This window comes from Streptosporangium longisporum (assembly GCF_039534895.1).
Lineage (GTDB): Bacteria > Actinomycetota > Actinomycetes > Streptosporangiales > Streptosporangiaceae > Streptosporangium > Streptosporangium longisporum.
The window spans coordinates 1-57,671 of the sequence record NZ_BAAAWD010000003.1 but is presented as its reverse complement, the minus strand read 5'-3'; the positions used below and the strand labels follow the sequence as shown (position 1 = coordinate 57,671).

Genomic DNA, 57,671 nt, shown 5'->3' with positions numbered 1-57,671 from the left:
AGGTCCGCGGCGTCCGCGTCGAGCTGGAGGAGATCGAGTCGACCCTCTGCCGGCATCCGGAGATCGCGCACGCGACGGTCGAGACGGAGGCGCGCGACGACGGCGACGCCCGCCTGATCGCCTATGTCGTGCCCACCGCCGAGGAGCCGCCCTCGGTGACCGAGCTGCGCGAGACCGCGGCCCGGTGGCTGACGGCCCCGCTGGTGCCCAACGAGTTCGTCCCCGTCCCCGAGATCCCGCTCACCCCGGCCGGGAAGGTCGACCGCGACGCCCTGGCCGAGGTCAGGACGGAACGCGCCGGGACGGCGACCGGCACCCCCGGCCAGGCCGATCCCGGCACGGCCGGCGGGATCGACGGGACCGACGGGACTGACGAGGCCGAGTGGACGCCGACCAGGCGCAGGGTGGCCGAGGAGATCGTGCGCCCGCTGCTGGGGGTGGACTCCATCGGCCCGCACGACCACTTCTTCGAGCTGGGCGGCACCAGCATCCAGGTCATCCAGCTCCTCGGCCGGGTGCGCACCACCTTCGGCATCGAGGTGCCGGTCGCCGACTTCTTCGACCGGCCCACCGTCGCCGGGGTCGCGGACGCCGTCGACTCCGAGGTCCGCTCCGACATCAAGGACATCGTCCGCGAGGGCTGGGACGACATCGCCGGCCGCTACGCCTCCTTCCAGTCGGAGTTCTCCGACGCCCCCCGCATGACGTGGACGAACACCCTGCTGGGGATGCTCCCCGAGCGGGGCGCCTCCGTGCTGGAACTGGGCGTCGGAGGCGGCCACGATTCGTCGCGCCTGGTGGCCGAGGCGCACGACCTCACCGCCGTCGACATCTCCGCCGAGCAGCTCAAGCTCGCCGAGAAGACCCTGCCCGGCGCGACGCTCGTCCAGGCCGACATGGCCGAGGCGGAGTTCCCCGAGGCCTCCTTCGACGCCGTGGTGTCCATCTACACCCTCACCCACCTGCCGCGCGAGGAGCTGCCCGCGCTGCTGGGCGGCATCGCCCGCTGGTTGAAGCCGGGCGGTCTGCTGCTGGCGACGCTGATGACCGAGGACATCCCCGGCGCGGTGGAGGAGTGGTTCGGCTCGACCATGTTCTTCTCCGGCTTCCCCACCGAGGAGAACCTGCGCCTGCTGCGCGAGGCGGGCCTGGTCCCCGAGCGCGACGAGGTGGTGGCGCAGCGCACGCCGCTGGGCGAGTCGCGCTTCCTCTGGGTGATCGCCAGGAGGACGGAGGCGTCGTCGTGACCGGCCTGCCCGTGCGCACGGCCCCGCTGTCCTACCTGCAGGAGCAGCTCTGGTTCGTCGAGCAGGACGACCCGGGCAACGGCTCGTACAACGAGCTGAAGGTGCTGGTGCTGGACGGGACGCTCGACGCCGGCAGGCTCGCGCGGGCACTGGGACGGGTGGTGGCGCGGCACGACGTGCTGCGCACCACCTTCGTCTACCAGGGCACCGATCCGGTCCAGGCGGTCCGGGAGGAGGGGCCGGTGCTGCGGGAGGCCTCCGTCGGCGGCGAGCAGGCGCTGATGGAGTACGCCCGCGAGGTCGCCGAGGCCCCCTACGACCTGGCCGCGGGACCGCTGCTACGCGTCTCGCTCGTCACGCTGGGCTCCGGCCGGCAGGCGCTCGTTCTGGGCGTGCACCACATCATCAGCGACGGGTTCTCGATGAACCTGCTGCTGGAGGAGCTGGACATCGCCTACCGCAGCGAGCCGGCCGGTCCACCGGGTCCCGCGCGCGGCGACGCGACGGGTGACACGGAAGGTGGCACAAAGGATGACGCGGGGGAGGGCTCGCGCGGCGACCCGCTGGGCGGCCCCCCCGCCCAGTACGGCGACTTCGCCCGCTGGCAGCGCGCCCAGTTCGCCGGTGGCCGCCTGGCCGCCGACGTCGACCACTGGCGCGAGGCCCTCGACGGCGCGCCCACCGTACTGGAACTGCCCGCCGACCGGCCCCGGCCGAGGCGGCGGAGCAGCGTCGGCAGGCGCGAGCGCTTCCCGCTCGCGCCCGAGCTGACCGGCCCGCTCGGCGAGGTCGCCGAGCGGGTCGGCGGCACCCTGTTCACCGTGCTGCTGGCGGCCTTCGCCGCGACCCTCTACCGCTACACCGGCCGCGGCGACATGGTGCTGGGCACCGGCGCGCCCGGCCGTCCCGGGCGCGAGTTCGACCGTGCCCTCGGCTTCTTCGCCAACATCGTGCCCGTACGGCTGCGCCCGGCGGGCGACCTGCCCTTCACCGAGCTGGCCGACGCGGCCAGCGAGGCGGCCTTCGACGCCTTCGACCACCAGTACGTGCCGTTCGAGAAGCTCGTGGAGTTCCTGCAGCCCGAGCGCGACGCCGGGCACACCCCTCTCGTGCAGGTCGTCTTCACCATGTGGGACGCCGGCGCGGCCGAGCGCTCCATCGGCGGCGTGCCCGCCACCGAGGCCGAGGCGACCCGCGGCCGGTCCCGGTTCGACGTCGCGGTGGAGGCCGTGCGGCGCGGCGACCGGGTCGACTTCTTCGTCGAGTACGACGACGCCCTGTTCGACGAGGCCACGATCGCCCGCGTGATGCGCCACTACGACCGGGTGCTGCGGGCGGTCGCCGAGGATCCCTCCCGGACCCTGGCGGAGATCCCGATGATCTCCCCGGAGGAGCTGGCCACCCTCACCCAGGGCGACGTGACCGTGGTCGACCACGACGGCAACGTGCTCCCCGCCGGGGCCGTCGGCCAGCTGGTCCGCCACGCCGGGACCGCGGGCCCGACCGGCCGCCTGGCCACCCGCAGGCCCGACGGGCGGGTGGTCGAACGCGGGCGCGAGGACCGGCTCGTCGGCCTGGGCTCCTTCCAGGTGCAGCTGGAGGACGTCGAGGAGGTCCTGCGCGCCCATCCGGCCGTACGCGACGCCGCCGTCGTGGCGGTCGAGGGCGGCGCCGGGCGTGAGCTGGTCGCCTACGCCGTCGCCGACGAGCCGCGGCCCGAGGCGCTGCGCGCCGTCCTGGCCGAGCGGCTGCCGCAGTACATGGTGCCCGCGGTCGTCGTACCGGTGGACCGGATCCCGCGCGGCGAGGACGGGCGGGTCGAGACCGCCCTGCTGCCCGACGCGGGGGAGCGCGAGGAGCGGGCCGAGCTGCCCGCCCTGGAGGCGGCGCTCTGCGTGATCTGGGCGCGCGTCATGAACCTCGACGAGGTGGAGCCGGACGACGACTTCTTCGCCCTGGGCGGCCACTCGATGCTGGCGGCCCGGCTGGTGCGCGAGATCGCCTCCGTGCTCGCCGTGCGCGTCCCGCTGATGGCCCTGTTCGAACACTGCACGCCCGCCGACCTGGCCGGCTACATGGCCGCCAAGCACCCCGCGCTGGAGCACACCCTCGCCGACGCCGGGCACGCCCGCGCCTCCGGGGAGGCCGGACGGGCCAGGCGGGACGGGCAGGGCGGCAGGGCAGGCGCCGTCAGTGACGAGAGCGGCGACGACGGCGGCAGGGACGGCGATCCGGTCACCTGCGCGCTGTCCACCGCGCAGCTGCAGATCTGGATCAACGAGCAGCTCGCGGGTGGCGACGCCCGGGACTTCATCGCCGCCGTCACCTACCGGGTGCGCGGCCCGCTCGACGTGGACGCCCTGCGCGGCGCGTTCGACACCCTGGTCGCCCGGCACGACAACCTCCGCGCCCGCGTGGCGCTCGTGGGCGACGTGCCGGTGCTGCGCTTCGACCCCGGCGTACGCGTCGAGCTTCCCGTCGAGGACCTCACCGGCCTGCCCGAGGACGACCGCGCGCCCGAGGCGGCCCGGCGCGCCGCGCGCGACGCCGACGCCGGCTTCGACCTGTCCGTCGCGCCGCTGGTGCGCGCCACCCTCTACCGGCTCGGCGACGACGACCACGTCCTCGCCCTCGTCCAGCACCACCTGGTCACCGACGGCGTGTCGATCGGCCTGCTCGTGGGCGAGCTGGGCCGCCTGTACTCCGACCGGGAGGCCGCGCCCGCCGCGCCGCACCTGCGTTTCGCCGACTACGTGGCCTGGGAGCAGGCCTGGCTCGGCGGCCCGGAGGCGGCGGCGTCGGAACGGTTCTGGCGGGAGCGGCTGCGCGGCGCGCCCGAGCTGGTCCTGCCCAGGACGCGCGAGGGGCGTCGCGAGAGCCGCGACACCGAGATGATCGCCCACCGCCTGCCGCCCGCCGAGTCACGGCGGCTGCTCGCGCTGGCACGGCAGAGCAGGGCCACCCCCTACATGCTGGTGACGGCGGCGTTCGCGGCGATGCTGGCGCAGTGGAGCGGCCAGGACGACGTGGTCATCGGCACCACCGTGGACAACCGGCCGCTGCCCGGCCTGGAGGGCGTGGTCGGCTGCTTCGTCAACATGGTGGCGCTGCGCCTGGACTGCGGTGGCGACCCCACCTTCGCCGAGCTGACCGGACGGGTGCGCAGGACCGTGCTGGAGGCGTACGCGCACCAGAGCACCCCGTTCAACGAGGTGGTGCGGGCGCTGAGGATCCATCCCGACCCGCGCAGGATGCCGCTGTTCCAGGTGACCTCCGACTGGGCGGGCGACGGGCCCGCGGTCCCGGACCTGGCCGGGTGCGAGGTCGGGTTCGACTACGTGCACACCAGGGCCAACCGCTACGAGCTGGAGATGTACGCCGGCATGGCCGGGGAGCAGGTCGTGCTCGACCTGGAGTACGCGATCGAGCTGTGGGACCGCAAGGAGGCCGAGGACCGCCTCGCCAGGGTGGCCGCGCTGCTCACCCGCGCGGTGGCCGATCCCGACGCCAGGCTCTCGGAGCTGCTCGCCTGACCGGCAGGGAGACCCGTGCCCGTACGGAAAGTCCTCGTCCTGCCGGGATGCCTGCGTCGCGGGCGCCCGGCGGGAGGGGCCGACCGGTGGACGTGCACGCACGAAGGACGGAGAGTGACGACATGACGGACACCACGGGCGACTCCCCGGACGGCACGAGCGCGGTCCAGGCCGGCCCGGCGCGCGGGCAGGGCCGGTCCGGACGTCTCGTCCGTGCCGTGACGGCCGCCGCGCTCGCACCGGTCGCCGCCGCGGCCCTGGCCGCCCCCGCGGTCGCCGCACCCGGCAGCGCCACCGGGGGCGCCACCGGGGGCAAGGGACTGCGGTGGGAGGCGTGCGCCGGGGTGAGCTCGCCGGACCTGCGATGCGCACGGGTCACCGTCCCCCTCGACCACCGCCGCCCGCGCGGCCGCACCATCTCCGTCGTCGTCTCCCGGCTGCCCGCCACCGACCCGGCGCGGCGCCGGGGCGTTCTGCTCACCACCGGCGGCGGACCCGGCGGGCCGGGCGTCCCGCTGCCCGTGAGCCTCGCCCCGGCGCTGTCCGCCGAGGTCCGCGCCCGGTACGACCTGGTCGGGTTCGACATGAGATTCGTCGAGCGCAGCACGCCCATCGGCTGCGGGCAGCCCGGGGAGGAGCCCGGCGGGTTCTGGGTGCGTCCCGCGGCCCCCGGACGCTTCCCCGCCGAGGCCGCAGAGGCCCGGCGGTACGCCGAGGACTGCGTACGGGCCTCCGGCTGGGCCCTGCCGCACGCCACCACCGCGAACGCCGCCCGCGACATGGACCTCGTTCGCGCGGCCCTCGGCGAGGAGAAGATCTCCTACCTGGGCGGTTCGTACGCGGGACTGCTCGGCACCGTCTACGGCAGGCTGTTCCCGCACCGCGTGGACCGGTTCGTGCTGGACAGCCCGGTGAACGCCGACACGATCTGGCGGCCCTACGAGATGGGCCGCACCCCCGCGTTCGAGGAGGGAACGGTGGCCCTCGCCGCCTGGGCCGCCGGGCGGCACTCCGAATACGGCCTGGGGGAGACCACCGCACAGGTGCACGCCACGCTCACCGGGATCCTCGACCGGGCCACCCGGGCGCCCATCGTCATCGGCGGCCACGGCTGGACCGTCGGCGAGCTGGGTGCGCTGCTGGTGGCCGGGATCTACGACGAGCGCGCCTTCGGCGTCGTCGCCGCGGTCTTCGCCGCCGTCGCGGCCGGACGGGAGCCGTCCCTGCCGTTCCCCGTCCGCCCTCCGCGGCCCGAGGGGGTGCCCGGCGTGCCCGCCGGCCACTACACCGCCACCAACATCGCCTACCGCTGCGCCGACGCCCCGTGGCCGCGCGACCCGCGCGTCTACCTGCGCGACATCGCCTCCCAGCGGGACCGTCACCCGCTGTTCGGCCCGGTCAACGCCAATATCAACCCCTGCGCGTTCTGGCCGCGCGCCAAGGACGGGCCGGTGCGGCTCGACGGCACCCGCGCGCCGGCCGCCCTGGTCGTCGCGGCCCTGCGGGACGTGGCGGTGCCGCCGTCCGTGAGCAGGGCCGTGGCCGCGCGCATCCACGGATCACGCCTGGTCACGATCGACGCCCACACCCACGCCCCGTTCCCGCACCACGGGAACGCCTGCCTCAACGCCACGGTCACCCGCTACCTCACCACCGGTGAGCTGCCGGCCACCGACACCGCCTGCTGACCCCGCCGCCCGGCGCCTTCCATCGGTTCCGCCCGGTACGCGGAGCACCGGGCCAGGGGCGGACCGATCACCACATGCGATCATCGACCGTCATGGGCAAGCTGACATGGTTCCCACTGCCGTTCGGGCTCGTCGCGGTCGTCGTCGGCTTCTTCGCCGTCCGCGATGTGCACGGGCGCCTTCCCACCGCCCCCGCCGAGGCGAACGAGCACGTGGTGCCCCAGGCGGTCGCCGCCTTCATCCCCTTCGCCCAAGGGCGCCTGGTCCTGCTCGGGGCCTTCTTCGCCGCCGCCGCCCTGCTGTTCGGCGCCGTCGAGTTCGGACTGCACCACCGGCCCGCGGGCCTCGTGCTCGGGACGGGTTTCCTGAGCGCCGCCTACGTGGCCGCGATGCCGATCGTGTACGTCCTGAACCCGGTCACCGGCTACGACGAGTGGTTTCCCGAGCCGTCGGGCGGATACGCCCTGATGCCCTTCGACATGGGCGCGGTGTCGCCGCCGTGGTATCCGCCGCTGCTCGGCGTGATCCTCGCCACCGCCGCGATCGCCCAGCTCCTCGCGATGCGCGGCGTCGTGCGCCGGGACGCGGTCCTTCCACCTTCCCCGCGGAGCGCGTGGCTCCTCCTGCTTCCGTCGGCGTTCCTTCCGGCCTTCGCCGCGGCCAACCTCGTGTCCGACCGGATCGCCCGCGCCACGGTCCCTCCGGAATCCTTCTGGGAGGCCGGTTTCGCGCTGGAACTCATGGTGCGGGGGTGCGCCTTCGCCGCCGTGCCCGCCGTCGCCCTGGCCCTGTACGGGATCCTCCTGCGCAGGCACGGCGTTCGCTCGCGCACCCTGTTGCTCATCGGCGTCTTCACGGTCGTCCACCTGTTGACGCTGCTGCTCGTGGCCTGGGGCAACCTGCTGATGTACGCGAACGAGCAGTCAGGCTTCTCCGAGCACCTCCCCGGCTGGCGGGAGGAGGTCACCACCGGCATCCTCGGCGTCGCCGCCCTCGTGCAGATCGCCGCCCTTCCCCTGCTGGCCCGGCGCGGGAAGCCCCGGACGGCCGACGCCGAGCCGGGCCCGGGAGGCCCGGGTCCGAGGACCGTTCTTTGACGCCGCGGGCCTGCCGGTGCCCGGCACTCCCGTGAGCGAGATCTTCGCCGCCGGCCGGGGCCACCGGACGGGTCCGATCCCGGCCGGTTCCATGTCACCCACGCCGCGATCCGCCGGCCTCCGGTCATGGGTCTCCGTGTCCCCCGTGCGGTCACCGTCCGGGGGATCGAGGCCGGAGGGGGATCACGGCCCGACCGGTGTGCCCGGACCGGCCCGTGCGGACCGGCCCGGACACGCGCCGGTCAGCGGCCGGTCCCGCCGGGCGACGCCGTACCGTTCCGCAGCAGGACGTTGCCCGCGATCCTGGGCTCGCACAGCCCTTCCGCGTCCGGGGTCCCGGCCACCACGGTGAAGCCGGTCGGCGCCAGCCGCAGTTCCATCACCGCGGCCCGCTCGGCGACGGGCAGCGCGGCGTAACGCGCCAGCAGTTCCTCGTCGTCGAACAGGTCGGCGTCCGACAGGAACACCGGGGAGGAGGGGTGACGGCGGCCCAGGTCCAGGATCTTGCCGCCCCCGTCCCAGTTGACGCCGTTCAGCGCGACCCAGCCGATCCCGTCGAGGCCCTCGAACAGCCGGGCCGCGTCACCGAAGCGGTGGGTGCGCATGACCGGGTGCAGGTAGGCGTCGGCGTCCAGCACGTCCTGGTCGCGCGGGTCCCCGGTGGCCGACGAGTGCGTGCCGTAGCGGCCCGCCGAACGGCCGAACCCCAGCCGGTGCACCACCGACAGGCCCTCCTCGCCGGTGTCGCCGCCCGACAGCAGCCGCACCAGCTCGCGGTCGATCAGCCGCTGGTGCTCGCCGAAGCTGTGGAACAGCCACAGGTACATCAGCCCGCCGGGTGCCAGCCGTTCGGCCAGCCAGGCCAGGCCCGCGCGGGGGTCGTCGAGGCAGTGCAGCACCCCGGTCATCACGATCAGGTCGTAGGGGCCCTCGAACCCGTCCCCGCCGATGGCGCCCTGCACCAGCTCCACGTTGGTCAGCCGGTTGCGGTCGCGCAGCTCCGCGGCCACGCCGAGCGACGACCGCGACAGGTCCATCCCGGTGAAACTCGCCTGCGGGTACTGCGAGGCGAGGCCGAGCAGCTGGTGGCCGGTGCCGCACCCGGCGTCCAGCACCCGCCTGCCCGCCAGGGTCTTGTCCTTGACGACCATGCCGATGCCGAGCGCCAGGTCGAGGATCAGGTCGTCGCCGACGGTCAGCGAGGGGCAGGGGTAGCGCTCGTACAGCTCCCTGACCTGTTCGACGGCGCTCACGGCGTGTCGATCTCGTCGTACGGGATCTCCTCCACCCGGCGCGCGAAGACCCAGTGGTGGCCCTCGATGTCCTCGGTGGTGTAGTTGCGGTCCCCGTAGAAGCGGGTGTCGGGCTTGTCGCGGATCACCGCTCCGGCCGCCTTGGCGCGCTCGTAGTGCTCGTCCACGTCGTCGACGAACACGTACAGGCTCTGGCGCAGCTCGCCCTCGCCCTGCGGCTCGTGCTTGCGGCCGTCGCCGGTCCCGGCCAGCTGCACGACGCCCTCGCCGAACGACAGCTCGGCGTGCACGATGTTCCCGTCGTCGTCGTTCAGCACCTTGCGCTTCTCGAATCCGTACGCCTCGATGAGCCATTCGATGGCCTTGTCGAGGTCGGCGTAGAAGATGACCGGGGTGATTCTCGGCATTCCGTCGGGTGGGGTGAGCATTTCTTCATCTCCCTCGATCGGTGACCTTGGAAACGTACGGGAACGCTACCTCGCATCCCGCCGGCGAGATGCCCGGGCGTTCATGGATCCGGTGTTCTGCTCGGATCATCCGCCCTCAAACGTCCCGCGGTTCTTTCACGTCCTCGGCAGGCGCAGCCCGCCGTCCAGCCGGACGACCGCCGCGTTGAGATAGCCCAGCTCGCACACGGCGCGGACGGCCCGCGCGAACTCGGCGGGCGTCCCGAGGCGGGGCGGAAAGACGATCTGCCGGACCAGCGGGCGCCGGAACTCCGGCGGGATCGCCGCGAACAGCGGGGTGTCGAACAGGCCGGGCGAGAGCGCGCACACCCGCACGCCGACCGAGGCGAGGTCGCGGGCGGCCGGCAGGGTCAGCGCCGCGACCGCGCCCTTGGAGGCGGCGTAGGCGACCTGACCGGCCTGGCCGTCGTCGGCGGCGGCCGAGGAGGTGTTGACGACCACGCCCCGCTCGCCGTCCTCCAGCGGCTCGGTCGCGGCCATCGCGACGGCGGCCAGGCGCATCACGTTGAACGTGCCGACCACGTTGACGGCCAGCGCGCGCTCGAAGGTCTCCAGGTCGTGCGGGCTGCCGTCCAGGCCGACCGTGCGGGCGGCGGGCGCGATCCCCGCGCAGCTCACCGCCACGCGCAGCGGTCCGGCGACCTCCGCGGCGACCCGCACGGCGTGCTCCACGGACTCCGCCCGGGTCACGTCGGTCTCCACGAACGTGCCGCCCGTCTCGGCGGCCACCTTCTCGCCCGTACGGGCGTCGAGGTCGGCCACGACCACGTGCGCCCCGGCCTCCGCCAGCTCGCGCGCGGTCGCCGCGCCCAGCCCCCCGCCGGCCCCGGAGACCAGCGCCGTCACACCTCGCAGCTCCATATCTGTTTCGCCGCCTTCGCGCAATAGAGGGCAAATGCCTTCGCTTATTCGGACATATCCTGACGCAAAATTATGCATTCACGCTGCACCCCACAGACGTGAGGAAAAGACGATGACGATTTCCAAGAGCGCGGACAATGTGCACGACCTGATCGCCCGCCGCAGGCGGGAGCGGGACCGCATCCCGCGACACGACGTTCCCGGCTCGGGGGTACCGGTCTCCTCAACGCAGGAGCGCATCTGGTTCGGCGAGAAGTTCAACCCGGGATTCGGGTTCTACCACGTGCCCGCCACGCTGCGCCTGCGCGGACCCCTTGACGCCGGAGCCCTCGACCGGGCGCTGTGCGAGGTGATCAGGCGCCACGAGGTCCTCCGCTCCACCGTCGAGGAGATCGACGGCATGCCCGTGCAGCGCGTCGGCGACGCGCCCGCCACCGTGCTGCGCTCCGTCGACCTGGCGGACGAGCCCGACCCCGAGGCCGAGGCCGCGCGGATGGCCGCCGACGACATCCTGGCGCCGTTCGACCTGCGTCACGGGCCCCTCCACCGGGCCCTGCTGCTCCGCCTGGGGGACGACGACCACGTCCTCGTGCTGACCTTCCACCACATCGTCTTCGACGACCCGTCCTTCGGCATCGTCGGACGCGAGGTCGAGGCCATCTACACCGGGTCGGCGAGCCCGCCCGAGCCGGTCCTGCAGTACACCGACTTCTCCGTCTGGCAGCGCGAGCGGCTGCGCACCGAACAGGTGCGCTCCCGCCTGGTCGACTACTGGCGCCGCACCCTCGACGGCGTGCCCCGCCTGCTCGACCTGCCCTCCGACCGGCCCCGCCCGCCCCACCGGAGCCGCGCGGGCCGCTTCCACCGCTCCCGGCTGCCCGGCGACGTCGTCGCGGCCGTGCGCGCCGTGGCGCGCGACGAGGGCACCACCCCGTTCACCGTGCTGCTGGCCGCCTACGGCGTACTGCTGTCGCGCTACGCCGACCAGGCCGACATCGTCACCGCCGTCCCCGCCGCGGGCCGCATCCGGCCCGAGCTGGAGGAGCTCGTCGGCTGCTTCATCAACATCATCTGCCTCCGCCTCGACCTGCGCGGCGAGCCCACCTTCCGCGAGCTGCTGCGCCGCGTGCGCCACGCCTCCGTCGAGGGACACGACCACGAGGAGATGCCGTTCGAGGAGCTCGTCCGCGAGCTGCACCCGCAGCGGCCGCAGAGCCACACGCCGCTGTTCCAGGCCGGGCTCGGGGTGCGCGACAACGACGGCGTCTTCCTGAACCTGCCGGGCGTGCGCGCCTCGGAGTTCGTGCCCGACGTCGAGGTGTCGCACTTCGACCTCATGGTCGACTTCAGCGTCGACGGCGACGGCATGGCGGGCCTGTGGGGCTACAACGACGACCTGTTCGACCCCGCCTCGATCGAGGTGATCGCCGAGCAGTTCACGCTCCTGGTCACCGAGGCCTGCACCCACCCCGACCGGCCCGTCATCGACCTCCCGCTGCCCGCCGCGCCGCGCCTGCCCGCCCCGCGGGACGGCGGCGCCGAGGGGGACGCCGCCGTCCTGGCCGAGCGGGTACAGCTCGCGCCGGACGCGCCCGCCGTCACCACACCGCAGGGCACGCTGACGTACGCCGAGCTCGACGCGCGTGCCGAGGCCCTGGCACCCGCCGTGCGCGCGGGCGCCGAACCGCCGTCGGCCGACAGCCCCGACCCCGTGGTCTGGTGGTACGCCCGCCTCAAGGCCGACCCCTCCGCGGCCGTCCCCGGGGGCGCCGCGCGGATCGCGGACCTGGCCTCGCGGATCGGCCTGGACGCCGCCGACACCGTGCTCACCTTCGCCCCGCCCTCCTCGGACGCCTTCGGCCAGGCCGCGCTGCTGGCCCTGCGGCACGGCGCGCGCCTGCTGGTCGCGCCGCCCGAGGCCGCCCGAGACGCCGGGCGGCCGGAGGCCCTCGCCGGGGACGCCACCGTCGTGCACGCCCCGCCGTCCGTCTGGCGGACGCTGCTGGAGCGCGACGGCCTGCCCCGGGACCGCCCGTTCACCGCGCTGTGCGATGCCGCCACCCCCCCGGGCCTCGCGAGGGACCTGGCCGCCAGGGTCCCGACCTGGACCCTGTACGGCGAGCGCTGGGCCGCGGCCCACCGCGTCGACCCGCTCGCCGAGCCCCGCAGGGGCGTGCCCCTCGGGGAACCGCTGGCCGGTGCCGCGATCGAGGTCGTCGACCGCGCGGGACGGCCCGCCGCGACCGGCGTCCCCGGCGAGATCCACATCGGCGGCACCGCCACGGGCGACCGCGGCCGGACCCTGGCCGACGGCTCGGTCGAACTGCTCGGCCGCTTCGACCGGATCTTCACCGTCGGCGGGTTCCGGGTGGACACCGACGAGGTGGCCCGCTCGCTGGCCGACCGGCCCGGCGTCGCCGAGGCCGCCGTGGACGTGCGCCACGAGCGGCTCGCCGCCTACGTCGTCGGACAGGACATCGACCCCAGGACGCTCACCGCGCACCTGCCCGAGTACCAGGTGCCCGCCTCCGTCACCGTCCTGGACGCCCTGCCCAGGACCGCCGCGGGGGACGTCGCCCACGACGAGCTGCCCAGCCCCGAGGCCCCCGGCGACGAGGGCGGTCACGTGCCGATCGCGGGCGGCACCGAGGAGGAGGTCGCCGGCATCTGGCGCGAGCTGCTCGGTGTGGAGGAGATCGGCGCCTCCGACGGGTTCCTCGACCTCGGCGGCCACTCGCTCACCCTGGCCCGGCTGAGCCTGCGCTACGAGGTGGCGTTCGGCGTCGAGGTGGAGCTGCCCGACCTGCTGCGTCACGCGACCGTCCGTGAACAGGCGGCACTGATCGACGAGCGCCGCGCCCAGGCCGGCCTCGCGGGAAAGGAGACGGCGTCATGACATCGGCGCTGACCAGGTCCTCTGCGGCCACGATCGAAGGGCCGCCGAGGACGCGGCTGGAATCGCTGACCGGGCTGCGATGGTTCGCCGCGTTCGGCGTGTTCTTCAGCCACGTCGCGATCCTGCTGCCCCTGCCCTACGTCAACGATCTGTTCATCCTCGGCACGGCCGGGGTGACGTTCTTCTTCGTCCTGTCCGGCTACGTCCTGACCTGGACGTTCTTCGACGACGACACCGCCCCGAAGTTCTACTGGCGCCGCTTCGCCAGGATCTGGCCGTCGTTGTTCATCACCACCGCCGCCGCGGTCGCGCTGCTCGTCGGCGGCCAGCTGTGGGCCACCGAGGGCGGCACCGCGCTGGTGTGGTGGACGGTCGCGACGCTGCTCATGGTGCAGGCCTGGTTCCCGTCGTCGTTCCAGAGCGACGCCGTGCCGCACACCGTCTCCTGGTCGCTGTCGTGCGAGGCGTTCTTCTACGCGGTCTTCCCCTTCGTGGTACGCCCGATCGTGCGGCGCACGCTGCGCCAGATGGTGATGATCGCCGCCGCGCTCATCGCGATCAGCATCGGCACACGCGTGTGGCTCTGGCTGGCCAACCCGCAGCTCACCGGGGAGAACTGGTTCACCTCCGACCTCTACTACTTCGCCACCCACTCGCCGATCTCGCGGGTCAGCGAGTTCGTGCTGGGCATCGTGATCGCCGCCGCGGTGCGCCGGGGCTGGCGCTGCCCGGTGGGACTGCGCACGGCGACCGCCGTCACGGTCGGCTACTTCGCGGCCCTGTGGGCCTGGTCGCTGTCGGGCGTCTGGCCGACCGCGCTGGCCGAGGCCGCCAACCGGGGCAGCATCGTGGTGTTCGCGCTGCTCATCGCAGCGGCGGCGACCAACGACCTGGCCGGCCGGCGCAGCGTGCTGAGCTCCCGCCCGCTGGTGGCGCTCGGCCAGTGGTCCTACGCCTTCTACCTCATCCACTTCCTGGTGCTCTTCCCGATGGCCAAGCACGCGTTCGGGCGGCAGTCGCTCTACGACTTCCCGCAGCCGACCTGGGCGCACCTGCCGTACGCACTGGCCGGCCTGGTGGTCAGCGTGCTGCTCTCCTGGGGCCTGTACCGGCTGTACGAGTACCCGATCGAGAAGAGGCTGCGGGCCCTGCTGCGTCGCGAGCCCAAGGTGGCCACCCCGGCACCGGGGGCGGAACCCTCCATGTGACCGGCGGGCCGAGGGCCGTCACGGTGACCGGGGGGGTCACCGTGACGGCCCTCGGCCCGCCGGCCCTGTCTTCGCCATCCTGTTCTCCCCGGCCTGTTCTCGCCGGCCTACCGGAGCTCGCGCAGGGCCGAGGCCAGCCCGGCTGCCGTGGGGTGTTCCCAGAGCAGACGGGCCGCGACCGGCCGGCGCAGGCCGCCGCGCAGGCGGCCGAGCAGTGTCACCGCGAGCCGGGAGTCGCCGCCCGACGCGAAGAAGGCGTCGTGCGGGCCGATCCCGGGCTCGTCCAGCACCCGCCGGAAGGCCTCCAGCACCTCCAGCTCCAGCCGGTCGCGCGGCCCGTCCGACCGGTTCCCCGCGCGGGCGGCCGAGGAGGCCAGCCGACGGCGGTCGATCTTGCCCGCGGTGGTCAGCGGCAGCTCGTCCAGCACGTGCACGGTCCCCGGCACCATGTAGCCGGGCAGCCGTCCGGCCGTCCACGCCCTGGCGTCCCTCGCCGTCACCGGTGCGGGAACCGAGGCGCGGCCCGGGTCAGGACCGGGACCAGGGCCGGGACCGGCGGCAGGGACGGGACCGGCGGCAGGGACGGGATCAGAGGCGGGGGCGGAAGCGGGAACCGACGCGGCCACGTAGGCGACCAGCTGCTCGTCCTCCAGCGTCACCGCCGCGTCGTCCACCCCGGGACAGGCCCGCAGCGTCTGCTCGATCTCGCCCAGCTCGATCCGGTAGCCGCGGTGCTTGACCTGGTGGTCCACCCGGCCGACGAAGTCGAGGCGCCCGTCGGGACGCTGCCGTACCAGGTCACCGGTCCGGTAGAGCCGCGCGCCGGACGCCGCCGAGGACGTTGCTGAGGACGTCGCTGAGGACATTGCCGAGGACGGCGGCCCGGCCGGTGCCGGGGACGGAGATCCGTTCCCCGCCGGGGACGACGGCGCGTCCGGCGCCGCGGGCACGGGACGGGCCAGGGGGACGAACCGCTCGGCGGTCAGCGCGGGCCGCCGGTGGTAGCCGCGGGCCACGCCCGCGCCGCCCACGTACAGCTCGCCGGGCACGCCCTGCGGCGCGGCACGCCCCGCGGCGTCCAGCACCAGCGCGTACGCCCCCGCCATGGGCAGCCCGATCGGCGGCACGCCCTCACCGGGCGCGCAGTCGGCCAGGGTGGCGATGACGGTCGCCTCGGTCGGCCCGTAGGCGTTGACCATGCGCCGGCCGGTGCCCCAGCGCTCGACCAGCTCGGGGGTGCACGCCTCCCCGCCGGTCACCAGCACCCGCAGGCCGGGCAGCGGGTCGTCGCCGGGCAGCGTCGCGATGACCGAGGGGGGCAGCAGCACGGCGTTCACCTCGCGCTCCGACAGGCACCTGCTCAGCGCCCGGCCGACGAGGATGTTCCCCGCCTCCGGCACGCACAGGGTGCCGCCGGAGACCAGCGTGGTGAACACCTCCCAGACCCAGGCGTCGAAGGTCGGCGGCGCGAACTGCAGCAGCCGCACCCCGGGACCGATGCCCAGCTCAGGGGCGAGGGCCATGACCAGGTTGCACGCGCCCGAATGCTCCAGCAGCACCCCCTTGGGCAGCCCGGTCGAACCCGAGGTGTAGATCATGTACGCGAGGTCGCGCGGCCCGGCGGGCCGCACCGGGGCGGTCACGGCAGGGTCGCGCCGGTCGAGGTCGAGGCGGCGTCCCCCGCCCTCCGGCAGGCCGGAGAGGATCTCCGCCGAGCTCACCAGGACGGCCGCCGCCGCGTCGGACAGCAGGTACTCCAGCCGCGGGGCGGGCTGGGACGGGTCGAGCGCAAGGAACGCCCCGCCCGCGTACAGCACCCCGGCCACGACCGTCACCAGCCGGGCCGAGCGGGGCAGGCAGATCGCGGCCACGGTCCCGGGGCCCACCCCCTCGGCGGCCAGCCATCCGGCCAGCTCCCGGGCGCGCTCGTCCAGCTCGCGGTAGGTGAGCCGCCCGTCGTCGCCGTCCACGGCGAGCGCGTCGGGGGTACGTCCCGCCTGGGCGGCGATCAGCGCCGCCAGGGTGGAGCCGGGGGCGTCGAGGTCCACCGCCGCGGGCGGGCCCGGGATCGGGCCCGAGCGGTCGTCGAGCGGCAGATCGAGCACCGGCCGCGCGGGGGAGCGGGCCGTCTCGCCGAGCAGCCGGTTCAGCCGGGCGGCCATCAGCTCGACCGTGCCGTGGTCGAAGACGTCGGTGGCGTACGTGAGCGTCGCCCGGAGCCGGGAGCCGTCGCCCGGTGCGTCGCCGCCGGTGTCCGGTGCGCGGCCGTCCGCGTCCGGTGATCCCGTGTGCAGGCGCAGGTCCAGGTCGCAGGCCGTCCGCGCGGGCAGGCCCTCCGGGTCGCCCAGCGGTTCGAGACGCAGGCCCGCCGCCTCGTGCGCGACCGGACGGGGCACGACGCCGTACGCCACGTCGAACAGCGCGCCCCGGCTGGGGTCGCGGGGCGGGGCCAGGGCGGAGGCCACGTCCTGCAACGGCAGCCGGTGCCGCCAGGCGTCGGAGGCGGCCCGGTCCAGGCGGGCGGAGAAGGTGGCGAGGTCCGGGTCCCCGGACAGGTCCACGGGCAGGGGGACGAGGTCGTCCAGCGGTCCCGCGACGGCGGCGAGCGCGTTCGGTTCCCCGCCGAGCAGGCCGGAGAGGCGGCCGTCGGCGCGCACGCCGATCGTGAAGCGCTCCTGGCCCGAGCAGCGTGACAGCACGACGGCGAACGCCGCGAGCACCGTGAGCGCGGGGGAGCCCGGCCCGGCGGGAACGGTCACCTCGAAGCGGTGCGCCGCACCCGCGCCGGAGCGGCGCCCGGGGCGGGGACGGTCGGTGGCCGGTTCCAGCGGCGGCACGTCCCGCAGCGCCTCGCGCCAGAACCCCCGTTCCCCGGCCTCCGGTGCCTCCGCGTCCGGTGTCTCCGCCTCCGGTGACCTCCCGCCCGGTGCCCCCGCGTCCGGTGTGTTCGCGGTGAAGGCGCCGGGGGACGCGGCCGGGCCGGAGAGGCCGGAAGGACCAGGGGGGCGGGGCACCTCGGGCAGGCGCGGCGCGTCGCCCTCGGCCCGGGACCGGTACAGCTCGGCCAGGTCGGCGGCCAGCACGGGGAGCGAGCCCTCGTCGGCGACGCACGGATGCATGCGCAGCACCAGCACGTGCTCCTCGGGACCGAGCGCCAGCAGCGACGCGCGCGCCAGAGGCCCCGTCACCAGGTCGAACGGCCTGGCGTCCAGCTCGGCCAGTGCCGCGCCGAGCCGCTCGGGACCGACCGGCACCGGCCGCGGCGCGGGCAGGCCCCCGGCCGACACCACCGGGCGGGGCCCGTCCCCGCGGGTGGGCAGGGACCAGCGCAGCACCTCGTGCCGCTCGGCCAGGTCCCCGAGCGCCGAGCCCAGCGCCTTCTCGTCGAGGGGGCCGGTCAGCCGCAGCCGCAGGGAGATCCCGTCCGGTACGGCGTCACCGCGGATCCGGTGCTCCAGCCAGGCCCGCTCCTGGGCGGGCGAGAAGAGCCTCACGGGGTGCCTGCCCTGAGGTTCAGGCGGAGCCAGTCCAGTTCCTGCTCGATCATGCTCCGGAAGTTCGCGGGGGAGACGATCGAGTACGGCATGTGCGCCTCGCCCCAGTAGCTGACCAGCCGCACCTTCTTGGCCTGGCGGGCCAGCGCCGTGTACATCTCCTCGGAGCCGGTGTGGGTCAGGTAGTCACGCTCGCCGTGCAGCATCAGCACCGGCGTCTTGATCTTCCCGGCGTGCAGGAGCGGGCTGTTGCGCACGTACCTCTGCGGGTCCTCCCACGGGGGCTTGCCCAGGCCGAACTCGAACGCCGGGTCCTCGATGTAGGCCGGGGCGAACCACTCCTGGGCGCGCTGCGTGTAGCGGAAGCGGGCGTCGAACACCCCGTAGGTGCTGATCACGTCGGAGAAGCCGGAGATGGCGATCGCCGCGTCGAACCGGTCGGTCTGCGTGACCAGCGCATGCACGTTGTAGGAGCCGAAGGAGTGCCCCATCACCGCCAGCCGCCCGGGATCGGCCACCCCCTCGTCGATCGCGGCGTCCACCGCGTTCATGATCGGCTTGGTGGGCCACGTCATCGGCTCGGCCGCCGCCTTGCCCACGGGACGGGGGATCGAGGGGACGAGCACGGCGTAGCCGCTGGCCGTCATGAACTGCAGGGTCAGGTAGCTCGGGTTGTTCACCATGAACTCCGGCACGTCCTTGAGCGTGGAGATCATCCGCGTGCCGTACACGTTGACGACGAGCGGGTGGCGCTGCCCGTCGCGGTGACCCGGCGGCAGCAGCAGCGCGCCGGTCAGCTTCTCCCCGCCGGCCCCCTTGTAGGTGACGAGCCTGCGCTCGGGGACGGCCACCTGGGCCAGGTGGGCGTTCAGCGACAGGCGCTGGGTGTGACGCCCGGCGCGGGTGGTCCACAGCGCGGTGCCCTGGTCGCCGCCCGCCCCGAAGACCGCGGTGCGGCTCGCGGGGGCGTACCCGGCGACGCCGGCCTCGGGGTGGGGCGTCGGGAGCGGGGTCAGCACGGGCGAGCCGCCGGGCGCCAGCTCGTACAGGCCGCCCTTGGTGTCGCGCGCCAGCACCACGGGGAAGTCACGGTCGAGGCGGGGGTTGGCCGGTTCGGCGCCGCCCCGGTCGGTGGGACGCACGCCGTTGCGCCTGACCCCGTCGTCCAGCGGCCAGGCCAGCTCCGCCAGCGGGGCGGCACCGGTGGCGTTCAGGTCGCGCGCCTGCCCGGTACGCGGGTCGATCAGCCAGGCGCGCCCGTCGGCCACGCCCAGCACGCCGCCGGCCACCGGCACCAGCTCCAGCGGCGGGACCTTGAACCGCGAGGTCAGGTCACGCGGCTTGGCGGCCGGGTCCGCCGGGTCGAACGCCCACCAGTCCTGGCGGGCCGCCGGGTCGGCGGCGTCCTTGACCTTCGCGCCGCGCACCAGCGGCGTTCCCGCCCCCCACAGCAGGCCGGTGGCCAGCAGCCGGTCGGCGGCCAGCGGGACGGCCTTCCCCCCGGCGGAGGGCACCAGGTAGGCGGTGAACGGGTCGGGCGTCTCGGGGGTGGCCTTGCCGACGATCAGCAGGTTGCTCCCGTCGGCCGCCCAGCGGGGCTGCACGGTGACCGAGGGGCTCGGCACGTCGGTCACCACGCGCGGCTGCCCGCCCGCGGCGGAGGCGATCGCCAGCTGCGTGCGCCGCTCCATGATCCGCTTGAGCCGGCCGGGACGCGCCGGGGTGGGGCCGAGGTCGTCCACCCGGGCGATGTGCCGCCCGGTCGGGTCGGCCACCAGGTTGCCCGCCGTGTAGGTGCGGGCCGGTCCCGCCGAGGTGATCGTGCCGGTCACGGCGTCGATGACCGCGACCTGCTCGTCCAGCGCGTCCTGGCCGTCGGTCGCGGAGCTGTCGAACACGAAGGCGGTGTCCTCCTTGCCGCGCTCGACCTTGGCCCACTCCTTCGGGGCGACGCGCTGGGCCTCCAGCCACTGCCCGTACTCCAGGGTCCAGCGGCCGGCGTTCACCATCGGGGCGGCGACCCGCCGCGCGTCCAGCCACTGGATCAGGTAGCCGGAGGCGTTCGTCATCGTCTGCACCCCGCGCGGGGTCAGCTTGCGGATCTCGCCCGTCTCGCGGTTCCACACGTGCAGGAACACGTCGTCGCCACCGCGGGTGGAGGCGAAGGCCAGCATGCGCCCGTCGGGCGACCACACCGGGTTGTAGTGGCCGGTGCCGTCCTTGACGCCGTGCGTCACGTCGCGGGCCGGGCCGTCGCCGTCGGCCACCCAGATGTCGGCGCGCTCGTTTCCGTCGACAAATGATGCGCCATATCTGGTCGACTCGCCGGGACCGCGTTTCACGACCACCGCGACGGCTTTACCGTCCGGGGAGGGGACGGCCTGGCCGAGTTTCTTCGTGGTCATGAAGTCCTGCATCGTGAACGGTCTCGCGGCCTCTACCGCGACAGGCCGCTCCACCGGCGGAGCAGCGCCTCCCACCAGGGCGGAGGCCGTGAGCAGTGACAGAGTCAGCTTGACACGTAGAACCATGGGAGGACGATAACCATGTCACCGGAAACGCGGAAAAACACCCGGGCGAAGGGCCGGAGGTCGGCCTATAATCCCGCCCTCGCATTAGTCGGACCCGCCCCGCCGGTCAATCACCGCCATCCCGCCGGCGAGATGACTTCTACCGGAGAATTCTCCGAGGAATGGGAAGTTCCCAATGACTGACGTTGATCTGGCCGATGCCGATCTGCACGTCGGCGACAGGCCCCACGAGGTCTTCCGCCACCTGCGCGACAACGATCCGCTCTACTGGAACCCCGACGGCAAGGAACCCGGCTTCTGGTCGGTCACCCGGTACGAGGACTGCGTGAAGGTCCAGAAGGACCCCCGGACCTTCAGCTCCAACCAGACCAACACCCTGGGCCCGCACCGCAACACCGGTGACCAGGGATCCGGAAAGATGATCAACACGACCGACCCGCCGCGGCACACCGAGCTGCGCAAGCTGGTCAACAAGTGCTTCACGCCGCGGGCCATCGCCGCGCTCGAGCCCTACCTGCGCTCGGTCGTCAAGGACGTGTTCGCCGACGCCCTGGAGCGCCGGGACTGCGACTTCGCCACCGTCGTGGCGGCCCTGCCCGTCGCGGGCATCTCCGCGCTGCTCGACGTGCCGCGCGAGGACTGGGACCTGATGCTCAGGCTCACCTCCACGGCCTTCGGCTCGCACGACAGCGAGTACCAGATGACCTCCGACGTGCGCGCCAACGCCGCCCAGGCGCACGGCCAGCTCCTGCTGTACTGCCAGGGCCTGGTGGAGAAGCGCCGCAGGTCACCGGGCGACGACATCGTCAGCCTGCTCGCCCGTTCCCAGGACGCCGGGGTGCTGACCGAGGAGGAGTGCCTGCTCTTCTTCGACGTGCTGATGCTCGGAGGCAACGAGACCACCCGGCACGCCGCCGTCGGGGGACTGCTGGCCTTCATGGAGCACCCCGACCAGTGGGAGCGGCTGCGCAAGGAACGCGAGCTGATGCCGAACGCGGTCGGCGAGCTGCTGCGCTGGACCTCGCCCAGCCGGCACGTGCTGCGCCGCGCCGTCCGCGAGACCGAGCTGCACGGCAAGACCATCCGGCCGGGGCAGGACGTCGTCATCTGGCACACCTCCGCCAACCGTGACGAACGCGTGTTCGACGCGCCGGAGGTGTTCGACGTCGGGCGTCCCCGCAGCTCCCGCAACGGGCACGTCGCATTCGGCTCGGGACCGCACTTCTGCCTGGGAGCCGCCCTCGCGGAACTGGAGCTCACGGTCTTCCTCGACGAGCTGGTGTCCTCGGTGTCGGGTGCCGAGCTGCTCGCGCCGCCCGACCATCTGCGCTCTCCCGTCATCAACGGCGTCAAGCACGTCCAGGTTCGGCTGCACCCCATGGGGTAGAAGCGTCATCCCATGGGGTAGAAGCACAGGCCATGAACTCACTCACCTGGGATCAGGTCCACGCGCGGCGGCTGGCCCGCCACCACCTCGTGAAACCCGTCTCCGGCGACCTGCGCAAACCCGTACGCGACGTGTGCGGGATCCAGTCGCAGGTCGCCGCCGCGGCCGAGCTGGCCATCGGGTCACGGGTGAAGGACGCCACGCAGGAGCAGGTCCGCGCGGAGCTGTACGACAAGAAACGGCTGATCAAGACGTACAGCCTGCGCGGCACCCTGCACGTGCACGCCGCCGACGAGCTGGCGCTGTGGATGGCGGCCATGCGCTGGAAGCCCTACTGGCGGGCCAAGGGCAGCTGGCACGCCCACCACGGGCTCACCGCCAAGCAGGGCGAGGCGTTCGTCGACGCGGTCCGCGAGGCGCTGGACGGGGAGTGCCTGACCCGCGAGGAGCTGGCCAAGGAGGTCTCCGGCCGGGTCGGCGCCTGGGCCAAGGACAAGCTCACCTCCAACTGGGGCGAGCTGCTGCGTCCCGTCGCCTACCTCGGCGTGCTCTGCTTCGGGCCGGTGCGGGGCGCCAAGGTCACCTACGTCAGGCCCGACCGGTGGGCCGGGCTGAAGGTCGAGGCCAAGGACCAGCCCGACCCGGAGGAGTCGGCGATGGAGATCGTGCGCCGGTACCTGCGCGCGTACGGGCCCGCGACCCACCAGGACCTGGCCCGCTGGTTCGCGCTCAGGCCGCCCGAGGCGCGCGAGGCGCTGGAGTCGCTCGGCGACGAGGTCGCCCAGGTCGAGGTCGAGGGACGCAAGGCGTACGTGCTGGCCTCCGACGAGGGCCGCTGGCCGTCCGACCGGAACTGCCTGCGGCTGCTGCCCCAGTACGAGGCCTACGTCCTCGGCAGCGGGCCCAAGGAGGTCGTCGTGCCCAAGGACACCGCCGCGCGCGTCTTCGAGCACGGCCGCGGCAAGTACGAGGGCGCGGTCGCCCACCAGATCATGCTCGTCGACGGCGTCGTGGCCGGGATGTGGGAGCGCAAGGAGAAGGGCGGCAGGCTGGAGGTCAAGGTCGAGTCGTTCGTCGAGCTCGGCTCCGGCCGGACCAAGGAACTGGAGCGGGAGGTCGAGCGCGTCGGCCGCTTCTACGGCACCGAGGCCGTCCTGACCACGGGGAAGCTCACCGCCAAGAAGCGCTGAGCCCGCCCGGGACCGTCCCGTCGTTCCACGGGCAGGTCACCGTCCGGGAGCGCCGGCCCCCGTCCCGGCCCGTCCGCCACGTCCGTCCCGGTCCCGCCCCGTCCCTCCCGGACGGGGCCCGGGCCGGGCCCCGTCCGGGCCCGCGCTCACCGGCAGGTGCCGAGGTCCGCCCGTATCGCGCGCAGCAGCGTACGGCGCTGGGTGTGGATGAAGAAGTGCCCGCCGGGAAGCAGCCGCAGCCGGAACGCCGAACCGGTCTGCGCGCTCCACGCGCCCAGCCCACCGGCCGTCGTCGTCGGGTCGCCGTTCCCGCCGAACACCGAGATCGGGCAGGCCAGCGGCGGCTCGTCCTCGTGGACGTAGGACTCCGCGGCGTTCAGGTCGGCCCGCAGCACCGGCATGATGAGGCTCATCAGCTCGGGGTTGCCGATCACCTCCGGCGGGATGCCGTCCAGCCGGTGCAGCACCCGCATCAGCTCCTCGTCGTCCAGCCGGCCGAGCCGCGGCATGCCGTCCCTGCACTGGGGCGCGTTCCAGCCCGACACGAACAACCGCCCCGGGCCCGGCAGGCCGCGTGAGCGCAGGCGCCGCGCCACCGTGAACGACACCAGCGCGCCCATGCTGTGCCCGAACAGCGCGAACGGCAGCGGTTCCAGCCGCGACAGCCCGTCGATCACCGGATCGATGATCATCGACAGCCGGTGCGGGGGTTTCTCCGCGATCCGGGTCTCCCTGCCGGGTGAGCGCATCGCCCACAGCTCCACGTCACCGGGCAGCAGGTCGGCCCAGCCGCGGAACGTCGTGGCGCCGCCCCCGGCGTTGGGCACGCAGACCAGCCGTGCGCGGGGCCGCGCCGGTCTGTGCAGCGGCACCAGCCAGCTCGCCGGACGGGACACCGTGCCGTGGGAGGCCGAACGGCCCGCGGGGGACGACGCGCCGGTCACCGAGGTCGTCGAGGTCACCGTGGTCGCCGTGGTCGGCGTGGTCACGGTGGTCGGCGAGGTCGCGGCGGGCGGCGGGGTGGTCGTGGACGAGGGGGAACCAGTGGAAACAGTCATCGCGGAACCGCCAGGGATCGTGCGGAGTCCCGGGTCCGCTCGCACGCGGAGACCAGGTCCGCCAGGGACTCGGGAGGGAACATGTGGGCCGCGTCGCCCGGCCGGTACATCCTCCCGGGCTTCGGGCACGACTCGATGAGCAGCCCGTCCGCGCCGTACGCCGCGGCCGCCAGCGAGGCCGGCGCCACCAGCGAGGCCGAACGGGTGCTGTGGCTGGGGTCGAAGACCACGGGCAGGCCGGTACGGGCGCGCAGGGCGGCGATCGCCCCGAAGCCCGGCAGCGGCGGCGTCCCCGAGGCGCCCGCGCAGAGCACCACGGCGTTGTTGCCCCGGGAAAGGACGAACTCCGCCGCCCGCAGCCAGTCGTCCAGGCTCGCCTGCGGCCGGCGCATCAGCAGCACGGGCCGGGGCTGGGCCCCCAGCTCGGCCAGGAGCGGGCGGTTGTCCATCTGCCGCCCGTCCACCTGAAGGCAGTCGGCCACCTCGGCGGTCGCGGGCACCTCGCGCGGGTCGCACACCTCGGTGATCACGGGGATGGCCGCCGCCCGCCGGATCTCCGCGAGCGTCTCCAGGCCCCGCCTGCCCTTGCCGGGGAAGTGGTAGGGGCTGCTGCGGGTCTTGTACAGGCCGGCCCGCAGGGCGTGCGCCCCCTGCGCCCTGACCGCCATCGCCGTCTCGAGCGCGTCCGACGGGGACTCCAGCGCGCACGGCCCCGCCGCCCACCACAGCCGCGGCCCCCCGACGACCGCGCCGCGGATCACGTCACCTGCCTCCCCGGGTTTTCCGGGCTCTCCGGGCGCGGTACGGGGAGCCGCGGAGCCGGACCTCGGGGGACCGGATGGCGGGGCGGGGCCGATCGTGACCTCGCGCGGCGCCACACCGCTCTCCCGCCGTACCAGCCAGTGGCCGTCGGGGGTGGGACGGCGGGCCAGCACGGCGGGCGAGTCGGGCACGCGGACGAGGGACTCGTCGCCGCTCACCACGACGAACGACCGGCCGGCCAGGCACACCGGCCAGGCGGTGACGTCCTCATGTGCCCCGGCCCGCGCGGCCACCTCCTCGGCGGCCTCCCGCGAGGTGCCCGGCCGCAGCTCGATCAGCACGCCGGGACCTCCGCCCCGATCTCCTCCCGCCAGGTCGCGATGCTCGCGGCCAGCGCGGCGACGTCCGGTCCATGGCGCAGCACACCGGTCGTGATCGGCAGCACGGCGCGCCCGGGGGCACCGGCGGCCACGGCGACGAGGTCACCGGTGGCGCGTCCGGCCCGGCCGAGACCCGGCAGCTCCACGACCGCCGACGGCATCCGGGCCACCAGTTCGGCGGCCTCCTCGCGATCGGCCCCGACCACGGCCGCTGCCGCCACCCCGTTCTCGTCGTTCCACCCCTGCACCTCGTCGGCCGTACGCTGCGCCACGGTGCGCGAGCCCGTCACCGCGCCCTGCACCCCGCCGGCCGCGTGGTTGGAGGTGCGCACGAGCACCATGACGAGCGTCCCGCTGTCACGGGCCCGGCGCAGCAGCGGGCCGAGGGAGGCGAATCCCATGAACGGGGTCGCCGTCACCGCGTCACCGCCCAGCACGCTGCCGGGCCCCAGGTAGAGGTCGGCGTAGGAGTCCATCGTGTCGTCGGCGTCGCACACCTTCGCGTCCAGCACCGCCAGCGAGCCCCGCTCGTGCACGCCGTCGACGACGTCACGCAGCAGGGCCGTGCCCGCGGCGCCGAACCGGGCGAAGAACGGCACCTGGATCCGGTAGGCGGACACCCGGTCGCCCGCGGCCTCCAGCACCACCTCGCACATCCGCCGCGCCCCGTCCACGTCGTCGGGCATCCTCCAGGCCCGCAGCCACTTGGGGGAGGGGGCGATCCCCAGGCAGAGGGCCGATCGGGTCTGGAGCAGGTCGGTCCACATCGATAAGGCAGCCATGGGCCCATTGCACACGGACGTGCCCGGGGCCGCACCGCGCCCGCCCGCGGGCGGCTCCGCATTGGCTACAATCCTGGGCCCGCGCGGCCGTGTTCCCCGCCGGGAGGACGGCGAGGGGCCCGCGACCGTCCGGGACGGTGTCCGGGCAGGGGGGACCCGTGCCGCGCTGCGTCGGGGTCGGCCCGGGTCGGGGTCGGGGTCGGGGTCGCTCAGCGCGGTGGCCGCGAGCGCACGTCGTCCAGGAAGGCGTGTACCGCGCGCAGGTACGCGCCGGTGGTGTCGCGCCGGACGTTGTGCCCGGCGCCGGGCACGCGGACCGTCGTCACGGTGCCGGCCGCCGCCTTCCGGAACGTGTCCGCGTCGGCGTCGGCGACCATCCCGCCGAGGTCGGCGTCGCCGTACACGAGCAGCGTGTCGCAGCGCACGTCCGGTGCCAGGTCGTGGAGGGGGTCCAGGGCCGTGCCGGGCCGCTCGCAGTAGCGCGGGTCGATCTGCTCCTTGCTCAGCGCCCACGGTGGCAGCTCGGCCTCGCTCCAGGCCGGGTGGTGCTCGCGGGCGTACGCGAGGCGCCCGGGAAGGTCCAGGGAGCGCAGGTCGGCGAGCCAGGACGGCACGCCGCGCGGCCCGGCGCCCATCCCGTACGGGGGCGGGTCCTCCAGGACGAGCGCGGCCACCAGTTCCGGCCGGGTGGCCGCCAGCGTGAGCGCGGTGAGCGCGCCCATGGAGTGCCCGATGACGACGACCGGCTCGGTGACGCCGAGGTCGTCGAGGACGAGCGCCTGGTCGGCGGCGTGCCGCTCCGGCCCCACGGGCCCGTCGGGAAGGCCCGAGTCCCCGTGGCCGCGGGCGTCGGTGGCGACGATGCCACCGACGCCACCGATGCCGCCCATGCCACCGATGCCACCGATGCCGGTCAGCGCGGGCACGACCGGCTCCCAGCAGGCGGCGGAGTCGGTGAACCCGTGCAGGAGCAGCAGCGCGGGCGGGGCACCGGTGCTGCCGGCATTGGCGGTGTCGTCGGCGTCGGCGGTGTGGTCGGCGGGCCGGTGCAGGCGCCACGCGATGTGCGCGGTGCGCCCCTCGCTCATCGCCGGTCGAGTCATTTGGTGGCTCCCGAGACGAGGCCGCTGTAGATGAACCGCTGCAGGGCCAGGAAGACGATCAGGCTCGGCAGGATGACGAGCGCGGCGCCCGCGGAGATGACCTCCCAGTGCGCCCCGTACGGCCCCTTGAACCGGAACAGTGACGTCGAGATCGTACCGAGCCCCTCGGAGGGCATGTACAGGAAGGGGATGTAGAAGTCGTTGTAGATCGCGACGCCCTTGACGATGACCACGGTGGCGATCGCCGGGCGCAGCAGCGGCATGATGACGCGCCAGTAGATGGTGAGCGACGTCGCGCCGTCCAGCCTGGCCGCCTCGTCCAGGGACGTCGGGATCGATCGGATGAACTGCAGGAAGATGTAGATGGAGACGATGTCGGTCCCCATGTACAGAAGGACGGGAGCCCAGTGGGTGTCCATCACCCCCAGGCCGTTGACGACCTGGTAGGTGGCGACCTGCGTCGTCACGCCGGGGACGAGGGCGGCGACCAGGAAGAGGGTCATCACCACCCTCTTGAACCGGAACCGGAAGCGGTCGACCGCGTAGGCGGTCATCGAGCCGATGAAGACCGTGCCGAGAAGCGAGAAGAACAGGATGAAGGAGGTGTTCCACAGCGCCTGCGGCATCTGGCCGTCGGTGAAGGCGACGCGGTAGTTGTCCAGGTTGAACCAGTCGCCGGGCGCGGCGAGCGGGTTGTCACTGGCCGCCATCTCCTCCGCGGTCCGCAGCGAGGTCAGCAGGATCGCCACCAGCGGCAGGATCACCACCGCGCCGGCCACGACCAGCGACAGGTACACGAGAAGGCGCGCCACCGCCCGGCGTACGGGAGCGTCACGGCGGCCGCCGTGCGGGGGAGCGTCACCGCGCGCGAAGGCGTCACGGCGACCGGCGCGTCCGGCACGTCCGGCGTGTTCGTCAAGGGCCCCGGTGCGACCGGCGCGTGCGGTGAGGGCCCCGGCGGGACCGGTCGACGTCCTCACGACTGTTCCACCCTCTCGTCGGGGACCAGCAGGCGCTGCAGCCAGGTCACCAGCAGCACGATCGCCAGGAGCACGACCGCGGCCGCCGACGCGAGGCCGACCTTGTTGAAGTTGAAGGCGAGCTTGATCGTCTGGATGACGAACGTCTCGCTGTTGTTGGAACCGCCGGTCATGATGAAGGGGATCTCGAAGACCGACAGGGCACCGGAGATCGCCAGGATGGCGCTGAGGCTGATGATGGGCTTGATGCTGGGCGCGATGACGAACCGGAACTGCTGCCACCGGCTCGCGCCGTCGAGCGAGGCCGCCTCGTACAGCTGCGGGGGGATCGACTGGATGGCGCCGATGAACAGCACCAGGTTCAGGCCCATGAAGCGCCACACCGAGACGCCGGCCAGCGAGGTGTTGACCAGGTCGGGATCGCCGAGCCACAGGCGCGGTTCGACCCGAAGGTGCCCAGCACGGTGTCCAGGGTGCCGCCGGGCTGGAAGAAGTAGAGGAAGACGAAGCCGATGGCCACGCCGTTGATGAGGTAGGGGAAGAAGAGGATCCCCTTGAAGAGGTTCCGCAGCCGTATGCCGAAGCTCAGGACGGTCGCGAAGTACAGGGCCACGACCATCTGGACCGCGGAGCCCGCCAGGTAGAACAGGCTGACGGTGAGGACCTGGAGGAACGCGGCCTGGTGAACAGGTCGACGTAGTTGCCGGCCCCCACGAAGTTCTTGGCAGGGCTGAAACCGTCCCAGTCGGTGAGGCTGTAGAGGAACATGTTCACGACGGGGGACGTAGGTGAACAGCACCAGCAGCGCCAGGGGGGCCAGCAGGTACGGCCAGGGGGTGTACCACCGCTGCGAGCGGGCCGGGCGCGGCCCCCGGGCGGACGGCCTGCGCCGGTGACGCCGGGGCACGGCCTGCGCCGCCCCGGGCGGGGCGCCGGGCCCCGCCACACGGAATGCGGACATCTGTTCCTTCCTCGGAGAGGCTCTGCGTGCGGGGCCTGCGCCGTCTTCCGTCAGCCGACCGTCGACCGGGCGTCGGCCCACCTCTTGTTGAGGTCGGCGAAGATCGTGCCGAGGTCGCCCTCGGCCGCCCCGCGGGCGACGTCGACGATGCGCTGGCGGTAGTCCTGGGCGTTCAGGCCGACCTCCGACGCCTTGTCGATGTCGTTGACCAGGGCGTTCTTCGCGAAGCCCATGTGCACGAACTTCACCTTGGCCTCCTGGAAGGGCTCCAGGCTCGACGGCAGCGGCGCGCCCTTGACCGACGAGATCGACAGTCCTGCGCGCGCGTCCCCGGACGAGTTGACGAACCACTCGATCCAGGCGCGGGCCGCCTCCTTGGCCTGGCTGTTGACGTTGACCGCGTACAGGTAGTCGGGCCGGACCACGCTGCAGAAGGTGCCGTCGACCTGGGTGGGGAACGGCATGAAGCCGATGTCGTCGGGGTCGCCGCCGGCCTTCTTCGCGGCCTCCCTCATCTGCGCCACGGCCCAGGAGCCGAGCCACATCGTCGCCACCTTGCCGGTGCCGATCAGGTTCTTGGAGTTCTCCCAGTTGGTGGTGTTCGGATCGTCCTCGGAGAGCTTTTCCTTGACGATGTCGTGCAGCAGCGTGTCGACGACGTTCAGGTCCTGGCCGGGCGCCCAGGGCTCGTCGGTCTCGGCCAGCCTGTCGCCGGCGGCCGGGTCGCAGCTCGGCGAGCCGAGCGCGTTGCCCCAGTTCGTCAGCGGCCATCCGTCGTGGTAGTTGGTGTAGTACGGCGTCGCGTCCGTCCTGTCCTTGATCGCCTTCAGCGCGTCGAGGAACTCCCGGGGCGTCTTCGGCCAGTCGGTGACGCCGGCCCGCCTCCAGACGGCCTTGTTGTAGACGAAGCCGTTGGCGGTGCCGATGTTGGCGATGCCGTAGACCTGGCCGCCGACCGTGGCCCGGTCGGTGAAGTCGTACTTCCCGGACAGCTCCGAGGCCGGGCCGAGGGGGGAGAAGAACGACGGGTACTGGCTGAGCGGCACCGCGTTGGGGATCAGCAGGACGTCCCCGTAGTTCTTGCTGTTCATGCGGATCTTCACGTCGCCCTCGTAGTCGGTGAGTCCCTGGAACTTCACCGTCACACCGGGGTAGACCTTGTTGAACTCCGCTGCGTACCGGGCCGTCGTGCCGTCCTGCACCTGGTCGGTGCGGTTCGTCAGCACCGTGATCGTGCCGGTCACCTTGGCCGGGTCGCCCGGAACGGCCGCCACGCCCGCCTTGCCGCCGTCCCCTCCTCCACCGCAGGCGGTGAGGCCGATCGCCATGGCGATCCCGGCTGCTACCACGCGTGTTCCTCGCACGTCGTACCACTTCCTCGTCTTGATCTGCAGCGCCGCGCTGCGCCGGCGCGGCGACGGGTACCTCGTCGCGGCCCGGCGGCTGATGGCTGCTTAACCTAGACGCAACATTTCCCGGTGTCCATAGAACGGTCTAGTGTTACTTTCGCGTGACCAGGAGGCATGTCGGGGTGGCATCTACTAAAATTCTACTCAACAATCGGCGCCTGCCTGCTGGTACGACAGATGACGCACGTCCCGATCTTTGATCGTTTGCTGACAGGATTGCCTTCATCCGGTCGGGTGTCGTGACGGCCGGACGGGCCGCGCTCCCCGCGGCCGGGGTCGGACGTGTGGACCGTTACAGAAGGGGATGTGCCACGTGAGGCGGACGGACGCGACGGCGGCCAGGGGGCGCAAGGCGACGATCAAGGACGTCGCGGCACGGGCGGGGGTGTCCCCCTCGGCCGTGTCGATCGCGCTGCACGACAAGCCCGGGGTGTCCGCCTTGACCAAGGAGCGCATCCTGCGGGCCGCGAGCGAGCTCGGCTGGAGGCCGAACCAGGCGGCGGCCTCGCTGTCCGGGCGCAACGTGCACACCGTGGGCCTGGCGATCGCCCGCCCGGCCCGGATGCTGGGGCTGGAACCGTTCTACATGGAGTTCATCTCCGGTATCGAGAGCGTCCTGGGCCGCCGTTCGTGCTCGCTCCTGCTGCGGCTGATCGAGGCCGACGAGGAGATCCAGGTGCACCGGGAGTGGTGGCAGGGCGGGCGCGTCAACGGCAGCATCCTGGTCGACCTGCTGGTGGACGACCCGCGCATCCCCGCCCTGGCCGAGATCGGCCTGCCGGCCGTCGTGGTGGGACACCCGAGCCTGGCGGGCCCGTTCGCCTCGGTGTGGACCGACGACGCCGCCGCGGTCGTGGAGGCGGTGCGCTACCTCGCCGCCCTGGGGCACCGCCGCGTCGCCCGGGTCAGCGGCCCGGCCGCGCTCGGGCACAGCGTCATCCGCACCGACGCCTTCACCGCGGTGACGCGGGAGCTGGGCCTGGAGGCCCGCACCGCCGTGGCGGACTTCTCCGCCGACCAGGGCAGCCGCGCGTGCCGGAACCTGCTGCTCGCCCCCGACCGGCCCACCGCGATCATCTTCGACAACGACATCATGGCCGTGGCGGCGCTCGGCGTCGCCGGTGAGTTCGGGCTGTCGGTGCCCGAGGACCTCTCCCTGCTGGCCTGGGACGACTCCCAGCTGTGCCAGCTCACCCGGCCGACCCTGTCGGCCATGCAGCACGACGTGTTCTCCTTCGGGGCCGAGGTCACGCACGCCCTCTTCGGCGTCATCAACGGGGAGGAGCACGTCTCCCACCCCGCGCAGTCCCCGAGCCTGATCCCGAGGGCGTCCACCGCCCCGCCGCGCCGCTGACGGCGAACCCGGACGTACCGGCCCGGCGCTCCGGGACGCTCCCGTGCCCCGCGCGGAGGCGAGCGGCGACTTTCCCGGCTTCGTCACTAAAACACCAGTGCGGCAGGTGAACGCGAGTTCCCGAGGGCGTTCCAGGGCGGGTCGCGCCGTCGGGCACGGCGGCGCGGGGGGCGGCGTGAACCGGGTGCCACGACCGTTCCCCTCTCTCCGTACGGCGATCCTTCATGCCTACTGAGCAGCCATTCCGTGCTTCCGGTGGCCCGGGGTGCCCTGCCGTCCCGGGGCGGACGGGCCCGCGCTCGGGGCCGGTGACGCGGACGGGCTCGTCCCGGCGAGGTTACTAAAACGGTCTAGACACGGGCCGGGTGAATGGTTACGTTGAGCCGAACGTCGTCGCGGTCGGCCGAACACCGCTCACGTCCGTACCGACATGTCACGTCACGTCGTGTCATCGACCAAGGAGTACCGGTTGAAGCAGAGCACACCCCTGACCTCGGGGTGGACCCTTCGTCTGGCCGGGGGTGCGGCTCCCGACGACCTCGGCCGTCTCCGGCGGGAGGCGGTCCCCGCCGAGGTGCCCGGCTGTGTCCACGCTGACCTGCTGGCCGCGGGGCTGATCGACGACCCGTACCTGGACCGCAACGAGCTCGACGTCGCCTGGGTCGGCCGGGCCGACTGGCGCTACGAGACCGTGCTGCCCGCCACACCCGGGGGGTTCGAGCGTACCGACCTGGTCTTCGAGGGGCTCGACACGGTCGCGGCCGTCACCCTGGACGGCGCCGGGCTGGGCACCACCCGGAACATGCACCGCTCCTACCGGTTCGACGTGACCGGCCGCGACGGCCGCGACGACCCGGACGGCGACGACGGGGGAAGGGTCCTGTCGGTCCTGTTCACGTCGGCCTACACCGAGGCGGAGAAGGTGCGCGAGGCCGTGGGCGCCCGGCCCAACGCCTACCCCGAGCCCTTCAACTACATCCGCAAGATGGCGAGCAGCTTCGGCTGGGACTGGGGCCCCACCCTGGTCACCGCCGGGATCTGGCGGCCGGTCCGGCTGGAGAGCTGGAGCACCGCGCGGCTGGCGGGCGTACGGCCGCTGGTGACGGTCGCGGACGCGACCGGCAGGGTCGAGGCCCACGTCGACCTGGAACGGACCGCCACCGGCGCGGGCAGGGAACTGACCGTCACCGTCGAGGTGGCGGGGCATGCGGCGCGGGCGGACGTCGGGCCCGGCCGGGACCGGGCGGTCGTCGTGCTGGAGGTGCCCGGCCCGGAGCGCTGGTGGCCGCGCGGGTACGGGGACCAGCCGCTGTACGCCTGCCGCGTCACCCTCACCGACGCGGCGACGGGCACGGAACTCGACCGCTGGGAGCGGCGGATCGGGTTCCGCTCGGTCGCCCTGGAGTACGCCCCCGACGAGCACGGCACCTCCTTCGCGCTCGTCGTCAACGACGAGCCGGTGTTCGCCCGGGGCGTCAACTGGATCCCCGACGACGCCCTGCCCGCCCGCGTCACCCCCGGGCGGTACCGTCACCGTCTCACCCAGGCCCGGGACGCGGGGGTCAACCTGGTCAGGGTGTGGGGCGGCGGGATCTACGAGGACCACGCCTTCTACGAGGTCTGCGACGAGCTGGGCCTGCTGGTCTGGCAGGACTTCCTGTTCGCCTGCGCCGCCTACCCCGAGGAGCGGCCGCTGCGCACCGAGGTCGAGGCCGAGGCCCGCGAGAACGTCGCCCGCCTGGCCCCGCACCCCAGCCTGGTGCTGTGGAACGGCAACAACGAGAACCTGTGGGGCTTTCGCGACTGGCGCTGGGAGCAGGAGCTGGCCGGTGACAGCTGGGGTGAGGGCTACTACCTCGGCCTGCTGCCCCGGGTGGTCGCCGAGCTCGACCCCACCCGCCCCTACAGCGCGGGCAGCCCCTGGTCGGGCTCGTGGGACCACCACCCCAACGACCCGGCGCACGGGCCGTCCCACTTCTGGGAGGTGTGGAACCGCCGCGACTACACCGACTACCTGAACGACGTGCCCCGCTTCGCCGCCGAGTTCGGCTGGCAGGCGCCACCGGCCTACACCACCCTGCGCGACGCCGTCACCGACGAGCCGCTCGGCCCGCGCTCACCCGGGATGCTCCACCACCAGAAGGCCGAGGACGGCAACGGCAAGCTCGACCGGGGCCTGGCCCACCACTTCGGCGCCCCGGCGACCTTCGACGACTGGCACTACCTCACCCAGGTGAACCAGGCCCGCGCCGTCGCCACCGGCGTCGCCCACTGGCGGTCGTACTGGCCGATCTGCGCCGGGACGGCCGTGTGGCAGCTCAACGACTGCTGGCCGGTCACCTCGTGGGCCGCGATCGACGGTGCCGGCCGCCCCAAGCCGCTCTACCACGAGCTGCGCCGGCTGTACGCCGACCGGCTGGTGAGTTTCCAGACCCGGGACGGGCGGCGGGTGCTGGCCGTCGACAACCAGTCCGCCGAGCAGTGGGACGGGTTCGCGGGCGTGCGGAGGATGTCGGCCGACGGGACCGTCCTGGCGGAGGAGACCCTGCCGTTCACCGTGCCGCCCCGGTCGGTGGCGCTGCTGCCGCTCCCGGACGGGCTCGTCGCGTTCGAGGACGGGTACCGGGAGCTGCTCGTCGCCGACGTCGAGGGGCTGCGCGACGTCGTCCTGGGCTGCGAGGACCGCGACTTCGCCTACCCGGCGGCCGACCTGGCGATCGACGTCGAGCCGCGCGACGGCGGGTTCGACCTCGTGGTCACCGCGCGCACGTTCGTCCGCGACCTGCTCTTCCAGGCCGACCGGGTCGCCCCGGCGGCCGCGGCCGACCGGGGCCTGGTCACCCTGCTGCCGGGGGAGAGGTGCGTCATCGGCGTCACCGGGACCGGTGCCCTGGTGCCCGGCCTCGCGTCGGTCCGGGCGGCGTTGTTCACGGTCAACACCGCGCAGGCGCCCGCGCGGGCCGTGGAGGAGGCCGCCCGGCCGTGACGGCGCGACCAGGCGGCCCTCCCGTGCGCCGGTCGTCCTCCGCCGCCCCCTTCCGCACGGTCACCGGACGGCCCGGGAGGCGATGACGCCCCGGAGCCGGTCGGCGGCCCCACCCCATGACGGCCCGGCCGGGCCGTCCCTCAGTCCTCGGGGACACGTCAGAAAAGAGGAGAAAAAGTGCGTCTCACCTCACCGCGACCTCCCGACGGCCCGCCCGGCCGTTCGGACACCACCGCCCATCGCCCCGCGGGCAGGGCACATCGCCGGATCCGCGCCGTGCTGGCCGTCCTGCTGGCGACACTCGGCCTCGGGGTCACGGCGTCCCCGCAGGCCCAGGCGTTCCCCGCGTCGTCCAGGCAGGCCGTCATCGACCACCTGACCTCCATCACCGGCAGGAACGTCGTCTCCGGGCAGCACAACAAGGAGCCCGCGAGCAGCCCCGGCCAGTACACCCAGCAGGTCAAGGACATCACGGGCCAGTACCCGGGCCTGTGGGGCGGGGACCTGATGTTCCGCCCCGAGGACGTCGCCAACCGCCAGCGCGTGATCGACCAGGCCAAGACCGAATGGGCCAACGGCTCCCTCGTGGCCCTCACCTGGCACGTCTGCACGCCGACCGGTGGCAGCACCTGCCAGTTCGACGGCGGCGTGAAGACGCAGATCTCCGCCGACCAGTTCAACCAGATCGTCACCGACGGCAGCGCGCTGAACACCGCGTGGAAGCGGCGCCTGGACGAGGTCGTGCCCTACCTCCAGCAGCTCAAGAACGCCGGTGTCCCGGTCCTGTTCCGTCCGCTGCACGAGATGAACGAGTCCTGGAACTGGTGGGGCAACCGTCCCGGTCCCAACGGCGGTGCCCGCCTCTACCAGATCACCCGTGACCACCTGGTCGGCAAGGGGCTCACCAACCTGGTCTGGGTGTGGAACGTCCAGGACAACCCCGCCGGCAACTGGGCCGCCTACTACCCCGGCTCGCAGTACGTCGACGTCGTCTCCCTGGACGTCTGGTACAAGAACCACCCCAGCCAGGGCGACTACCAGCAGATCCAGAACATCGCCGGCTCCAAGCCGATCGCGCTGGCGGAGATGGGCAAGGTGCCCGACGCCGCCCTGCTCAACGGGCAGACGCGCTGGAGCTACTTCATGCTCTGGTCGGAGCAGCTGCGCGGCAGCAACAGCAACACCGAGATCCAGAACGCCTACTTCCACCCGCGCGTCCTGAACCAGGGCGAGTTCGCCGTCTCCGGCGGCGGCACGCCGGCGCGGACGGGCCCGATCAGGGGTACGGGCGGCGCGTGCGTGGACGCCGCGGCGGCGAGCTCGGCCAACGGCACCGCCGTCCAGCTGTGGAGCTGCAACGGCGGCACCGCCCAGACCTGGTCGGCCGGCACCGACGGGACGCTCCGCGTCCTGGGCAAGTGCATGGACGTCACCGGCGCCGGCACGGCCAACGGCACGAGGATCCAGCTGTGGGACTGCAACGGCTCCGCCGCCCAGCAGTGGCAGGCCACCTCCGGCTCCCAGTTGCGCAACCCCGGCTCCGGCCGCTGCCTGGACGCGCCCGGCGGCGCGGCCACCAACGGCAACCGGCTGCAGATCTGGGACTGCAACGCCAACGCCTGGCAGAAGTGGACCCTCCCGGCCTGACGTCCGCACACCGGACCGGATCCGCGGCCGGGCAGGAGCCCGGGTCCACGCCGAAGGCCCGGCCGGTGCCCTCCCTGAGACGGCACCGGCCGGGCCGCGCGGCGTACGCCGCACCGGGCGCGGGTGCGCCGGGGGTTCAGTGACCGTCGGGCGTGGGACGGTGATGGACGTACTCCACCACCGTCCCGTCGGGGTGGCGGGCGTTGAACCCGGCGCCCGTCGGCACCTCCTGCAACGCGAAGACGATCTCCGCTCCTTCGGCCACCAGCCGATCGTGGTACGGCCGGACGTCGTCCACCAGCAAGGTGCCCACCGTGTCGCGGAAAGGAGCCAGGGCGTCCGCCTCGCCTTCGATGATCAGGAACGCCCCGACCGTCGCCAGTTCCAGCCGCGCCGCGGGGAAGGCGAAGCGGGCGTCGGCCTCCACCCGCTGCAGCCGTTCGTAGAAATCGATGCTCCTGCCCATCTCCCCGGGTTCCACGAACACCCGGATCAGCACGCGGGGCTCGGCCAGGCCGGAGGAGTCGTTGCGCTTGCGCCAGATCTGCTCTCTCATGGCCTCAACGCTGCCGCGGACAGGTCCGTCCAGGCAGACGACGGTTCATGGGGTGATCGGGACTCATAGGATCGTGACCGTGAACGATGCCCTGCGCCGCGAGCTCGGAGCGCACCTGCGGGCGGCCCGCGAGCAGGTCCTCCCGGCGGAGGTGGGCCTCGGCGGCGGCGGCAGACGGCGCACGCCGGGGCTGCGCCGCGAGGAGGTCGCGGCCCTGGCCGGGGTGAGCGTCGCCTGGTACACCTGGCTGGAGCAGGGGCGGGTGAGCACCACCCGGCAGGTGCTCGACGCGATCTGCCGGGTGCTCGGCATGGACGTCGCGGCGCATCGCCACACCCTCGCGCTGGCCGGATTCCTGCCCTCCGCGCCGCTGAAGGGCGACACCGTGGTCGGCGAGCCGACGAGGGCGCTCCTGAGGAGCTGGGCCGAGACTCCGGCCGCGGTCGTGGACGAGCGTTTCGACGTCCTGGACTGCAACGACGCCTACCGCGCCTTCTGGGGCGACCCGGAGAGCGTACCGGTCGAACGGCGCAATCTCCTGATCATGTTCGCCTCGGCCGGAGGCCGCCCGGTGGAGGTGGAGCCCGTGCTGCGGGGGCTGTACGAGCAGTTCCGCGCCAACACCGGCCACGCCCCCGGCGACCCGCGCGCCGCCGCCGTCGTCGGCCTGCTGCTGGAGGAACGGCCCGACGTGGCGCACTGGTGGCAGTGCCGCGCGGTCCGGGAGTTCGCCCCGGTCACCGTCGACGGGCTCACCTTCTCGCTGCTGCGGCCGGTCGGCGATGACGGCACCTACATCTTCACCCAGATCGCCGCCTGAGCCGGCCGCGGCAATCGGTGTCACCCATGCCGCGGTGTGGCATCCAGGCTCCGGTGACCCGGTGACCCGGTGACCCGGTGACCCGGTGACCCGGTGACCCTGCGACGCGGCCGAACGGCCTGCGGCCGACGGTCATGGCCGCCGATCCGTTCCCCGGTCCTCGCTTCCGGGGCCCCGGGTCCCGATCAGAGGAGGTCGCCGACGAGGCCGGCGAACTCCTCCGGGCCGACGATCCGCACGCCCAGGCTCTCGGCCTTGGCGCGCTTGGAGCCCGCGTTCTCCCCGGCCACCAGCAGGCTGGTCTTCTTCGAGACGCTGGAGGAGGCCTTGCCCCCGGCGCGTTCGATCAGCTCGTTCATCTCGTTGCGGGTCAGCGCCTCCAGCGCGCCGCTCATCGAACCGGTGACCACCACGGACATCCCGGCCAGCGGCGACCCGGACGTGCCGCCCGCCCCCGGGGCCTCCTGAACGTCGGAGCCGGAGCCGGGGTCGGAACCGGGGTCGGAGTCGGCGTCGGTGACAGGGAGGGCCGGTGGCCTCCAGCCGGGCTCGGTCATGGTGACCCCGGCCGCCACCAGCTTGTCGATCAGCGGCGCGAGCTCGACCAGCTCGGCCACCACCGACGGTGCCTTCTTCGGGCCGATGCCCTCCACCACCTCGATCGCCTCGGCGTCGGCCGCGCGGATGGCGTCCATGCTGCCGAAGTGCCGGGCGATGCGGCGGCTCATGGAGCGGCCGGTGCCGCGCACGCCCAGCGCGCAGAACACCCTGCTGAGCGGCTGGGACTTGGCCCGCTCGATGGCGGCCAGCAGGTTGTCGGTGCTGGTGGAACCCATCCGCTCCAGGCTCAGCAGCTGCTCGCGGGTCAGGAAGAACAGGTCGGCGAAGTCGCCGATCATCCCGGCGTCCAGCATCTGCCGGATGCGCTTCTCGGCCAGGCCCTCGATGTCGAGCTGGTCGCGACCGGCGGCGTAGCCGATGGAGGCGATGATCCGGCAGGCGCGCCCGCGCACGCACCGCCACCGCTCCTGCGAGGCGTCGATCGCGTCCCCGCAGGTCGGGCAGACCTCCGGGATCGGGATCGGCCGCTCGTCGCCGGTGCGCAGGTGCACGACCGGCGCCTCGACGCGCGGGATGACGTCACCGGCCTTGTAGACGGTCACGTGGTCGCCGAGCATCAGGCCCCGGCGGGCGATGTCGGAGGCGTTGTGCAGGGTGGCGTAGGTGACGACGCTGCCGTCCAGCTCGACCGGCTCCAGCACCGCGCGCGGGGCGATGACGCCGGTCCGGCCGGTGTTCCACTCCACGCCGACCAACCTGGTGATCTTCTCGGTGGCGGGGAGCTTGTAGGCGACCGCCCACCGGGGCGCGCGGGTGCCGAAACCGGCCTGCGCCTGGTCGGCGGCGAGATCGCACTTGATCACGATGCCGTCGATGCCGAAGGGCAGGCCGGCGCGCCTGGCCGCGATCTGCTCGACGCGCTCCTGCACCTGCTCCAGGGTGGTGGCGACGATCCCGCCGACCTCGGTGACGGCCGGGGTCCGCACGCCCTGCGCGGCGACCCACGCCATGACCTCGCTGTGCGGCAGCTCCCGCAGCCGCGCCGCCGCCTCGGAGTCGTCACCGGGGTGCGGCAGCGCACCGTAGCCGAAGAACGTCAGCTCGCACACGTACGGCCGGTCCTGGGCGCGCAGCGTGCCCGCGGCGGCGCTGCGCGGGTTGGCGAACGTGGTGCCGTCGTGCGCCTGACGCTTGGCGCACGCCTGCTCGAACTGCTCGGCGGTCATCATCACCTCGCCGCGCAGCTCCACCGTGACCGGCTCGGCCAGCCTGGACGGCAGCCCCACCACGGTGCCGATCGCGTGGCTGACGTCCTCGCCCGCGGTGCCGTCACCCCGGGTGACCAGCTGCGCCAGCCGCCCGCCGCGGTAGCGCGCGGCGATCGCCAGCCCGTCGAGCTTCGGCTCCACGCTCCACGCCGACACCGGGCGGCCCAGCCTGCGCTCCAGTGACGCGGCCCAGTCGGCCAGCTGATCGGCGCCGAAGACGTTGTCCAGGCTCAGCATCGGCACCGTGTGCGGCACGTCGCCGACCACCGCGCCACCGGCCACCTTGCCCGTCGGCGACTCCGGCAGCACCTCGCCGGGATGCTCGGCCTCGTACGCCTGGATGCCACGGACCAGCCGGTCGTAGGCGTCGTCGTCGAGCGCGGAGGTGCCGTCGCCGTAGTAGGCCGCGGCGGCGTCCAGGGCGAGCTGGACGGCCTCGGCGTAGGCGGTCTGATCAGCGAGAAGGGTGCTCGGGGGTGCGTCGGTCATGATCTCATCATCTCGCCCGGCACCGACAGTTTCCGGCATGCGGGACGCGGGTCACGCGGGCGCGCCCGGCTCCCGGCGCCTCGTCGGCATGACGCGATCAGGCCGGCCCGGGGGCCGGGTGAGCCCCGGCCGGCGGCCGTCAGGTCCGGGTCCTTCACGAACCTGACGGCCGCCGGTCATGACGGGCCGATCAGAGGAACCGCCACAGGCGGTCGCCGGCGCCGGAGTCGTCGGCCAGCACGACCTGCGCGCCCTGCGCGGTGGACCCGTTGGCGCTCAGGACGCGGCCGCCGTTGGCGCACTGGATGCGGAAGGAGCCGTTGGTGCCGTACCGCAACCGCCAGCGGTGGTCGCTGGCGCCGGTGTCGGCCCACTGGAGCACCCGGGCGCCCGCGCTCGCCGAGGCGTTCTCGACGCCGAGGACCTTGCCGCTGTTGGAGTTGCGCAGCTTGAGGTAGCCGCCGGTGGCGACCACGGCCGTCCACAGGTGGTCGGCGGTGCCCGTGTCGCCCCACTGGACCACCAGGCCGCCGTCGGCGGTGGACATGTCCGTCACGCCCAGCACCATGCCGCTGCCGACGTTCTGGATGCGGCGCGCGCCGGTGGGCAGGAAACGCCACTGGTTGTCGCCGCTGCCGTTGTCGGCGTCCTGCACGACCTGCGCGCCCTGGCTCGCGGAGCCGTTCAGGATCGCCAGCAGCTTGCCGCTGTTGACGTTGCGGAGCTTGTGGGTGCCGTCCCCGACGTCCACGAGCGTCCACCGGTGGTCGGCGGTGCCCGTGTCGCCCCACTGCAGCACGCGGGCGTTGTCCGTGGTGGCCATGTTCTCCACGCCCAGGACCTTGCCGCTGTGCACGTTGCGCAGCTTGACGGCGTTGCCGTCCACGACCAGGACCCACTCGTGGTCGGCGGTGCCGTTGTCGGCCCACTGCACGGCCAGGCCGCCGTCGGCCGTGGACATGTTCTGGACGCCGAGGACGAGCCCGGTGGCCGCGTTCTGCAGCCGGAAGCTCGCCGTCCCACCGCCCTGGCCGCCGGTGTTCCAGTAGACGGTGTAGTTGTGGCCGTGGGCGTCCTGGAACGGGATGAGGTTGACGGTCGCGGAGTTGGCGGTCGCCGTGAACGTGAGCGCCGAGGTGCTCGTCCGGGTGACCGACGAGGGGTTCAGCGTCGGCAGCGCCGACAGCGCGGTGTTGCCGTAGTTGCCCGACAGCACCAGCGGCCCGTAGGTGACCGCCTGGACGTTCGGGTTGTCGTTGGCGGCCTTCATGACCACGCGCATCGGCAGGCGCAGGGTCACGGTGTCGCCCGAGGCCCACGACCGGGTGATCGTCGCGTACGAGCCGGGCGTGACGGCGATGTCCTGCTGGGTGCCGTTGATGCTGATCGTCGCGCCGCTCGTCCAGGCGGGGATGCGGACGCGCATCGACCACGTGCCGGCGACGTTACCGGTGACCTGGAGCGAGACGGTGTCGCTCGCCGGGAAGGAGGTCGTCTGGGTGACCGTGATGCCGCGCTGGCTCCAGTTCAGCACCGACGGGGTGAACAGGTTCACCGTCAGCGTCGTGCCGTTGTGGAAGTAGATGGAGTCCATCAGCTTGGTGTTCACTTCGATGCCGGTGCCCTGGCAGCACCAGAAGGAGTTGTAGTCGGTGCTCCAGGTGCCGCCGCCCCAGGCTGGGCCGACGCCCCGTCGGCCGCCGGGGTTGAGCGGGGTGAAGTAGGTGATGTGCCCGTGGGCGTCGGCCGGGTTCTGCTGGCCGATGAGGTGGTTGATCAGCGCCCCCTCGTAGTAGTCGAAGTAGTCCGCCCGGTTCGGGTCCAGCAGCCACAGCTCCCGCGTCAGCTTCAACATGTTGTAGGTGTTGCAGGCCTCGGCGGTGTCACGCGCCAGGTACCCGGCGATGGCGTTGGGCGCCCGGAAGTGCTCGGCCTGGCTGTTGCCCCCGATCACGTAGGTGTGCGCGCCGGTGGTGATACGCCAGGCGTTGGAGGCGATGTCGCGGTAGCGGGTCGTGCCGGTGGCCTTGTACTCGCGGGCCGCGCCGATCCACTTGGGCACCTGGGTGTTGGCGTGCAGGCCGTTGAGCTGGTCCTGGTTCGCCGCCAGGGGGTTGAACACGGCGTTGTGGTCGAACCGCTGGGCGGCGGTCAGCCAGCGCTGGGTGCCGGTCTGCTGGTACAGGTCGGTCAGGACGGCGTTCATCCCGCCGAACTCGGTGCCCAGCATGGCCTGCATCTGGGCGGAGGTCAGCCGGCTCGTCCGCCAGTCGACCCAGCCGGCCAGCGCCAGCAGCACGTCGCGGGCCTGGGTGCTCTCCATGTAACGCCACACGTCGAGCAACCCGGCCAGGGTCTTGTGGATGCAGTAGTACGGCACGTTGCCGTTGCTCAGCGTGCGGGCCTCGAGCGCGGTGAAGTCCGACTCGGGGAAGCCGGAGAGGTAGCCGGCGTTGAAACCGGCGGCGCCGTTGTTGGCCTGGCACTTGGCCAGTTCGGCGACCATGGCGTTGGCCTTGTCGCGGCAGGTGGTGTCACCGGTCACCGCGTACGCCTGGGCCCAGGCGGTCAGGAAGTGCCCCTGCATGTGGCTGCGGAAGGGGAAGCTCGGGGCGTCCCAGCCGCCGTTGGCCGCCGCGCCCTGGGTGGACAGCCGGTGGTTGGCGCGGAAGACGTACATCAGCCGGTTGACGTCGACGAACCGCAGGTAGGACAGGGTGCGGTTCTGGTTGTCCAGCCAGCGGCCGGAGGTCAGGCGCACCTGCCCGAAGTCGAACGGGTACGCGGACACGCCGATGTCCGCGCGGACGGGGGCGATCTCGGCGAAGGCGGGCGCGGTGCCGGTGAGCTGACCGGTGGCGGTCGCGGCGGCGGTGATGCCCGCGGCCTGGAGAAGCCGGCGTCGGCTGAGGGGTGACATGTGGACTCCAAAGAGGGTGGAGGGTCGGATCGTGCTGCCGGTCCCGCCGGCGGGGCGGGGCCGGGGTGGTCCCGGCCGCCGGAGCGCCGTGGCGCGGGAGGCCGCCGCCGCCGTACCGGATCGGCGACGGAGGCCGTGTGAACCGCCGGCCTCCGCCGCCGTGTCCGGGGACACGGCGGCGGAAGGGCCCCGGCGGTTCACGCGGTACGGGGAACCGGGCCTCGGAGGGTCGTGATCAGGTGCGGTTCCAGCGCTGGTTGGTACCGCCGTTGCAGGTCCAGATCTGCAGCTTGACGCCGTTGGCGGTGGAGTTGCTGGGCACGTCCAGGCACTTGTTCGAACCGAGGGCGGTGATGGTGCCGTCGGAGTTGAAGCGCCACTTCTGGTTGTTCTGCCCGTTGCAGTCCCAGATGAGGACGCCCGTGCCGTCGGCGGTGCCGTTGTTGTTGACGTCCAGGCACTTGTTGCCGTAAACCCGCAGCTCACCGGCGGCCGTGGAGGTCCACTGCTGGTTGCTCTGGCCGTTGCAGTCCCAGATGTTCACCAGGGTGCCGTTGGCCTGGGAGGCTCCGGTCACGTCGAGGCACCGGCCCGACCCCACCCCCTGGATGCGGGACGTGGACGGGGAGACCGTGGGGGTGGGAGTGGGCGTGGGCGTGGGGCTGGGCGTGCCGCCGCTGACCCGGAACACGACGGTGCCGTGGGCCGGGACGCTCGCCGAGATGGCGCCGCCGGTCGTGGTGACGGCGTTCGTCCAGGCGTCCTTCAGGTTGAAGGAGTTGCCGGCCAGGCCGATGGCGGCCGCGGTGGTGCTGATCGTGGTCGTGCTGCCGCCCTGGTTGAACAGGGCGACCGCGACGTCGCCGTTGCTCAGCCGCTTGGCCAGGATGCGGCGCGTTCCGTCGTTGCTGACCTGGGTGGCCTGCAGGCCGAGCGTGTCCTGGTTGATGGCGATCAGGTTCTGGTTCTTCAGGATCGTGGTGGTCGCGCTGTCCATGTTCCGGACGTCGTTCCCGGCGATCAGCGGCGAGGCCATGATCGCCCACAGCGCGAAGTGGCTGCGCATCTCGGTGTCGGTCATGCCGCCCCGGCCGACCTCCATCATGTCGGGGTCGTTGAACTGGCCGGGCTTGGCGTACGAGGCCAGCGGGACGGTGACGTTGACGATGTTCTGGATGCCCATGGGGTAGCCGTTGGTCTGGCCGGTGTCCCACTTGTTGGTGATGTCCTCGGTGGTCCGCCAGATGTTGGCGATGTCGCCCCAGTTGCGTTGCGGGCCGGTCTTCTCGTGGATGCTGTTGGGGTTGATGCTGTAGAGGATCGGCCGTCCGGTCGCCGCCAGGGCGTCGCGCATCTTGGCGAAGATGCGCACCTGGTCGTTGATGGTGCCGGTGGGGGAGCACCAGTCGTGCTTCAGGTAGTCGACGCCCCAGGCGGCGAACTGCCGGGCGTCCTGGACCTCGTGGTTGAGGCTGCCGGTCGCGCCCGGGTAGGAGTTGAAGTACTGGGCACAGGTCTTGTCCAGGGGAGCCTGGTAGATGCCGAACTTCAGCCCCCGGGCGTGCAGGTAGTCACCGAGCGCCTTCATGCCGCTGGGGAACCGCGACAGGTTGGGCTGGAGGTTGCCGGCGGAGTCGCGGTTGGGGTCCATCCAGCAGTCGTCGACGACGACGTACTGGTATCCCAGGTCGCGCATGCCGTTGCTGACCAGGGCGTCGGCCGTCTGCTTGATCAGGGCCTCGTTGATGTTGCAACCGAAGGTGTTCCAGGTGTTCCACCCCATCGGCGGGGTCCGGCCCACGCCGTTCTCCAGCGCCTGCGCCTGGGTGGCGGGGGTGAGCGCCATGGTCAGCGCCGTCAGGGCCAGCAGTGCACGTGCTCGGTGTCGTCTCATCGATGTCGCTCCTAGCGATGGTCAGGTTCGGGGGATCGCGGGGTGGTCAGGCCGCCGGCTGGTCGGTTCAGCCGTGGCCGTGTGCGCCCGGGAGACCGGACCTGAGGGCTTTCGGTTCAGGGGGTGGTGAGGTCGAAGCGGCGGACGGTGACGGCGCCGCCGAGGGATTGGGTGGCGTGGTTGAAGATCGCAAACCGGTAGCCCATGAAGAACTGCCAGGCGTTGTTGAGGGTGAAGGCCGGTCCCAGGGGGGTGAAGGTGGTGCCGTCGGTGCTGTAGGAGAAACGGGCCTGGCGTCCGGTGCCGGGGCGGATGTCGGCGCTGGCGCGTAGCCAGATGCGGGTGCCGGTGACGGGGGCGCTGGCGGCTTCGGTGCCGGTGCTGGTGGTTTGCCAGCTGCTGTTCATGCTCAGGCCGTTGGTCATGACCAGGCGGGTGGTGTTGTTGTCGCGTTTGAGGCCGATCCACGCTGATTGGTCGCGCAGCATCGCCAGCCCGGAGCGGTCCCCGTTGGCCATGGCCGAGTGGTCGAGTTCGATGGTGGCGGTGGAGGAGGGGCCCTGGATGCGGTGGGTCAGCGTGTTGCGCGCGTTGTAGAGGTCACCTGTGACGGTGGCGGTCTGCAGGCGCAGCCCGTTGCCGGTGGAAAAGCGGCTGGTGTCGGGGTTGTGGTTCCATTCCCAGCGGTGGTCCAGGGTGGGGGAGGTGAAGGTGTCGGGGCCGATCATCGACTTGACCGTCTTGGTGGTCTGGATGTTCGGGCGGGGGTAGGTGGTGCCCCAGGCGCCGTTGACGGTCTGCACGCTGGGCCAGCCGTCAGCGCTCCAGGTGATGGGGGCCAGGGCGGGCATCCGGCCGCCGGGGTAGGCGTCGACGAAGGCCATGTAGTACCAGGCGCCGGTGGGGGTTTGGACCATGCCGCCTTGGTGGGGCACACCGCCGCCGGGGATGGGGCCGGGCATGTTCAGCAACACCTGGCGCATCTCGTACGGGCCGAAGGGGCTACTCGAGCGCAGCACGTATTGGCCGTTGGCCGGGCGGGTGAGCCAGATGTAGTAGTAGCCGCCGCGTTTGTAGAAGCGGGCGCCTTCCAGGGTGCCGACGCTTGAGGGGGTCTGGAAGACCTGCTGGGCGCGGACCTGGCCCAGGCCGTCGGGGGTGAGCTGGGCGACGCTGATGGTGCCGTTGCCGTAGGCGACGTACATGGTGTCGTTGTCGTCGATGAGCAGGCCGGCGTCGTAGTAGCAGTTGTTGATCCGGGCGCGTTTGGTCCAGGCGCCGTCCACGGCCGAGGCGGTGTAGACGTAGGTGCGGTTGAACTCGGTGCAGCCCATCCAGTAGTAGGTGCTGTTGCTGGGCCGGTAGTTCAGCGTCGAGGCCCAGATGCCCTTGACATACGCCCGCCCGCCGGTCAGGTCGTAGGCGCTTGAGTCGAAGTCCAGGCGCGGTACCGAGTGGCCGGCGTATTCCCAGTCGACGAGGTTGTAGGAGCGCAGGATCGGCGCGCCGGGGGAGTAGTGCATGGTGGAGGCGGAGTAGTAGTAGGCATCGCCCACCCGGATGATGTCGCCGTCGGCGAAGTCCTGCCACACGACCGGGTTGGTGTAGGTCCCGCCCGGAGTCGGCGTCGGCGTCGGGGTGGGTGTGGGGGGTGGGGTCGGTGCCGCCGATTTTGACGAACTGCCACTGCTGGTTGGCGCCGCCCCAGTCGGCGTACTGCACGATGTTGGCCCCATCAGCGGTCGAGGCACCTTGCACTTCGAGGGCTTTGTTGCTGTTGCGGTTGATCAGCCGCACGTGGCCTGCGTCGGAGTCGGCCAGGCGCCATTGCTGGTTGGTGCCGTTGAGGTCGGCCCACTGCACCACCGCGCCGCCATCGGCGGTGGAGAAGCCGCTGACGTCGAGGACCTTGCCCGAGTGGCGGGACTTGATGCGGTAGTAGCCGCCGCCGGAGTCGACGAACTGCCACTGCTGCTGGTTGCCGTTGTTGCGGCTCCACTGGGTGATGCGGCCGCCGTCTGCGGTGGAGAGGTTGTAGACGTCCAGCGCCTTGCCGCTGGTGCGGTTGACCAGCACGTACCACGCATTCGTGTCCACCGTCGCCGCGGTCGCGGAGGAGGTGGCGAGGGTGAGCAGGGTACTGGTGAGCACGACCGACGTGATGACGGCGATCAGTACGCGCAGGCGATTTCGCCTGGTGGGACGCATGATTCTCCTTCAAGAACGTATCGACGCGATGGTGCGATCATGAAGTTGTCCGGAAGGTGTCCTCCTGCCGGCCCGCGGCGCTCGACGAGACCCGGCGACGGGACACCGTTCGACCGGGCCGTCAGCGGGCGGGGAGCCCATCGCCTCGGGGGCCGGGTGTCGGCCGCCGAAAATTGTTATCGCTAACATTCGAAGTTCGAGATTTTCATGGCCTGCTCCTGAGGGGGGTGATGTCGCGGAGTACATACGACCGGCCGATCGGCGTCAACGAGCCGTGATTCCCGCCGAACCGGTCAACGTCCTCCGCACGCTTCGCTGCCTGGCCATTCGTCCGGAGAGGACTCACGCGGTGGCGCCCGGAAACGTGAAAGTTTCACAGAAGTTACGCCGTCACGACCGTAAGCTTCGGGTGAATCCGTCCGATGTCCCCGGCCGGGTCGCCGGGAGGGACGGTCTCCCTCCCGATCGGCCCCGGGCGCACACCGGGTCGGCGACCGCTCCGCCCCTCGGAGGAAGGTGCCCGCGACGGCCGGGAGCAGCGGGAACGATCCCGGCCGGGAGGACGCGGCACCCCGGCGTCCTCCCGGTGCGACCCAGGCGCGGGCCGCGACGGTGTTAACGCGAACAGTGACGTGCGGGTGCCGGGCCGTCCCGGAGCACGACGTGCGCACCGGGATGTCCTTCACCGTGACCGGCCGCCGCCGCCGGGGCACCCGTGGATCGGGTCCGGCGGGCCGCCGGCCGTCATACGCCCGTGACGGTCCACTGGTTGTTGGTGTTGCCGTTCGGGGCCCACATGGCCACGGTGGAACCGGCGGTGGCGTTGCCCATGCCGTCGAGGGCCGTGCCGGTTCCGCGGTTGATGATCTGCTGGCGGCCGTTGCCCACGGCGGCCAGGCGCCACTGCTGGTTGTTGCCGCCGTTCCAGGCCGACTGCCGGGCGACGGCGCCGTTGGCGGCGTTGCCCCAGCTGTCGATCACCATGCCGTTGGCGCGGTTGACGATGCGGTACCAGCCGCCGCCCAGATCGACGAGCTGCCACTGCAGGTTGGTGCTGCCGTCGTAGTTCCACTGCTTGAGGTTCGACCCGGAGGCGACGTTGCCGCCGCTGTCCAGGGCCAGGCCCGTGGTGCCGTTGGTGATCCGCGCGTAGGTGGGCTGCGGAGCGCCGGTCCCGGTCAGGCGGTACGTGCGGCCCGCCTGGCCGGTCAGCGCGACGACGTCGGCCTCGGGCTTGGTGACGGTGACGGCGGCCCCGCTCTCGGCGTCGACCACCTGGTGGGTCCCGGTGAAGATCCGGTTGCGGACGTTGACGGTCCCGTCACGGTCGAACCTGACGAGGATCTCGGTGGCCGTGCCGGAACTCCACGTCGTGCCCACGGTGTAGCCGCCACGCCCGCGCAGGCCCTGCACCTTCCCGGCCGGCCAGGCGGACGGCAGTGCCGGGAGCACGTGCAGCTCGCCGTTGTGGCTCTGCAGGAGCATCTCCGCGATACCGGAGGTGGCGCCGAAGTTGCCGTCGATCTGGAACGGCGGATGCAGGTCGAACATGTTCGGCGCGAGCCGGGCCGTCGTCACCAGCAGGCGGATCAGGGTGTGCGCGCGGGCGCCCTCCTCCATCCGGGCCCAGTAGTTGATCTTCCAGGCGAGCGACCAGCCGGTCCCGTCGTCGCCGCGCAGCTCCAGGGTCCGCCGCGCCGCGTTGTACAGGGCGGGGGTGCCGCGCTTGGTGATCTGGTTGCTGGGGTGCAGGCCGTACAGGTGGGAGATGTGCCGGTGGGCGGGCTCGGTCTCGATCCAGTCGTACAGCCACTCCTGGATGTTGCCGCGCGAGCCGGTCTTCATCGGGGGGAGCCGGTCCCGGGTGGCCAGGACCCGCGTCCGGAAGTCGGCGTCGACCCCGAGCACCTGGCTGGCCTTGGCGCAGCCGTTGAACAGGTCGCGCAGGATCTGGTTGTCCATCGTGGGGCCGGCGCAGACGCTGACGCCGTTGTGGTGGAGCAGCTCCGGGGAGTTGGACGGGTTCGTGACCAGGAATCCCAGGCTCGGCTCCTGCACGAGGGTGTCGAGGAAGAACTGCGCGGCGCCCTTCATCGCCGGGTAGTACCGCCGCAGGAACTCGACGTCGCCGGTGAAGGTGTAGTGCTCCCAGATCAGGGTGGCCAGCCACGCGCCGCCGGTCTGCCACATGCCCCAGGCCGCGCCGTCGACGACGGAGGTGGCCCGCCAGGCGTCGGTGTTGTGGTGGGTCACCCAGCCGCCCGCGTTGTACTGGACCTGGGCCGTGCGGGCACCGGTGACCGTCAGGTCGTTGATCATCGCGAACACCGGCTCGAAGCACTCCGACAGGTTCGTCGTGTCGGCCGGCCAGTAGTTCATCGGCAGGTTGGCGTTGATGGTGTACTTCGAGTCCCAGGCCGGCGCCAGCGAGTCGTTCCAGATGCCCTGCAGGTTGGCCGGCTGGGTGCCCGGCCGGGACGAGGAGATCAGCAGGTAGCGGCCGAACTGGAACAGCAGCACCGAGAACTGCGGGTCGTTGACGCTGTTGTGCTGCGCGATCCGCACGTCGGTCGGCTGGTCGGCCGCCGGGGTGCGGCCCAGGTCGAGCGTTGTGCGCCCGAACAGCCGCTGGTAGTCGGCCACGTGCCGGTCGCGCAGTTCGGTGTACGTCCTGGCGACGGCGGCGTTCAGATGCTGCCGGGCGATGCCCTGGTGGTCGCCGCCGACGTCGCGGAAGGTGCGGTAGCTGGAGCCGATCGAGATCAGCACCGTCACGCTGTTCGCGGACGTCACCTGCAGCGTGCCGCCGGAGCTGGTGACGGTGCCGCCCTCGATGACGGCCTTGGCCAGGCCCGTGAACCGGACCGCGCCGGTCTTGCCCTCCATGTTGCCCGAGACGCCGCCGATCGCCACCGTCGTGGAGTCCGGGCTGGACCGCGTCGTCTGCTGGGGGCTGTCGAACGTCGCGGAGAACGAGATCGAGCCGGGCCTGTCGGCGGTCAGGCGCATGACGATCACCTGGTCCGGCGCGCTCGCGAACGTCTCGCGCTGGTGGCGCACGCCGTTCTTCAGGTACGACACCGTCGTGGTGGCCGTGGTCAGGTCCAGGTAGCGGTTGTACTCCGAGACCCCGGAGGCGTTGCCGAAGGCGAGCCGCAGGTTGCCGACGGTCTGGTAGGCCAGCTGGCCCGCGGGGCTGCCGAGCATGTTCTGGTCGATCAGGGTCTGGGCCTGGGCCCACTGGTTCTGGAAGACCAGCTGCCTGATCTGCCCGAGCGCGCCCGCGCCCCGGGTGTTGCTCTGGTCGTAGGGGCCACCGGCCCAGACGGTGTCCTCGTTGAGCTGCAGCCGCTCGGTGTCGACGTTGCCGAACACCATGGCGCCCAGGCGGCCGTTGCCGATCGGGAGCGCGCGCAGCCATTCGGTGCCGGCGCTCTCGTCGTACCACAGGGCCAGGTCGCCGGCGGCGCTGACCGCCGGAGGGGGTGCCGAGGCGGCCCGCGCGGCCGCCGTCCACTGGAGCGGTAACAGCAGGGCTCCGGCTCCGGCCGTTCCGATCTGCATCAGTCGCCTGCGTGACAGGTGGTTCTCGTCGGACATGTCGTTCCCATCGGTAGGGGGTGTGGCGCTCGGAAGTGCCAGGACGGAGGAACGGGAGGGGGTGATCGAGAGGGGTTATTCCTGGACCTTGCCTCCGGTCAGCCGGGACAGGATGAGGGCGATGAGGATGATGGCGCCGTTGAGGGCCTGGATCCACTGGGCGGGCACACCCGCCAGGGTGAGGACGTTCTGGATCATGTAGAGGAGCAGGATGCCGGTGAACGCGCCGAACACGGTGCCCTTGCCGCCGTTGAGGCTGACGCCCCCGATGACGGCCGCGGCGAACACGGTGAAGATGGCGCCGTCGCCCTGGCCGGCGGCCACCGAGGCGAGGCGTCCCGACAGCAGCAGGCCGCCGAGGGCGGCGAGCAGGCTCGCACCCACCAGGGCGGTCCACAGCACCCGGCCGGTACGGATGCCGGCGGCCTTGGCCGCGTCCACGTTGCCGCCGATGGCGTACAGGGCACGGCCGTAGCGGGTGAAGCCGAGCAGCACGACGCCGAAGGCGAACAGCAGCAGGCACAGCCAGATCGAGGCGGGCACGCCGAGCCACAGGGCCGAGCCGAGATAGAGCATCGACGGCGGCAGGTTGAAGAAGGTCTGGCCGCCGGAGATGCCGGTGAGCAGGCCGCGCAGCACGATCAGCATGCCGAGGGTGACGATGAAGCCGTTGAGCCCGAACCGCACGATCAGCAGGGCGTTGATCGCGCCGATCAGCGCGCCGACGGCCAGGGTGACCGGGATCGCCCAGACGCCCGGCAGCACGCCCAGCCCGGCGCCCGAGCCGACGGCCACGGTCAGCCAGGCGGCCACGCCCGGCGCGAGACCGAAGGTCGACTCCAGTGACAGGTCCATCCTGCCGGCGACCAGGACGATCGTCTGTGCCAGGACCAGCAGCGATATCTCCGACATGGTCTGCAGGATGTTGATCAGGTTGTCGGGCTGCAGGAAGATCGGGTGGACGATCCGGCCGACGACGGCGATCACGACGATCGCGGGGATCAGCGCGAAGTCGCGCAGCCCGGCCAGCCGCACCCGCGGCCGTTCCCGCCGGGGGGCGGCGCTCTCCGGGGCGGGCGTGAGGGTCTTCTCAGACATCGGGGGCATCCGGGGCGTCAAGGGTGTCGGGGGCATCCGGGGTGTAGGGGGCGTCGGAGGCGTCGGGGGTGTCGAGCCGGACTCCTTCCATGGCCGCCACCACGTCGTGGTCGTGCCATCCCGCGGCCATCTCCGTGACGAGGCGGCCCTGGAACATCACCAGCAGGCGGTCGCACAGCCGCAGGTCGTCGAGCTCGTCGGAGGCGATCAGCACGCCGCTTCCCCCGGAGGCCGTCTCCTCGACCTTGCCGAGCAGGAACTCCTTCGACTTCACGTCCACCCCGGCGGTGGGGGTGATCAGCACGAGCAGCCGGGGGTCGGAGGCCAGCGCCCTGGCCATGACGACCTTCTGCTGGTTGCCGCCGGACAGGCCCGTCACGGGCAGGCCGGGGCCGGGGGTCTTGATCGCCAGGTTGGTGATCAGGGTCCTGGCCAGCCGGTCACGCCGCCGGCCGCTGATCAGGCCGGCCTCGCCGAGCCGTTCGGGCACGGTCATGGTGGCGTTGTCGGCGATCGACATCATCGGGACGAAGCCCTGGTGGTGCCGGTCGCGGGGGACGAAGCCGACACCCGCGGCGAGCGCGTCGGGCACGCTTCCGGGACGGGGACGGCGGCCGGCGACCTCGATCGCGCCCGAGTCGGCCGCGCGCAGCCCGGCGACGGTCTCGGCCAGCTCGGTCCGGCCGCTGGCCGCCGCCCCCGCCAGGCCGACGATCTCACCGGCCCGGACGCGGAGGTCGACCTCCCGGTAGGCGTCCCCGTACGACAGGCCGCGCACGCCGAGCACCTCTCCAGCGTCGGCGGGCACGGACGCCCGGGGCAGCGCGGCGGTCAGGCCGGTGGCCTCTCCCGCCATCGCCGCCACCAGCTCGGCGTGGCTCAGGTCGGCCACCGCGGTGGTCAGGATGTGCCGGGCGTCGCGGAAGACCGTGACCGTGTCGCAGATCTCGTAGATCTCCTGCAGGTGGTGGCTGATGAACAGGAAGGTCACCCCCTGTTCCTGCAGGGCCCGGATGCGGGTGAACAGCCGGGCGATGGCGGCGGCGTCGAGCTGGGCGGTCGGTTCGTCGAGGATGATGAACCGGGCACCGAAGGACAGCGCACGGGCGATCTCCACGAACTGCCGCTGCTCGACGTCCAGCTCGCCGGCCGGCAGGCGTACGTCGACGTCCACCGACCAGCCGGCCAGCAGCGCGGCCGCCTTGCGCCGCAGCGCGCCCCAGCGGACCAGCCCGAACCGGTTCAGGTCGTGGCGGTGCAGGTAGAGGTTCTCCGCCACGGTCAGCTCGGGGATGATCGTGGACTTCTGGTAGACGCAGGCCACCCGCCGCCGCCAGGCGTCGCGGTCGGCCGGGCGCGGGGCGGGCTCGCCGCCGAAGCGCACCTCGCCCTCGTCGGGGGACGTCAGGCCGGTGAGGATCGAGACCAGGGTGGACTTCCCGGCCCCGTTGCGGCCGACCAGGGCGTGGGTCCGGCCGGGCATGACCTGGATCCCGGCGCGGTCCAGCGCGACGGTCTCGCCGTACCGTTTGGTGACGCCCACCGCCTCGACGACGGGGGCGGGCGCCGGGTCAGCCGCCAAGGTTGTTGCCCCACAGCGAGGAGTCGTCCGACTTGACGCTCGGGACGCCGCCGTAGGTGCCGCCGTCGGCGGTGACCAGGGGAGCGGAGAGCTGGTCCTCCAGCAGGCCGGGACGCACCTGGACGATGGTGCTGTCGTGGTCGGTGGGGCCGGGCTTGAACGTCTTCCCCTCGATGGCGGCTTTGGTGTACTGCAGCGCGTACCTGGCGTACTGGTCGGCCGGCTGGGAGACGGTGGCGTCGATGGTGCCGGCGGCGATCTCCTTCAGTTCCTGGGGGATGCCGTCGTTGGAGATGACGAAGACGTGCTTGGAATCGGACGGCGGGACCAGCAGGCCGCGCTGCTTGAGCACCTGGAGGGTGCCCGCCAGGGCGAAGCTGGACTGCATGTAGACGCCCTTGATGTCGGGGTTGGCGGTGAGCTGCGTCTGCAGTTTCTGCGAGGCGACGGCGCCGTCCCAGTTGGTGGCCTCGCCGAACACCGTGATGCCGGGGTAGTCGGCCTTCATGCACTCGTTGAACGCCTCGGTGCGGTCGCGGCCGTTGATGGAGGCAAGGTCGCCCTGGAGCATGATGACCTTGCCCTTGCCGGACAGCTTCTCGCCGAGGAACTTGCACGCCTTCTGGCCGTAGGCCCGGTTGTCGGCGCGTACCACCATGTAGGCGTCGCCCTGCTCGGGGCGGGTGTCGACCATGACGACGGGGATCTTCTTGGCGGTGAGCTGCTGGAGGGTGGGGGCCACGGCGGCGGTGTCCTGCGGCGCCAGCACGAGGCGCCTGACGCCCTGCCGATGAGGCTCTGCACGTTGGCGGTGAGCGTGGAGATGTCGTTCTGGGAGTTGGTGGTCTTCAGCTCCAGGCCGTTCTCGGTGCCGAACTGGGGGACATACCTGATGAAGGAGTTCCAGAAGTCGGTGTCGGAGCGGGGGTAGTCCACCCCGACGACCGGTCTGCGCCCGCCGGGGGCGGCCGCCGTGCCTCCGGCACACCGCGTCGCCCCCGCAGCGGCCGGTCAGCCCGGCCGCCAGGGCGACGGCCGCTCCCAGGGCGAGTCCTCGTCTCATGGTCGTTCCTTTCTGTGCTCGTCAGCACCGAAGAGCCGTGCATGCCGCCGTCCACGGCGCAGGTGCGGTGCCCGGTGGTCGAGCCGGACAGAGGCTCGCCAGGTACGCGACGGCCTCGGCACACCTCGTCGGCCGAGACCAGAGGCGGCCCATCGGCTGGCGGGCGGAGAGCGCCCGGCGCTCCTCCTCGGGGTCGGGGCCGCCTCCAGCAACCGGCTCACCACGGGGTGTCGCGTGTGGCCGGGTTGACGCAGTTGACGCGGCACGCCCTCGGCGACCAGGTCGGCCGCCATGGCCCGCGTCATGGACAGCACCGCGCCCACTTGGTGGAGGAGTACAGGACCCGCTGCGGCAGCCGGCGGTCCCGCGATGGAGCAGGTGTTCACGATCGCCGCGGCCGTGACGCCCGCAGGTAACGGCAGCGGCGCCCTGGCCACCCGGACCATGCCGAACACGTTGACGTCGAAGACCCGGCGCACTCGTCGTCGTCGTGTCCTCGATCCCGCCCTGGGCGCCGATCCCCGCGTTGTTCACCAGGATGTCGATGCCGCCGAAGCCGGTCCGCGGCCTCGGCCACGGTCGGCCCGCACCGACGCGTCGTCGGTCACGTCGGCCCGCACCCCGAGCAGGGCTCGGGCACCCCGGGGCGCCGAAGCACCGAGGTCGCCGGGACTGCCGGGAACAGGTCGAGGCAGGCCACCGCGGGCCCCGCGCGCGGCCAGCAGGTGGCGGTGGCCAGGCCGATGCCGGAGGCGCCGCGGTGACGACGGCGGTGAGCCCGTCGAAGGTGCCCATCACGCCACCTTCCCGGTCTCGCGGTCGTGACGCCGGTCGTGACGGTGGCCGCGTTCGGCGGTCCACCGGGGGCCGTGGCGGGTAGCGTACTCGGCGGCGCGACCGCCGGGTGCATCTCGCCGCCTCTCCCGGTCCGAGGGGGGGCGACGTACCGGCCGTCCGCGATACACACACCGAGTCGGTGAAGGTGCTCGTGCAGGTGGTCGATGTACTCGATGACGCGGTCCTCGACGGTGCCGCTGGACGGCCACGTAGTCGGACATCGCCAGTGCTGGAACCATACTCGCACAGGCCGACGCCGCCCAGCGTGGTCGGGCACCAGCCGTAATAGCCCCCAACCAAAAAAAAAACCCGCACCCCACCACAACCGCCCCCCCCCCACCCCCCCCCCAGAACACACCGCGCCTGCTCCATCCGCCTCCCCCCACCCGCCCAGAAACGCAACCACCCGCCCCCGCCCCCCCACCCCCCCTACCTGTCCCTAGGTCCACCTTCCCCACCCCCCCCCCCCCCCACCCAGCTTCACCACAACCCACCCGCCACCTAATTACTGGGCCCGTACCCCGTCTTCTCCACTCTCACCCCCCGTTCGAGAAGCTAAGGCCAGGGGGGGGGTCCTCCCCCCCCTCCCGTCCCTCAGTCCGGTGGCCAATGGCCCCCTTCGCGCATGGCCAGCGCCGTCTCAAGCCCGCTTCTTTTGGTTGGATGTGTTGTTAGCGTACTGCGCTTCCGCCCGCCCGCTCGCCGGGCGTTTGATCGCGTAGTGGATACACGGTCCTCGGTCGGTTGCGACCTGTCACCCCCGCCCCGGGTCGCGACCACTCCACGCGCACCCACCCCCCCGGCAGATCTTACTGTCTCCTCACGGCGAGTTGAGGTGCTGGCGTGGGGCCCACCACCCCCTCCCCATTTTAGGTCAGGTCCCAATTTGCGCCACCTAAGTGTGCACCACCCCGCGCCGCGCAGTCACGACCGCTGAGTTTGTGGTCTGCACTTACATAGCTGGGACTTAGCCCTTCCGCGCCGCGTACCGCCCACACCGTGTAGACTGTAAGGAATGGACCACCCCGGATGCGCGTGCGGGCTTCCGTCCACTCCCCCCCCCATGGGCCCCCCCCCGCCGCCCACCTCCCCACCCGGTCCCCCCACCCCACCCCGCCCCCCCCCCCACGTCCCCCAGTGATCTCCCCCAAGCCCATCGCTTCGCTCCGGGAGGCCTCCAAACCCCAACCACAACATCGGAATCGACGTATGGAGCTGTCTCCATGTCCGTCCAATTCTGGTGTGTCTGTCGAGCTCTCATCTTTTCTGTTCACCGCCGTCTTGATTTGGCCAGCTTTCTGGATGTGTCGCAGGCCTTATTGTTTGCGAGGGCTTTTCCGAATGCCCGAGGTGAATGCACTTGGCTTTCCGTCATAGCTGTCTCGCTTTTTTATTTTGCGCGGCCCATTCCCTTCTGCTTTTAAGTCAGCAAACCGCTCTCTCTACTATATCTTTTCTCTTCTCTCTCGTTGTAGTGCTGCGCTAGAAATCATTATGATGGATATGCGTGCTCGGTGTCGTACCTGCTGGTAATGTTCGTAATGTCCTTGCTCATCTCTTTTTGGGGTCTCGTGATGTCGCCCGCGTCCTTACTCTGTCCTGGATCTCTGTTCCTTCGTAGTTTCTTCCTAGTTGCACCTATGTTACGCTACTCAAGCTTTACCCCCGTCAGCGTGTATTTGCTTGCATCTGGCGCTTTGGCGTCCCGTTTGCATGAGATCCGTCCTGGTCGATCTGCTTAGGCTGCGCCGCTGATCTCACTTTTTCACGCTGAGATTCTTTCATGGTCTGTCAACTTGCCGTCCGTTCTTCTCGGTCCCGGGCGTCGAGTCTTCTCTCGGCTCTCAAGTCTGTAACTTTCCTCTGCACGTTGTGGATCTTTTCGTTCTGTTTGCGTCTTTCAAACTTTCGTTCCTCTGACCGTCTTTTCATTTTGATCTTCTGCTTTGTTTCCCGTCCTTTCTGACATCTTTCGTATCCCTCACTGCTCGCGCTTTGTTTCCACGCGCTCACATACCTTCCACTTCCTCGTTTTCACGTCTCCCCTCGCCCCTTCCCTTTCTCTTTCACTATTTCTCTACTCCTCGTATGTGTGCTACCTCACCCCCCTTTTCCTTCTTCCGCAGGAGGAAGATCATGCTTCAGTCGGTGCAACGAAAAGGTTCGAAGGGCGGGGGGGACCCGTAAAATAACGAGCTCCTCACACGTTTGGCCGCGGGCGTGTCTCTCATGCTTTCTCTACTCGGATCCGCGGGAACAAGCCACCGTCACGGCCGGGGGCGTAGGGTTCGGGGCACCGAACAGGTGCCTGGGGTGTGGCTCTGTTATGCGTGTTGGGATGGGAGAGGGGCGGACTCTGCGGCACCGCCGGAGTGTCCGAGGGGAACCGGACTCGGTTCCGTTTAAAGGAAGGAGCCGTGTAAGCTCCGTGGGGGAAGGGGTGAGAAGAAGGTAAAGTATTTATCAAACGACACGGTTGGCGAGGTGCTGACGTCCTTGGG

At 72.0% G+C, this 57,671-nt stretch carries 37 protein-coding genes and 1 pseudogene (1 of these 38 running past the window's edge); 14 read left to right on the top strand and 24 right to left on the bottom strand.

What is annotated here, in order from left to right; genetic code table 11:
- The 4 genes from ABD832_RS02665 to ABD832_RS02650 all read left to right on the top strand — a co-directional run.
- Nucleotides 1–1,247, top strand: the 3' portion of a protein-coding gene (locus tag ABD832_RS02665; RefSeq protein ID WP_344887695.1) for a non-ribosomal peptide synthetase. It extends 1,255 nt beyond the left edge of the window; only the last 1,247 of its 2,502 coding nucleotides appear in the window; its start codon lies beyond the left edge, outside the window; its stop codon occupies nt 1,245–1,247.
- Nucleotides 1,244–4,780 (top strand): condensation domain-containing protein, encoded by a 3,537-nt coding sequence (locus tag ABD832_RS02660; protein ID WP_344887692.1) that lies wholly within the window; start codon nt 1,244–1,246, stop codon nt 4,778–4,780. Before ABD832_RS02665 ends, ABD832_RS02660 begins: the two co-directional genes overlap by 4 nt.
- 122 nt (nt 4,781–4,902) lie before the next feature.
- Nucleotides 4,903–6,468 (top strand): alpha/beta fold hydrolase, encoded by a 1,566-nt coding sequence (locus ABD832_RS02655; RefSeq protein WP_344887689.1) that lies wholly within the window; start codon nt 4,903–4,905, stop codon nt 6,466–6,468.
- A gap of 92 nt (nt 6,469–6,560) precedes the next feature.
- The gene (locus ABD832_RS02650; RefSeq protein ID WP_344887686.1) at nt 6,561–7,565 is read left to right on the top strand and encodes a hypothetical protein; all 1,005 of its coding nucleotides are present in this window, start codon (nt 6,561–6,563) and stop codon (nt 7,563–7,565) included.
- A 242-nt stretch (nt 7,566–7,807) separates the two neighbouring features.
- Here ABD832_RS02650 and ABD832_RS02645 read toward each other — a convergent pair whose 3' ends face one another.
- The 3 genes from ABD832_RS02645 to ABD832_RS02635 all read right to left on the bottom strand — a co-directional run bounded on the left by ABD832_RS02645 (nt 7,808) and on the right by ABD832_RS02635 (nt 10,146).
- On the bottom strand, nt 7,808–8,818 hold the full coding sequence (locus tag ABD832_RS02645) for a class I SAM-dependent methyltransferase (RefSeq protein ID WP_344887683.1): 1,011 nt from the start codon (nt 8,816–8,818) through the stop codon (nt 7,808–7,810).
- On the bottom strand, nt 8,815–9,246 hold the full coding sequence (locus ABD832_RS02640) for a VOC family protein (RefSeq protein ID WP_344887680.1): 432 nt from the start codon (nt 9,244–9,246) through the stop codon (nt 8,815–8,817). Before ABD832_RS02640 ends, ABD832_RS02645 begins: the two co-directional genes overlap by 4 nt.
- A 135-nt stretch (nt 9,247–9,381) precedes the next feature.
- Nucleotides 9,382–10,146 carry an SDR family NAD(P)-dependent oxidoreductase gene (locus ABD832_RS02635; protein WP_344887677.1) on the bottom strand — a complete coding sequence of 255 codons (765 nt, stop codon included), beginning with the start codon at nt 10,144–10,146 and terminating at the stop codon, nt 9,382–9,384.
- Nucleotides 10,147–10,258: 112 nt separating this feature from the next.
- On the opposite strand from ABD832_RS02635, the gene ABD832_RS02630 reads away from it, so the two are divergent.
- The gene (locus ABD832_RS02630; RefSeq protein WP_344887674.1) at nt 10,259–13,042 is read left to right on the top strand and encodes a condensation domain-containing protein; all 2,784 of its coding nucleotides are present in this window, start codon (nt 10,259–10,261) and stop codon (nt 13,040–13,042) included.
- Nucleotides 13,039–14,250 carry an acyltransferase family protein gene (locus tag ABD832_RS02625; protein WP_344887671.1) on the top strand — a complete coding sequence of 404 codons (1,212 nt, stop codon included), beginning with the start codon at nt 13,039–13,041 and terminating at the stop codon, nt 14,248–14,250. Before ABD832_RS02630 ends, ABD832_RS02625 begins: the two co-directional genes overlap by 4 nt.
- Before the next feature lie 107 nt (nt 14,251–14,357).
- Here the strand turns inward: ABD832_RS02625 and ABD832_RS02620 are convergent, their stop codons facing one another.
- Together ABD832_RS02620 and ABD832_RS02615 are read right to left on the bottom strand one after the other, a co-directional pair.
- Entirely contained in the window at nt 14,358–17,744 is a 3,387-nt protein-coding gene (locus ABD832_RS02620) for a non-ribosomal peptide synthetase (protein ID WP_344887668.1), read from the bottom strand.
- Nucleotides 17,741–20,275: a S9 family peptidase gene (locus ABD832_RS02615; RefSeq protein ID WP_344887665.1), complete on the bottom strand. Its 2,535-nt coding sequence runs from the start codon at nt 20,273–20,275 to the stop codon at nt 17,741–17,743. Before ABD832_RS02615 ends, ABD832_RS02620 begins: the two co-directional genes overlap by 4 nt.
- 175 nt (nt 20,276–20,450) lie before the next feature.
- On the opposite strand from ABD832_RS02615, the gene ABD832_RS02610 reads away from it, so the two are divergent.
- Nucleotides 20,451–21,662 carry a cytochrome P450 gene (locus ABD832_RS02610; protein ID WP_344887662.1) on the top strand — a complete coding sequence of 404 codons (1,212 nt, stop codon included), beginning with the start codon at nt 20,451–20,453 and terminating at the stop codon, nt 21,660–21,662.
- A gap of 32 nt (nt 21,663–21,694) precedes the next feature.
- Entirely contained in the window at nt 21,695–22,852 is a 1,158-nt protein-coding gene (locus tag ABD832_RS02605; protein ID WP_344887659.1) for a winged helix DNA-binding domain-containing protein, read from the top strand.
- Between the two features lie 146 nt (nt 22,853–22,998).
- Here ABD832_RS02605 and ABD832_RS02600 read toward each other — a convergent pair whose 3' ends face one another.
- The 8 genes from ABD832_RS02600 to ABD832_RS02565 all read right to left on the bottom strand — a co-directional run bounded on the left by ABD832_RS02600 (nt 22,999) and on the right by ABD832_RS02565 (nt 30,227).
- Complete coding sequence (locus ABD832_RS02600) at nt 22,999–23,910, bottom strand: thioesterase II family protein (RefSeq protein WP_344887656.1); 912 nt, start codon at nt 23,908–23,910, stop codon at nt 22,999–23,001.
- A complete protein-coding gene (locus ABD832_RS02595) occupies nt 23,907–25,013 on the bottom strand; it encodes a hypothetical protein (RefSeq protein WP_344887653.1) in 1,107 nt (368 codons plus the stop codon). The genes ABD832_RS02600 and ABD832_RS02595 overlap by 4 nt, the downstream gene beginning before the upstream one ends.
- A complete protein-coding gene (pyrF, locus tag ABD832_RS02590; protein ID WP_344887649.1) occupies nt 25,007–25,834 on the bottom strand; it encodes an orotidine-5'-phosphate decarboxylase in 828 nt (275 codons plus the stop codon). Before pyrF ends, ABD832_RS02595 begins: the two co-directional genes overlap by 7 nt.
- A gap of 209 nt (nt 25,835–26,043) precedes the next feature.
- Complete coding sequence (locus ABD832_RS02585) at nt 26,044–26,937, bottom strand: alpha/beta fold hydrolase (protein ID WP_344887646.1); 894 nt, start codon at nt 26,935–26,937, stop codon at nt 26,044–26,046.
- Nucleotides 26,934–27,749 (bottom strand): carbohydrate ABC transporter permease, encoded by an 816-nt coding sequence (locus ABD832_RS02580; protein WP_344887643.1) that lies wholly within the window; start codon nt 27,747–27,749, stop codon nt 26,934–26,936. The genes ABD832_RS02585 and ABD832_RS02580 overlap by 4 nt, the downstream gene beginning before the upstream one ends.
- A gap of 164 nt (nt 27,750–27,913) precedes the next feature.
- Complete coding sequence (locus ABD832_RS02575) at nt 27,914–28,288, bottom strand: carbohydrate ABC transporter permease (RefSeq protein ID WP_344887640.1); 375 nt, start codon at nt 28,286–28,288, stop codon at nt 27,914–27,916.
- On the bottom strand, nt 28,279–28,878 hold the full coding sequence (locus tag ABD832_RS02570) for a hypothetical protein (protein WP_344887637.1): 600 nt from the start codon (nt 28,876–28,878) through the stop codon (nt 28,279–28,281). Before ABD832_RS02570 ends, ABD832_RS02575 begins: the two co-directional genes overlap by 10 nt.
- Before the next feature lie 50 nt (nt 28,879–28,928).
- Nucleotides 28,929–30,227: an ABC transporter substrate-binding protein gene (locus ABD832_RS02565; RefSeq protein WP_344887634.1), complete on the bottom strand. Its 1,299-nt coding sequence runs from the start codon at nt 30,225–30,227 to the stop codon at nt 28,929–28,931.
- Nucleotides 30,228–30,600: 373 nt separating this feature from the next.
- Between ABD832_RS02565 and ABD832_RS02560 the strand changes: the two genes are divergently transcribed.
- The 3 genes from ABD832_RS02560 (at nt 30,601) to ABD832_RS02550 (ending at nt 36,274) form a co-directional block, all read left to right on the top strand.
- Nucleotides 30,601–31,641 carry a LacI family DNA-binding transcriptional regulator gene (locus ABD832_RS02560; protein WP_344887631.1) on the top strand — a complete coding sequence of 347 codons (1,041 nt, stop codon included), beginning with the start codon at nt 30,601–30,603 and terminating at the stop codon, nt 31,639–31,641.
- 445 nt (nt 31,642–32,086) lie between these two features.
- Nucleotides 32,087–34,627 carry a glycoside hydrolase family 2 protein gene (locus ABD832_RS02555; RefSeq protein WP_344887628.1) on the top strand — a complete coding sequence of 847 codons (2,541 nt, stop codon included), beginning with the start codon at nt 32,087–32,089 and terminating at the stop codon, nt 34,625–34,627.
- Nucleotides 34,628–34,804: 177 nt separating this feature from the next.
- Nucleotides 34,805–36,274, top strand: coding sequence for a glycosyl hydrolase (locus ABD832_RS02550; protein WP_344887625.1), 1,470 nt, complete (start codon nt 34,805–34,807; stop codon nt 36,272–36,274).
- A 136-nt stretch (nt 36,275–36,410) separates the two neighbouring features.
- Here the strand turns inward: ABD832_RS02550 and ABD832_RS02545 are convergent, their stop codons facing one another.
- Entirely contained in the window at nt 36,411–36,830 is a 420-nt protein-coding gene (locus ABD832_RS02545) for a VOC family protein (RefSeq protein ID WP_344887622.1), read from the bottom strand.
- 79 nt (nt 36,831–36,909) lie between these two features.
- On the opposite strand from ABD832_RS02545, the gene ABD832_RS02540 reads away from it, so the two are divergent.
- Nucleotides 36,910–37,650: a helix-turn-helix domain-containing protein gene (locus ABD832_RS02540; RefSeq protein ID WP_344887619.1), complete on the top strand. Its 741-nt coding sequence runs from the start codon at nt 36,910–36,912 to the stop codon at nt 37,648–37,650.
- Nucleotides 37,651–37,835: 185 nt separating this feature from the next.
- Here ABD832_RS02540 and ligA read toward each other — a convergent pair whose 3' ends face one another.
- The 5 genes and pseudogenes from ligA to ABD832_RS02515 form a co-directional block, all read right to left on the bottom strand.
- On the bottom strand, nt 37,836–39,968 hold the full coding sequence (gene ligA, locus ABD832_RS02535) for an NAD-dependent DNA ligase LigA (RefSeq protein ID WP_344887616.1): 2,133 nt from the start codon (nt 39,966–39,968) through the stop codon (nt 37,836–37,838).
- Nucleotides 39,969–40,158: 190 nt separating this feature from the next.
- The gene (locus ABD832_RS02530) at nt 40,159–42,888 is read right to left on the bottom strand and encodes a beta-L-arabinofuranosidase domain-containing protein (protein ID WP_344887613.1); all 2,730 of its coding nucleotides are present in this window, start codon (nt 42,886–42,888) and stop codon (nt 40,159–40,161) included.
- Between the two features lie 235 nt (nt 42,889–43,123).
- The gene (locus tag ABD832_RS02525) at nt 43,124–44,782 is read right to left on the bottom strand and encodes a glycoside hydrolase family 27 protein (RefSeq protein ID WP_344887610.1); all 1,659 of its coding nucleotides are present in this window, start codon (nt 44,780–44,782) and stop codon (nt 43,124–43,126) included.
- A 116-nt stretch (nt 44,783–44,898) separates the two neighbouring features.
- Nucleotides 44,899–46,374 (bottom strand): glycoside hydrolase family 43 protein, encoded by a 1,476-nt coding sequence (locus ABD832_RS02520; protein ID WP_425582563.1) that lies wholly within the window; start codon nt 46,372–46,374, stop codon nt 44,899–44,901.
- 85 nt (nt 46,375–46,459) lie between these two features.
- Nucleotides 46,460–46,858, bottom strand: a pseudogene (locus tag ABD832_RS02515) (RICIN domain-containing protein); the annotation flags it as partial.
- 13 nt (nt 46,859–46,871) lie between these two features.
- On the opposite strand from ABD832_RS02515, the gene ABD832_RS02510 reads away from it, so the two are divergent.
- Entirely contained in the window at nt 46,872–47,033 is a 162-nt protein-coding gene (locus tag ABD832_RS02510) for a hypothetical protein (RefSeq protein WP_344887604.1), read from the top strand.
- Nucleotides 47,034–47,734: 701 nt separating this feature from the next.
- Here ABD832_RS02510 and ABD832_RS02505 read toward each other — a convergent pair.
- From ABD832_RS02505 to ABD832_RS02490, 4 genes are all read right to left on the bottom strand, one after another.
- A complete protein-coding gene (locus ABD832_RS02505) occupies nt 47,735–50,590 on the bottom strand; it encodes a glycosyl hydrolase family 95 catalytic domain-containing protein (RefSeq protein ID WP_344887601.1) in 2,856 nt (951 codons plus the stop codon).
- Nucleotides 50,591–50,665: 75 nt separating this feature from the next.
- Complete coding sequence (locus tag ABD832_RS02500) at nt 50,666–51,688, bottom strand: ABC transporter permease (protein WP_344887598.1); 1,023 nt, start codon at nt 51,686–51,688, stop codon at nt 50,666–50,668.
- The gene (locus ABD832_RS02495) at nt 51,681–53,270 is read right to left on the bottom strand and encodes a sugar ABC transporter ATP-binding protein (protein ID WP_344887595.1); all 1,590 of its coding nucleotides are present in this window, start codon (nt 53,268–53,270) and stop codon (nt 51,681–51,683) included. Before ABD832_RS02495 ends, ABD832_RS02500 begins: the two co-directional genes overlap by 8 nt.
- Nucleotides 53,260–54,039: a sugar ABC transporter substrate-binding protein gene (locus ABD832_RS02490; RefSeq protein WP_344887593.1), complete on the bottom strand. Its 780-nt coding sequence runs from the start codon at nt 54,037–54,039 to the stop codon at nt 53,260–53,262. Before ABD832_RS02490 ends, ABD832_RS02495 begins: the two co-directional genes overlap by 11 nt.
- A 21-nt stretch (nt 54,040–54,060) precedes the next feature.
- Between ABD832_RS02490 and ABD832_RS02485 the strand changes: the two genes are divergently transcribed.
- The gene (locus ABD832_RS02485) at nt 54,061–54,201 is read left to right on the top strand and encodes a hypothetical protein (protein ID WP_344887590.1); all 141 of its coding nucleotides are present in this window, start codon (nt 54,061–54,063) and stop codon (nt 54,199–54,201) included.
- 128 nt (nt 54,202–54,329) lie between these two features.
- On the opposite strand, the gene ABD832_RS42020 is transcribed toward ABD832_RS02485, so the two are convergent.
- Nucleotides 54,330–54,779 (bottom strand): hypothetical protein, encoded by a 450-nt coding sequence (locus tag ABD832_RS42020; RefSeq protein WP_425582565.1) that lies wholly within the window; start codon nt 54,777–54,779, stop codon nt 54,330–54,332.
- Between the last annotated feature and the right edge of the window lie 2,892 nt (nt 54,780–57,671).

Bases quoted from the DNA above. Each gene is read 5' to 3' on its own strand.
- ABD832_RS02655 (WP_344887689.1), top strand. From the start codon at position 4,903: ATGACGGACACCACGGGCGACTCCCCGGACGGCACGAGCGCGGTCCAG.
- ABD832_RS02650 (WP_344887686.1), top strand. From the start codon at position 6,561: ATGGGCAAGCTGACATGGTTCCCACTGCCGTTCGGGCTCGTCGCGGTC.
- ABD832_RS02640 (WP_344887680.1), bottom strand. From the start codon at position 9,246: ATGCTCACCCCACCCGACGGAATGCCGAGAATCACCCCGGTCATCTTC.
- ABD832_RS02635 (WP_344887677.1), bottom strand. From the start codon at position 10,146: ATGGAGCTGCGAGGTGTGACGGCGCTGGTCTCCGGGGCCGGCGGGGGG.
- ABD832_RS02630 (WP_344887674.1), top strand. From the start codon at position 10,259: ATGACGATTTCCAAGAGCGCGGACAATGTGCACGACCTGATCGCCCGC.
- ABD832_RS02625 (WP_344887671.1), top strand. From the start codon at position 13,039: ATGACATCGGCGCTGACCAGGTCCTCTGCGGCCACGATCGAAGGGCCG.
- ABD832_RS02615 (WP_344887665.1), bottom strand. From the start codon at position 20,275: ATGGTTCTACGTGTCAAGCTGACTCTGTCACTGCTCACGGCCTCCGCC.
- ABD832_RS02610 (WP_344887662.1), top strand. From the start codon at position 20,451: ATGACTGACGTTGATCTGGCCGATGCCGATCTGCACGTCGGCGACAGG.
- ABD832_RS02605 (WP_344887659.1), top strand. From the start codon at position 21,695: ATGAACTCACTCACCTGGGATCAGGTCCACGCGCGGCGGCTGGCCCGC.
- ABD832_RS02600 (WP_344887656.1), bottom strand. From the start codon at position 23,910: ATGACTGTTTCCACTGGTTCCCCCTCGTCCACGACCACCCCGCCGCCC.
- pyrF (WP_344887649.1), bottom strand. From the start codon at position 25,834: ATGGCTGCCTTATCGATGTGGACCGACCTGCTCCAGACCCGATCGGCC.
- ABD832_RS02585 (WP_344887646.1), bottom strand. From the start codon at position 26,937: ATGACTCGACCGGCGATGAGCGAGGGGCGCACCGCGCACATCGCGTGG.
- ABD832_RS02575 (WP_344887640.1), bottom strand. From the start codon at position 28,288: ATGGGCCTGAACCTGGTGCTGTTCATCGGCGCCATCCAGTCGATCCCC.
- ABD832_RS02570 (WP_344887637.1), bottom strand. From the start codon at position 28,878: ATGTCCGCATTCCGTGTGGCGGGGCCCGGCGCCCCGCCCGGGGCGGCG.
- ABD832_RS02545 (WP_344887622.1), bottom strand. From the start codon at position 36,830: ATGAGAGAGCAGATCTGGCGCAAGCGCAACGACTCCTCCGGCCTGGCC.
- ligA (WP_344887616.1), bottom strand. From the start codon at position 39,968: ATGACCGACGCACCCCCGAGCACCCTTCTCGCTGATCAGACCGCCTAC.
- ABD832_RS02530 (WP_344887613.1), bottom strand. From the start codon at position 42,888: ATGTCACCCCTCAGCCGACGCCGGCTTCTCCAGGCCGCGGGCATCACC.
- ABD832_RS02525 (WP_344887610.1), bottom strand. From the start codon at position 44,782: ATGAGACGACACCGAGCACGTGCACTGCTGGCCCTGACGGCGCTGACC.
- ABD832_RS02505 (WP_344887601.1), bottom strand. From the start codon at position 50,590: ATGTCCGACGAGAACCACCTGTCACGCAGGCGACTGATGCAGATCGGA.
- ABD832_RS02500 (WP_344887598.1), bottom strand. From the start codon at position 51,688: ATGTCTGAGAAGACCCTCACGCCCGCCCCGGAGAGCGCCGCCCCCCGG.
- ABD832_RS02485 (WP_344887590.1), top strand. From the start codon at position 54,061: ATGAGGCTCTGCACGTTGGCGGTGAGCGTGGAGATGTCGTTCTGGGAG.
- ABD832_RS42020 (WP_425582565.1), bottom strand. From the start codon at position 54,779: ATGGTCCGGGTGGCCAGGGCGCCGCTGCCGTTACCTGCGGGCGTCACG.